This window comes from Roseibium aquae, assembly GCF_008711285.1.
Classification (GTDB): domain Bacteria; phylum Pseudomonadota; class Alphaproteobacteria; order Rhizobiales; family Stappiaceae; genus Roseibium; species Roseibium aquae.
Genome location: NZ_VXDC01000016.1, coordinates 1 through 52,347, shown reverse-complemented (window position 1 = coordinate 52,347; position 52,347 = coordinate 1). Strand labels below are relative to the sequence as shown.

Sequence of the window (52,347 nt, the reverse complement as noted above, 5' to 3'; positions counted from 1 at the left end):
CCGCCGCGCACCTTCAAGAGTTCCCCGGAGACATGCTCCATCGGTTCCGCCGCACTGTCCGGCCGGAAGCCGATCAGCCTGGCCCGGACGAACGCCTTGAGCGCCTCGATGTCGTCCGCCACTGTTCCGCCCCGCGGATCGCCGAGATTTTCCAGCACCAGCACCACGGCGATATCGGTCTCGAGCCGCTGCAGCACCGGGCCGGTCATGCGCTCGTTCGCCCCGCTCGCCTCCTCGGCCACCATCACAAAGGCGGCCGGGGTCCGGGTGCGGCGCTGTTCTAGGACCGCCAGCCCCGCCGCACCGCCCACCACCCGGAACGGCGTTCCGGCATCATCAAGGCGGCCGATGATCACCTCGACCAGGCTCATGCCCTGCCCTCCCCGGCCGCAGCCTCAAAATGCGCCTCTGCCAGCGCCAGGATCTCCGCCCGGTCCGCGTCCGAAAACCCGAGATAGGGCCGCGCGGGAATGACAATCGTGCGCGTGCCATAGGTCACCGGCTTTTCGAAGGCCCGCTTGTGCGCCTTGCGGGCAAAGCGCAGGCGCCCGCCCACCTTGCGGAACCGGACCTTCCGCGATTGCGGATATTGGGTGATGGTCCCGCCGGTCTGATGGATTGCCGCATAGACCACATTCGTGCCGACCGCGGCCGTTTCCGGTGTCGTCTCCGAGGTGATCGAGGAAAAGAGCCTTGCGCTGTCGCGCAGGAGTTTTGGCGTCAGCGGCGCGTTGCCGCGCGATCTGCGCCGCGCCCTTTGCCGGGCCGTGCGCGGCGCATGCCGCGGCCAGGGCGTTCCATCCGGCCCGGTCTCACGCTCGAACCGGCGCTGGACGGAATAGAGCATGGCCGCGCCGATCTCCGCCATCAGGGCGGAGGTGTCGCCGCCCGCCCGCGCGACCCGGTCCAGCGCGGCGTTCACCTCCGCGTCCTCGATGGTCAGGGCCTGGCGCACTCCGCTCATCACAGCTTCCTTAAAACCCCGTCAGACTGTCCTTGGAAAACACCCGGTCCGGCCCGCGCACCTGGACCGTTCCGCCAGAGGGCTGCTCCGGGGCGAGGCCTTCCGCCTCCAGCTGGACCAGCCCCTTGACGACATCCTTCAGCCAGGCCACCGCATCCTCTTTGGCCTTGGCCACCGGATCGTCCTTGTCCATGGTCCGGCCATGCAATGTGGCCCGGGCGATGTCGCACACGATCCGGGTGAGCACCTCCGGCACCGGATCGAGCGGCAGCCGGTACCGCTTGGCAAGATAAGAATCGGCAAGGTTCTCGGCGTCGGAAAGATGCGCGGCAACAATGCCCGTGTCGATCGTGCTCGCCGGCCTATTGGTCCGGTCCGTCAGCTGGAACAGCTCGTCTTCCCCGAACCGGTCGATCAGGTCTTCAAGGACTGCGTAAGGCACGGCGTACCTTTCAAGAATGGCGAGAGGCGACCTTAAGTCCTTATGGGCCGGAGTGCCGTCAATCGCCCGAAAGCCGGATTGCGCGGGCGATGCTGGGGGCCTTGCGAGCCGTACCAGACCTCTCTCTGGGTATCTTTAGGTGCGGGCTTCCCACCCGCCTGAACGCCGGAACCCGGGTACCCGGGTCAAGTTGCGGTCGGGGCTCGGCGCCTTCCCCTTTTATGCTTGTCAAAGATCCTCGACCACCAGGTTCGGCTCGGCCTTCAGCACCGCGATCTCGGCGTCCGAGAACCGGCCCGCCCCATGTTCGACCGGTTCGGCCGGATGATGCACGCCGCAGCGCCGGAAGCCGTCCCTGGGCTTGGCCGTAATCCGCAGCACCGGTTTCGCCGCATCGGGTTCTGTGTCCGCAGCTTTTGGCGGGGCCTGTTTCGCTTTGGCCTGTGTCATGGATTGGTCCTTTCAAGATCGGCGGCGTCAGGCCAGCCACGGCACCATCATCATCTCGGCGGTGCCCGCCCAGGGGTTGGTCTCCCCGCCATTGACCAGCTGGCTTTGCAGCAAGCGCCGTCCGGCTTCTTCCAGCGACGGCGGCACGACCAGAAGATTGGGAACGATGGCCAGCGGCTTGCCGAAATCGGCCTTGAACTCCGCCATCGCCGCCCGGGCGGCCGCATAATTGGCGGCATTGAGGGTTTGCCTCGAGCCCCAGGCCATCTGCCAGAAACCGAAGCCGACATTCGCCCGGCCATCGAGGCCATAAAGGAACTGCTTCTTCATGAAAACGTTCTGGTCGTCTTCCCGGTCCATGCGGACCAGATTGCCGAACGCCTTGCGCTCCTGGTAGATCAGCGGTTTGAGCGCCTGGCGCACATCCAGGAGAAACCAGGGTGTGCCGGAGCCGCCATCGGTGTTGGCAACCGAAACGGCTTCACCATTGGCGTCCAGCACCGGATGGTCGGTGTCGAAGAAATACTGGCCGTCGTAACAGGGGGTCGAGAACCCGGCCTTCAGAAGCGGCCAGATCAGCTCGTCCGGAAAGGTGCCCGCGGCCATGCCAAGCTGCGAAAACAGCGGGGTATAGATACCGAGATTGTCGTCGGAAAAATCGTCCCGGTCGACCTCGACAGTCAGTTCGAACGGCCGGTTGCGGATCGAATAGCCGTGTTTGGCGAGCGAGTTGATCACCCGGTCGCCGATCCATTCCCGGAAGCGCGGGAACTTGCCCAGCCAGCCATATTCGTTCTCGCGCGTGGTCGAGGGCACGGTCGTCGCGATCCGGCCATACATCGAGGTCGCTTCCCGCAAGCCCGACTGGAACGCGGCATTGAAGCCCACATAGGCGGAGCGGAGCGTTTGCGTGTTGATGTCCATCTCAAAGGGACTCCATTGTCAGTGCGGATTTCCCGCCACTCATTCGGTCGTCATCCCCGGCCGCTCGCTGGCACACAGGCAGCTCCGAGGCTCGTCGGGGACAAGGGTATGGACCCCGGATCTCCGCTTCGCGTCGTCCGGGGTGACGCGCCGGGGCTGATGGGACCCGCGTGCCTTGATCCTTGCTCCATCGTCATCCCCGACTTGATCGGGGATCCATTCCGTTCCCTCTCCGCGCCAAACAAGCGGGGAAAGACGAATAAACCTGCCTCACCGCAAATCGACCCAGACGCCCTGGGGATCGACGTCGAACACCGTGCCCGCGGGCGACCGCGTGCCGGTGCCATCCGTCAGCGCCACGGTCTGGTCGTCCACGCCATAACAGGCCTGGCCGATATGGGCCGTGGTGATCTCGTCGGCGCCGGCGGAATTGGACAACCGGTAGATCCCGGCGCCCACCGTCACCGCGATGTCGCCGTCCGCGCCGGCGCTGTTGTCCGCCCGGGTCTCGCAGCGGCCGAGCGCGATCAGCCCGGTCGCGGTGGTCATCGGCACGGCGAACCCGTCCGCGCCGAGCGCCACAAGCGCGCCCGCATAAAGCGTCGCCCCGGCCTTCACGGGATGCTGGCGGCGGTCGCCGGAGCGTTCCGGCGTGCGCCGGTCTGTTGTCAAAGCCGTCATGGCTGCACCTCCTGGTCAGACCCGGCCCGGGCCGCGACAAAGGCCTCTTTGGACAGCCCCATCTGGCGCATGACCTGCCGGTCGGCCTCGGAGAGATCCGGGTCCCCGGCGTCTCTCGGCTTGGACCCCAGCTGCGTGGCGGTCAGAACCGGTGCCGTTGCGGTGAAGGCGGTGAATTTTTGAGGATCGGCCGTAGCAAGCTGCAGGCCCCAGTCCTTCAGCGCGGGGGCGAGCTTGCCCCCGGAAATGGCGGCCGTCACCAGGGCCTCGGCCTTGTCCGCGGCCAGCGAGGCCTGCAGGGCGGCAAGGTCTTGTTGAAGCGCGGTCACCTGGTCGATGGGAACGAATTGGGTCGGATCCGGCGCGCCTCTGTCGAACGCTGCCTGAACGGCGGCGACCAGGGCTGTGCCATCACTGCCCTCGGGCAGACCGGCCGCCGCACGGATCGCGGTTTGTGTGTCCTGCAGGGCGCGGAGCGCCGCAACGGCCTCAGCCTTCCCCGTGCCCGCGGCAAGGCCGAGGGCTTCGAGCAGTTCATCCATGGAACTATCCTTTTGCGTGAGATGCGCCCGCGCCGCGATGGCGGCAAGATCGATGGCGGGCAGATTGACCAGCGCCACATTCACAAGCCGCACAACCAGGCCTGAGCGGTCGGTCAGAAACACCGGCGAGAGATACCGGTATTCCCGGGCTGCCAGCGCTGTCCGCGCCGCCTCGGTCCAGGCGACCTGGCCATAGATCCCGTCCGCCCGCGCCTCGAAGTCCGAAATCCAGCCCGCGGCCTTGGCTGTGCCGCCAACGCCTTCAACAGCCGAAAACACCGCCTGGTGGTCATAGTCGACCATCATCTGGGTTTGCCCGAGATGGGCCTTGGTGCGGGCAATGATTGCTTGAAGCTGATCTGCGTCCCCGGCCGTGAACGGGCCACGCCCGTCGCGGGTGGAAAACGTGCCCGAAGGCAGCAGCTTGATCCAGGGATCGGCGCCCGCGTCAGGCGCGGCAACTGGATCGGCGGCGGTGATCAGAAAGGGGTCGGTTCGCTTGGACATGAGCGAACCTTGGGGGATGAGCGGGGATCAGACCATCCGGGCGGAGGCGTGGGGGAGGACGTTCATTATTGCGGGTCGATCACAAATGAAATCATAGATTGACGCGCCGCTCGCCTATTATAGGGTATGGGAAAATTGGCTAGTGATTCTAGATGGCACCGTTCGTTAATGCACTTATATCTGAAAAAGATATCAATTGATGTTCAATTCCGAAAGGTCGGCTGTGATGGGCTTTGATCAAAAGAATTTAACTGAGGTGATTTAATCCATCAGATGGAAATGAGTCGGAGGCATTTCTTTAACTGTCACGAGAGAGCATATTGCAATTATGGATACAAAGTCTTCAAACTCCAAGCATTCTACTATTGGCAACGATCCAGCAACTGATACGCAGAAAAGTTATGATCGTTTTGCATATGTGTCGAAGGCTGGACACTTTGCGGGGTTAATGCATGGGGACTCCGCGACTATGCTCAAATCGCTACCCAATAACGTTTTCAATGTTGCCGTCACTTCACCGCCTTATTTTTGGGTGCGCGATTACGGATATGATGACCAACTCGGACACGAAGAAACAGTCGACGACTATGTTGATGCACTTATGGGTGTGTTTGATGAAGTCAAACGTACCCTCCATCCCGAAGGCGTATTCTTCCTGAATATTGGCGACACGTACTATTCTGGGAACGGGCAGCCCCACGGCAGCGATCCAAAATGCTCATCCCGCAACTTCTTTCGCAAGAAGGTCCGTCCCGTTGACGTGAGCGGATGGGATATCCCTAAGAAGAGTATGATCGGCATTCCCTGGAAAGTTGCTTTCGAAATGCAGCAACGTGGCTGGACGCTTCGCAGTTCGATCATTTGGAACCGCTGCAATGCATTTGTTGAGCCGACCGCGCGGGATAGGCCATATCGGCAATACGAATTCGTCTTCATGTTTTCCAAATCGCGCTTTTACAGCTTTGATCGCTCCAAGCTAGTTGAGGAGGATGTCTGGAATATCCCTATCGAACGTAATCGGCGCGCTAAGCACAATGCCGCTTTCCCTTCGGAGCTTGTACGGCGCTGCGTCGAGGTTGCAAGCCCCCCTAACGGCCATGTTCTCGATCCTTTTGTAGGTAGCGGCACGTCCGTACTGACTTCGATGGCCCATCACCGCAATGTTGTCGGGATCGATATGGGTGATGACTATATCGACTACGTTCAGGGTGCTATCGAGAGCGAAGGATACCATTCCTCGTCATGGGGTGACCTTGTCGAAAGCCTGCAAAAACCGTCACCGCTTTGGGACGAGTGGGCTGGCAACAGACAGAACTTCCGCAAACCAGGGACAGCAAAAAAAGTATAGATCGTGCAGTACTTTGATATTCCAACAATCAAAACGTCAATTGAGGCTCTTCAAGAGATCAGTGCGAATTGGCTGATACCCGCTTTTGTTTTTGCTGCCAACGATGTCGGCCCCGCCCACTTCGTCGATATGTCCAAAAATCTCGGCACCGATCACTTTCTCGACCGCTATTTTAACGCTAAACTTGTCGGAGTTGATGCTTACCCCTCGGGCCACAACCTTCTTCGCCCTCGCCTGAAGGGCATCAAGTGGAAGAGCGGAAACTTCGCTGGCGACTACATGATCCGCCAAGACACGAAGATGTGGGGCAACCTCTTCTCCAGTCGCGGCTACCGCGAGATGCGGCTGAAAGGATATATTGAAGGCGAGAAGACAACCGTGCGCCTCACGGCTGACTTCCAGCCCGCGCTCGAAAGTGAAATCCCCGAAACGTTTGATTTTGAAGACTTCATGGTCTGGCTCTTTGCCTTCAACGGCTTTCCAGACGAGATCGAGAACTGGCAAGCCCTGTACGATCATTTACTCCAGACCGAACTCAGACTTCAGGATTTTCAACCGCCCTACAAGGGCAGGTTCAAACTGAACCCGGAGCGCTCTTGGCCTAGCACACTGAATGCTCGGCCTACTGATGCTTCCTTCATCAAACAACTCGCGCCCAAACTTTCGGCCTATATCGCCGCACCGCCAGCCCCCACAGAGCCCGAGGACGATCCCGCAAAGAAGGGTATTATGAGCGGCGATGATGCGATCTTGTCCGTTATCCTCAACGCCATCAACAAAAATACGAGCCACTCCTTCCTTCTCGCAGGACCGCCAGGCACGGGTAAGACCAAATACGCGCATGATATCGCCGATTTCCTTACAGGCGGCGATGAAAACCGCGTGCTGTTCCTCCAGTTTCATCCTGCCTTCGGCTACGATGATTTCGTCGAAGGGTTCCGTCCCGTCGAGGCCCAGGACGAAGACGGCGAAGCCAAGAGTGTTACCTACAAGCTCGACCCGCGCCACTTCCTGAATTTTGCGGAGCGGGCAAAAACAGATGGCGACAACAAATACGTGCTAGTCATTGACGAGCTGAATCGTGGCGATGTCGCGCGCATCTTCGGCGAGCTTCTTACCTATCTTGAACTCGATTACCGCGAGAAGGAGTTCACGCTCGCAATCTCAGGCAAGAAGACAAAGCTGCCCCGCAACTTAATCGTTCTGGCCACGGCTAATCCGTTCGACCGCTCTGTCACCGATCTCGACGATGCGCTCTTGCGTCGCTTCATCGTGATCATGATGGAGCCCGACAAGCCGTTCCTTCAAAAGTACCTCAAAGACAAGGGTGTTGAGGAACGAGTGCTGTCACGGGTCTTGCGCCTGTTCGATATCCTGAATGAGTCCTTCCCCGCTGGCTTTGGCCATACAAATTTCCTTCATGTTCGCACCATTGAAGATTTGGCAGATGTATGGGAAGGGCGTGTCAAGCTCGGCTTGCAGCGGACCTTGTTCCATGATCGCCAGAGATTCAACGCCATCAAGGAAACCGTCGATGAGCTTTTCGAAATCGACGAAGCAGCCGAGGCGGCGGGTGATGATAATGACGGTGACGATGGGGCTGCCGAAGGCGAAGCAACCGCTGAAGGCTAGGGCAGGCAGGATTGATGCCACTTCCTGAGACACGCATCGTCGAAGTCGAAGAACGCGGCAGACGCTACTTCGCACGCAGTGAGCTTGTTGACCATCGCGGGCATTCGCTAATTCTGCCCGAAACCCGCGAGCTCAAGGCTCTCGAATTCAAGGACGTTGCCGATGGTGTGAACCTCATGGCACTCGGGCTCATAGGCTATTTGCCTCTGACCAGCTCGATCACACTCAACATCGTCCCCAAGTTTCCGATTGAGAACCTCTGGACGATGCTAGAAATAGGCGGGGAGACATACGATCGTATTCTCCCGACAATCAGGCGGTATCAGACCACAGACAAGCCTGCGCCGATCCAACTTCTTGCGCGAAGCTTCTGTCACTACCTGCGGGACGCACTCTCAGCAGGGCTCGAGCGAAGCTACTATCCGCGCACCGTCGACGGGTTCTACAAGCCGCGTGTCGAGTTCGGCCAAACGATTAGCCGTTATCTCTCAAGAGGTAATCCCATCGACACCGTTTCCAGCGTTTTTGAGTTCGGGCTCGACAGCCCCGTGAACCAGATTATCAAAGCCGCTTGTCTGCGCTTTGCGCGGATTATTCCACCGACCAAATCCTGGGATGAAGAACGCCGTCTCATTCAGATCGCTCTCGATACCCTGCGCCGCGTCAATGAGCGCGAACCGACTGGGCAGGACTTCTTCCTCGATGATACCGTCTCGCTCAGGCTACGGGGCAACTATGAAGGCTTGCTCCGTGTCTATCAGCTCTTGCTGACAGGCGGTGGCATCGCCTTCACCTTCGAACCAAGCGGGAAGGAGCTGCCATCCTTCCTCTTCGACCTTGAAGACATTTTCGAGCGATTCATTCGAAAGACCTTTATCGATGCGCTTCGCGAACAAAAGATCACAGTGCTCGATGGCAACAAACACCAAGGCAGGCTGTTCGAGGACAACAAGACGTATCCGACGAAGCCTGACCTGATATTTCGGCGCGGTAGGAAAAACGTGATCGGTCTCGGCGAAGTTAAGTACAAGCCCAAGATAAAGGAATCTGACCGATACCAAATCATTAGTCACGTTACTGCGGCCAATGCGCCATTCGGCATTCTTTTCTCGCCAACGAACGAGGGCGAAAGCCAGCGGATGGAGCGGATCGGACGTCTCGCGACTGGCGCACAGTTTTATCACTATCGAATTGATGTCAGAGGAGATCTGATATCCGCGCAGGCAAAAATGCTAGCAGATATCCGACCGTTATTGGAAAACTCTACACAAGGCTGATCGCGCTTTGGATTTCGCCGCTATGCGAATATCCCTCGTATTAGTTACTGCCCATTACTCACAATTCCCCCGTTAAACACCCCTTAAACACCCCCACAGCGCCGCGCGGTTCTTTTCCGCCCCATCCTGCGCTTTCGCACCCTACGCGCCCCAGCGGCGCTTTATGGCGCTTGTCCCAAATCCGGCCCGCCACGGCTTTCCAGCCGCCGCACCGTCTCGGTATGCCCGGCCTTCCCGGGATTGTAATCCCAGCCCGGATCGATCCCCTCCGGCACCAGCCGCACCTCTCCGGTCCGCTTGTTCGTCCAGGGAAGCAAGGAAACTGCGGGCGGCGCGAACCGCAGCGCCCCACCCTCGGCCTGAAGCCGTTCGATGTCGGCGTCTGACAGGCTCTGCAGTGTGCAGCGGCAGTTCCAGCCATTGGGCGGCGCGTGCGTGTCCCACAAGGCATGATCCACGGGCAGCACCAGATTGTGCAGCTTCAAGTGCTGCGGCCGGGTCAGCCCGTCCTGGACGGCGACATAGCGGAGATAAGGCCGCCGGGCCTTGGTGCGCTCGAACGCCGCCCAGTGCCCGGCCGCATAGGACACCCGCATGTTGACCTCGAAGATGGTCCGGAGCCGCCGCAAGGACCCCAGCCGGACCTTGACCGGCTCGCCGGTGAGCGGATCCACCTCGACCGCCTCCCCCCACCACCCTTTTTGAACGAGGACCGGTTTCAGGCGGCGGGAAAAGCTGTCCAGGGTTTCGCCGTTTTCGAGGGCGTTCAAGACGGCATTGAAAATGTCTTCCAGGATCGAATGCCCCGCGGATTTCGCCACCGTGAACATGGCCGCATGATCCTCGGCATACACATCTTGCCAGGCGAAGGACGGATGGAGCCGCCCGCCGCGGGCCTGAAGCGCCCGGATGGCATCGCGGGGCGGCAGCGGGGTCAGGTCCACGCTCACCTGAGATCCTCATCCGCTTCCCCGGAAATCCGCGCGGCAAACGCGGCTTGCGCCAGCGTGTCGGTAAAGGCCGCAAGTCCCATGAATTCGGCCCGGCGCCGGATGATCGCCCGCACCTCCTCCAGTGTCTCGGCCCCGCCGATCTCGGCGTCCAGCCCGTCAACCACCGGCCCCACCAGCCTTTCCCAGCCCTCGTCGAGCAGCCCATCCACTGCCCGCTCAACGGCGTCAGGAGGCGCGGCCACAGGCCCTGTCCGGAACGCTTGCGCCCGTAATGGCTCAGATTTGGCTGGAGGTGTTGGTTGGTCCGGCGTTTGCGGGTCTTGCTGGGCTGGCGCCCCCAAAACCTCCTCGTCCGGATCGGGATCGGGCAGGCCGAGATGATCGCGCAGGGTCGACATGCCGACCTTCAGCCCGAGCGGCACGAGCTTGGCGACATTCTCCACCAGCTCGGTCACATCCACCTCGTCCGGCCGGCCGATCCGGATCGCCGGATAGGCTTTCTGGGGTCCGAGGTTCAGATCGATCAGCGGGCGGACCAGATCGCGGTTGAGACTGGCGGCGAGCTGGCGGGCGTCCGCCTCCTCGATGTCGGCGCGCACCTCGTCATGCACCTTGCCGACCGCATGGCCACCGGCAATCGCATCCGTCGTTCCGGTCTGGCCGAGCACCAGCTTGGAGATCTGCCGGTCGAGCCAGTCGGCGCGCCGTTCATAGAGATCGAGCGAGCCGGTGAGTTTCGCCTCGATGAAGTCGATCGCCATGGTTTCCGGCACGATCGCGGCATAATCCGACGCGATCCCGGCGACCGCCTGCATCAGCTTCTGTTTGTCGTCTTCCGTCGCGCCCGGTCCGAACTTGCCGAGCCGCAAGGGCTGGCCATAGCTTTCACAAAAGATCGCCCAGTCCTTCAAGGTGAAGGCCTTGAACAGGAACGACCAGGCCGCGCCCCGCGCCAGCCCGCCGCGGATCGGCAGGCCGGACTTGGCCTTGGCGGTGTGCACGATCCAGCCGAAGGGTTTGAGCGGCTCGTCGGTCTGGACCCCGCGCAACAAGAGACGCTCCGGATCGTCCCGGTCAAAGCGGAACCAGCGCGGATCGCGCCACTTGAACGCCTTTGGCCGCCATTCGCCCTCGGACGTGTCCCAGAGGATTTCCGTGGCGGAAAACCCCTTGCCGACCGCGTCCAGAATATCGATCAGCTCATCGCGGAACCGGTCGCGTTCCGTGACCTCGCGGATCAGATCGGCCGCGGCCACATCCATTGCCGCATCGCTGGCCGCCTCGACCGTGATCTCCAGCCCCGCCACCTGGCGTTTGCGGGTGCCCAGCACCCCGGCATAATGTTCGTTGCGCTCTTCCATGTCCTCGGCGAGCGCCAGATAGGGCTCCGGATCGCCATCGATCGAATCCCGCAGGATCCGCGCCAGGCGCTGCGGCGTCAAACCGCTCGCCGGATGGAACGTATCGTTCCGGCGCACGGCCCTGAGCTCGGCCCCCGCCTGCTCGGTCTTGAGCGACCGTGCCGAGATGGACCGGCCATGCATGTCCACCAATCCGGTGTGTTTAGGTGCCATCACCACAGCCCTTTCCGCCGGGATCCGGCCAGTCTGAAGGCCCCGTCGAGGCTGTCCCGGTCCTCCGCCCCGCGCTCCTCGAACCGCGACGGGCTGTGCGGCACGGGCTCATAGCCGAATTCCCGCCATTGCATCCGGCTGGCAAAATGCGCCAGCGCCAGCGCGATGGCATAATCGCCGTGACGCTTCTTGCCCTTTTCGCCTTCACGGACGGGCGGCACGCGCGGAATGCCCCGGATCAGTTTGACGGCGCGCAGGTCGCTCAGGTGATCCGCGTCCCGGCCCAGAAACAGCGTTTCGTCCTCGAAGGCGGCTTTCAGCGGCGGCATTTCCAGCCGGTACCAGGTTTCGGAAAAATGGACGGCCATCACCAGCCCGGCGCCCTCCGGATCTTCGCGCAGGCCAAACCGCCGACCCATGTCCTCGGCGACCGTCCAGCCCATGCCGGTGGCGTCGAACGCCGCGCCGACAAGCCGGGTTTGAACGGCGGATAAAACGGCTTTGACAATGGCCTTTTGTTCCTCGCCCGGCACGCCCCTGAGTTCAAAGGAGAGCACCTCGCGGCGGGTAAGCCGCTTGTCGATCGAAAGCAGGCAGCCGACGGTCAGATCCGACACCCGCCCGAAATCGAAGCCGAAGGCATAAAGCGGGGATAGGTCGAGATCCTCCAGCACCGCCTCGAGCGCGTCGCGGAACGGCGCCACCAAAATCCTTTGGGCCAGCCGGTCAAGATGCAGAAAGTCCCGGGGCAGATCGAGCCGCAGCACCGGGGCATCGGCGGTCATCCGCGCTTCGATGAGGGGAGCTGCGAGCCAGGTGCCCGAGCCCATGGCCGGAATGCAGAACAGTTCCTCGTCCGCGCCCTCGCCGTAAAAATCGATGATGTCCTGCCGGAACGCGGCCTCGCCTTCCGGGCTCCACGCCCGGCCCTGCACCAGGCAGATCCGCTCATAAAGCCCGTCCTTGAGCGCATCGTCCAGATCCACGCGCAGATGGGCGTATTTCGAGCGGCCGGCCAGAATGTCCTGAACGGCGATGTTGAACGGATTGTCGCTGCCGTCATGGGTGGAACAGACCACCACCTGCCCGCCCCACATCAAAAAGGCGAGCGCGGCCTTCAATAGTTCGGCAAGTTGATCGACGAACGCCGCCTCGTCGATGATCACGACGCCCTGCTTGCCGCGGAGCGAACGGGGCGCCGACGACAGCGCCAGGATTTCAAAGCCGGAGGCAAACCGGATCCGGAAGGCCTGGATGTGCCTTGTCTCTGCCGGGTCGGCCGGGTCGGTGTCCTCGAACAGGAACTCGTCCTCGGAGAGTGCCGCCACCGCATAGGCCCTTGCCCACATGGCGCAGGCATCGATGAACTCGCGGGTCATTTCCTGGGAATAGGAGATATACATGGCGTCCATGCCGCCGGCGGATTTTTCCCGGGCCGCGCGCAGCACCGCGTAGGACGCCAGCCCCCAGGTCATGCCGATCCGCCGGGACTTTTCGATAAAGAGCACCCGGATGGCTGTCGATTCCAGCAGGCCGACGGCCCTCGACTGATAGCCAAGCAGCACATTCGGCAGGCCGACCTGGTCCGCGATCCGGTCGATGGCCGTCATCGACGCCCGGCGCAGCTCCGTCCAGTCGGCTTTTGTGAGCGGGGAACTCATGCCGCCCCCTCCCCCGGTTTGGCAACGCCCAGGATCTGCGCCTTGATCGCCTCGGCCGTGTCCGCGCTCAGGCCTTTCACCTTCGCCACCCGGTCGACGGCCTTTTCCGTCCGTCTGGCAAAATCGCTTTCCACCTTCTGGCGCCGCTGGGTCGAGACGCCTTGCGCCTGCGCCGCGGCCCGAAGCGCCCCGGCGAGATTGAGCGCGCCTTTCGGGTCGATCCCGCTTTCGCCCGCGTCCGTCAGCACCTCGAAGACCAGCGTCTTGATCGCCTCGGCCGCGATCAGCGTCAGATCGTCGGACGCCTGCGCATCGAATTTTTCCGCGATACTGGCGGCGATCGCCCGCGTGTCCTCCAGCCGCCGGGTCAAGGTCGCGAGCTTGATCGCATAGCGGTTGAAGGCGGAAAAGGAGGGAATGGCAAAGTCCAGTTCGCCGCGATGCTCGCGCTGAAGCACCTCCAGTTTCAGAAAGAACTCCTCATAGATCTCCTTCTGGGTCTGGTCGCGGGATCGCAACTCATTCGCGGCCCAGGCAATCACCGGATCGCAGGCCGGTGGCAGCTGCTCGATGGCGGACAGGCGCCCCCGCCCCTTCTTGACCCGTCCCATGGTCAGGTCCCGGGCGAGGGTTTGAGCACACCGTCCAGCAGCGCCCGGCGTTCCACATGATCAAGGCCGGGGCCAAGCAACTCGGCCACCAGGACCGACCCAGCGGCAGACAGGCGCACCGCGCCCAGGTTTTCCAGGCGGCTCAGCTGCGTGCGCACATAATCGCGGGGCTTCGTGTGCCCGAAGCTTTCCAGGATCTTCTGGATCAGGGTCTCGTTGAGCCGGTGGTCGGTCTCGCCCGCCAGAGCTTTCAGGATGATCAGGCGGCAATCGGCCGCCGCATGGTCGGCATAGCTCATCGGCTCGATTCCTTCATCAGATAGTCCTCCACCCGGTGCACGGTGCGCGAGACGCCCGACAGGCTTTCATCGAGCCGCCCGACCGTGCCGCGCAGTTCCGCCAGCGCCAGTTTCAGCTCCAGCACATCGTCCTTGGCGGGCAGATGGGACAGCTCGCTTTCGGCCGCCTGGATCCGCCGGTCCAGCTCGATCAGCTTCTGGTCGACCGCTTTCAGATGTTCCGAATTCACCTTCACCCGGGAGGTCAGCCAGGAATGCACGATGGCGCCGAGCGACAGGAGCACGGCGATCAGGCTCGCCCAGTCTTTCAAGGTCTCAGGGAGCATGGCCGGGATGTCCGGCAGGCGGGCCGCACAGCGCCCGCCATTTGGCGTTCAGCACCTTTACCTGTTCGATGGTGCCGTCCGTGTCCTTGAGCGACCAGCGGATCGGATCAACGGTCCCGCACAGGAGAACCGGCCGGAGACCGGATTTTTCAAGCACGGTCACCCCGCCCTGACGGTCCGCCGGTTTAATCCCTCCGGAACCCGTCATCGTCACGCAGCCGGTCAGGATGAGCGTCAAGCTCAGCGCGCACAGCCCCTTCCGCGGCCCTTGCCCGTTCAAGCGCATGGGCGGCCTCCGTCAGGCTTTGCGCCACCGCCTCCGCCCGGCCGGCCGCCAGCAGCCGCCGGGTCCGCACGGTCGCGGCGATTTCGGCAAGGAAGGCGCTGAGCGCCTTGAGAACGGCGAGCCATCCCATGCCTCACCGGATTTTTTGCCGGGCCGTCACCCGGCCATAGATGGCCAGCAGCGCGCCCGCGATCACCGCCAGGCTGTCCCAGGCGGCAAAGATCCGGTCCGTCAGGCCTGTCAGCTCCGCCTGGTCGGCCGCCGTGATCTCGATCCCGAACAGTCCGGCTAGCGCGCCAAGCACGGCCACAGCCGCGCCCCAGAAGGTCTTGGACCTGAACAGCGGTTTGGTGTCAGTCATTGAAAGCTCCTTTCAATCGGGCCTCACCCGGCGTTTGAGGGCAAGGCGCAGGGCGCGGGCACTGACCGGTCCGAAGATCCCGTCCACGGCAAGGCCCGCGAAGGCTTGGAACGCCTTGACGGCACGGCGCGTTTGCGGCCCGAAGACCCCGTCCTGGACGAGCGCGAAGCCGAGGCGCGAAAGACTGTCCTGCAGGGTGCGGACCGCCGCGCCCCGGTCCCCGATGGCCAGAACCCTGGAGGCCCGCGTCTCGGCCCGTTCGCTCACATCGGGCGGCGCGGCGGCCCGTGCCGGATTGGCGGATTTGGGATAGGTTGACCAGGGCAGCTGGAAATGCGGGCCGTCAAAGAAAGAGGCCCAGTCGCCTCCCCACTCCAGCGGCACGCCCAGATCGCGGGCCGCCTCCTTCATGGCATCGGCGATCCGGTAATAAAGCGGCACTTCCCAGGAGACCCGGGTGCCGATCATCGCCATCAGGTCGACCGCGTGGCCGGACAAATGCCTTGAGTTGAGGGTCTTGGACGCGCCCCGGTTCACAAGCTGGCGCTGGCGGGCAAGGCTGCGCACGCCCTCGATCACCTGGAACGGCTGGGAGGTGGTCGCGGCGGCCCGTTCCACCACCCGCACAAGATCGGGATGGACGCCGTCAAGGCGTTTGAGGCTGCGCGCGGTCAATGTCATGGCTCGGTCCCGGTTCGTCAAACTCATGGGAAAACCGTGCCGGAAGGACCGCGAAAACATCACCCACGCGGGAGCCCGGATGATCAGGGATCAGGTGTCGAACAGGGAGAGTTGAGTACGGTCGCGCGCCCGGGCCGCCCAGCGGCGGACCGTGGTCTGGTCCACATGGAGCAGCCGGGCGATCGCCGCCTTGGACTTGCCCTCCCGTTCCAGGACCGCGGCCAGCCAGGGCTTGGGGATCGGCACGCGCACGATGCCGGGGCCAAGGTGTTCGGCCAGCATGGCCGCTTTGTCCGGGCCGGTCAATTCCACCACCATGGAGCGATCCGGGCGCCGGGGCAGATAGAGTTCCGAGCCGCCAAAGGCCAGAAAGAACCGGATCGCCAGCGCCTCGCCAAGCACCTCCACATAAGGCGCGATATGGGCCGGGGGCGCGAAAGGAGCGGACGGCGGGCTCATGGGCGCCTGGTCCCCCGTGCGCCCCGGCGCACCAGCGTCGCCCGGTACAGCGTGCCAAGCTCCCGGTGTACCGCGATCCAGTCGGCGCCGTTCAAGCGCTCCGGATCGCCATGGCCGAACGTGTCGATCAGATAGCCGGTCAGCGTGCTGGAGGGCGCCGCCTGCACAGCGGCAAGCTTGGACCAGACATGCAGGACCACCTGGAACTGCGGATTGTTGTAGATCGCGGGCAGGCCCTTCTCGATCCGGAACAGGCCGGGATTGGCGGTCTTGCGGCGGATCCAGTCCTTCAGCGCCTCGATCGCCTTGTCCGCGTCCTTCGGGTCGCGCAGGAACCGGTCGCTGTCGAGCCCGGTCTGGCGTTTGAGAAAGGCCCGCATGGCCTCCGGCGCACGGGTGTCGATCACGCCCAGCCAGTAGCCGGTGCACCACAACGCCCGGAGTTTGCGCGCATAGGCGCTGCGGTCCGCCGCCAGCTCCAGAACCGGTCCTTGAAGACGCATCAAGGCCCGGATGACTGCCTGCCGCTCGCGGGGACTCAGCGCGCGGGCCGAGCGCTTGCCGGTCTCCCGTTCCAGAAGATCGCGATAGGCATCGTCATCGAGACCGGCCTGTTTCTTGAGAATGTGGATGCGTGCAAGGTCGCTCATGGGCGGTCCTCAATCGTCGCGGTAGGGCAGCCAGCGGCAGCGCACCGGGGGCTCAGGCATATCCGGCGGCACCGGGGATTCCGGTGCCGCCTGGCGCTGTTCATCGCCCTTTGGCGCGCGCGTGGCCGCCGCCAGTTCCCGGCGGAGCAGTTCGGTCGTGGCCGCTTTAAGGTCTCCTGTCAGCCCGGACAGGCGGTGGAGCCGGTAGCGCCGGCGCTCGGCTTCCCGCAGAAGCCGCGCCCGGGCCGAGCGCAGGGCCTCCGTCTCCGCGAAGTCGGGAGCGGGTGGGTGGGACGAGGGGGATCCGGGCCGGGTCATGGATCACCGCCTCGCCGCTTCCATCCGGTCGATCAGGGCGAACAGGTCCTCGTGGCGGCCCTCCGCGCTCAGCTCCATGGGCGTTCGCCCGCCAAGCTCCGGATGCGGGGTGATGTGCCAATAGATCTGCTCTTGTGCGGACATCAGCTTGTCGAGCCGCAGGGCGATCACCTGATCGTTATGCCGGTGATGGCGCGGATCCGGGTTGCCGTTTTCGTCCTTGCGGTAAACCATGCCTGCCTCCTGTGCGGGCGCTCTCCTTTGGTGCAATTCCTGTTTTACACCACTTTGGCGAGATCAATGGTGATCGGCTGCCAGGCCGCTTCCGGGGCAGCGCGGTGATAGAAGCGGACATAGGATTTCGAGCCGGTGATCCGCATGGCGTCACGCAGCGCGTCCATGGCCCGGCCCCACCTTGCATCGGCAATGTCGAGCCGCAGCAGCAGGAAGATGTCCGACTTGTTGATCTGGCCTTCCTTGTCGGTGTTGAAGGCCCGCGTCACGATCGCCTTGATTTCCGGGCGGCTGTCCGCCGACCATTCGGTCAGGCATGCGTCGATCAGCTGTTTGGCGGTCTGGAGCTCCGGCCCGAAATCCACGAAATCCGACACCTGCACCGTGACCTTCATCAGCCCGTCGAAGCTCTGATAGGTCCGGTTGCCCTTCTTGCCGCCCTTCACCGCCCCGTATTCCTGGGCAAGCAGCGCGTCGAGCTCCCCCAGATCCGTTGTGGTATGGCCCTTGAACCGGCCGATCTGTGCCGACAGGGCGTCCGCATGGGCGATGATCTTGCGCACCGTCTCGTCCTCCAGCTTGTGCTGCGGCTTGACATTGGCGAGCGGCACCAGGTTGCCCTTGGCATCGCGCATGTAGCGCTGTCCGCCCAGATCGAGAACCCCGTCCGCGGCCTGCCGCGGGTTGCCGTCCCCGGCCTGCGGGTCCTGACGGGTCTCGGGGCCGCCGGTCAATGTGTCCATGGTCAGTCTCCTTTGGCTGCTTGGATTTGGTCCAGGGCACTGCGCCCCGGAGCCGGGTCGCCCATCAGGGCGGCGGTGGCCTCCGGGGTCGTGCGGCCGGGGCATGGCCGCGCCGGGACGGGGTTGCGATTGCGCAGCACGCACATGCGCCGGCGCTTGCGGATCCTCGGCAGGTCCCCGGGCAGCGGCAGCATGGCCTTGGCGGTCTCAAGACCGGTGCGCACGTCGAGTTCGGTCCGCTCCAGCACCAGGGCAATGTCCTCGATGCTGTCGCCCATGCGGTCGAGGCCGACCAGCATGGCCAGTTCCCGCCGCGTCCAGTGGCCTGTCGAAATCATGACACCCCTCCATCCGGCCGGGGCAGCCGGGCCTTGGGAAAGGGGACCACCGTGTCGCCGCTGAGGTCGATCACGGTCATGCCCCTCGCGTGCCCGGGCACCACCGCCTGCTCCAGTTGCCGGATCTGGTCCCGGTACGTGGCCACCCGCCCGGCAATCCGCAGCAGATAGCCATGCATGGGATCGCTGGCCTCGAAGTCCTGGGCCTTGACGAACAGGGTCCGGCACAGATTGGTGATGTCGTCACTCAGCATGGCTCTCCTCCGGGGGCTCGTGGATCGGGGTGCGGGGTTTGAGGCGGGAATTCGGGCAGCCGGACCGGCAGGCCCGGAAAACGCGGGTGCGCACGGCGTTGGTGACGGCCCGCGGTTTTGCCTGCCAGGAAAGGCAGGCATCCCGGCCGATTTCTCCGAGCACCGGGCAGACAACCGTCTCGCCCAACAGCGCGCCGCGCACGGTCGCCGCGATCTTTTCCAGATCGCCGGGATACTTGTTGGCGAGCGTCTGGCTGAGGGTCGCAGGCGAATAGCCGAGGCGTTTGGCAGCCGCGTTCAGGCTGGTGCGGCTGGCCAGCGCGGCAAGTTCGCGGACCCAGTCCGGCATGTCCGGACCCCAGGCGGCTTGCGCCTTGTCAGTCATGGTGGGATCAAAAGTCATGCCGCTACCTCTTCGGCCACAACGGGTCCCATGACCTGTTTCAGGTTCGCGTCATAAACGAGTTTGGAGCGCAGGATTTTCGGTGGTTTTGGCCCGGTGTTCATGGCGGGGTTCAGACGCCAGATGCCTGGTGTTGCCGCTTTTCCCTTGCGCAGCACCTGCAGATACCCGGCAAGCTCCAGCCGGTAGATATAGGCTTGCGCCGACTTTGCCCGAACCGGCACATCCACCGTGCTGGCTGCGATCGCCAGCTCATTGACGTCGAAAGCGGACAGCGACCGGATTGCGGTCCACAGCTGGATCTGGCCCTGCCCCAGCTTGCCGGGCGAACCGTCCCGGTTGAGGATCGGTGTTGCGGAAGGGCGTTTTAGCAGCCGGTAGACATTTTCGGGTCGCGTGCTCTTGTTTGTGGAGGCATAACGGGTCACCAGATGGTCGCGGGTCTCGGCAATTTCGAGAAATCCGGCCCGCAGCAGACGGATGACATAATCGCTGATGCATTTGCCGTCCCGGTCGTTGCACCTCAGATCGATCTCTTCAAAGGTGAACAGGCGCCCGCCCTTGCCCAGATCCCGGATCACACTCCAATAGTGATCATGGCCCCGGTAGACGGGTTTGCCAGTGGTCACGCGCAATTCGAGCTGGATCGGCATCAAACGGCCCTCCGCTTTGCCCGGCCGCGCGGATCGCCGGTATAGAACCAGTCTTCCGGAAACCGGCCGGTGCTGACTGTGTCCGCCCGCTCGTTGCGCGCCGTCTCGCGGATCCGGTTGAGATTGACGACGATCCGCCGCGCCCGGCCGCCGGACTTCTCCAGCACCTGGGCGATCAGATCCTCGCAAAGAACAAGGCCGGGGCAAAACAGGTCCGCCAGCGCCCGCGTGTCGTCCAGGTCGCATTTTTCCGCCGGCACCCATTCCAGCACCCGGTTGTGCACCCGTTCGACCGCTTGAAGCTTTTGCGGCAGCAGCTCCTCGCCGATCAGCAGCATCGGCACCTGGGAATGCTCCTGGATCTCGCGGATCAGCTCGAGCATGTTCTTGTCCGCGAGCTTGTCGGCCTCGTCGATGATCAGCGGCCGGTCGAAATCATCGCCAAGCGCCAGGATCGCCTGCTCGGTGAGATCCGCGATCGAGCCGCGCCGGGGTTCGCGGCCCGCCTCCTTCAGGATGTTTTCCAGAAACTTCTTGCGGGTCCAGCTGTCGCCGACCTCGACCCGCAGCGCGCCCGTGACGTTCTGGGCGTAGATCGCCGAATAGGTCTTGCCATACCCGGAAAACCCGTGAAACACGCCGATGCCCGGCAGATGCGGCCCGCTGGCGCGCAAGAGTTCGACGAGGGTCAGGAACCTTGCGACATTCTTCAAGGCGGCGAGACCACCGGATCGGGTCTCGGAGGTGCGGTTGTGCGTCATCCAGGTCTCCTCGGTCCTCTGATGGAGTGGGCGGCGTGGTCGCTCAGGAGCTTGCGGGCGCGGTATTCGGGGCCTTCCCTGTAGCCGGTGAGCCAGAGCGCGTCCCGGTCACTGAGCGGTGTGCCCTCGGCCAGGCGCGCCTCCAGTTGCAAGGCCCGCTGGAACCGGCTCTCGGGTGTGTCGGCTGCGGCCAAAGCATGGACGGTGGCCGGGACAGTGGCCGGGACGGCGGGTTTGTCCGCCTGCGTCAGACGGTCGAACATGGCCGCTTCCCGGCCCGACAGCGGTTGTGGCTTGGGTTTTTGTTTCGCAGCCCTGGCCGCCAGCGATTGCGGCGTCTCATGAGGCCGGGCTGGCTTGGGAAAGGCCAGAATGTCGGCATTCATCTGGTAGGCCGCGCGCTGCGCCTCGGCGACCGTGCGCGGCGTGATCCGGCGCTTGGCTTTGCGGATATCGGCCAGCGCGTCCGTTTCCAGCGCCTTTTGCCGGGCGCGGACCTCGGCGATCGTCGCCGCCGGATCCAGCCCGGCGAGATCCGGACACAGCGCTTCGCCGAGATACGTCTCGCCATCCGGCTCGAACAGCCACAGGCGGCCGAGGTCGTCCGGATTGTGACGACACAGGATAGTCCGGCCCGGCATGACATCGCCGGTGAGATACTGGCTGCCATCGACCCGGATCCCGAGCTTGGTGACCCGCCGCAGGCCATCGGATCCCGGAACCGGCGCCAGCAGGACATCGAGCACAGCCGGGTCCTTGATCGCGCGAAGATCGCCGTTCCAGGCCTGCGCCGCCTGAAACGGCGTCTTGCCCTTGAGCCCGGCATGGGGCGTGTGGGCATATTGCTGGAGCGCCCAGCGGTCGGCTTCGGCTTGAAGCTCGGCCGCGCTCATTTCCACATGGAAGAGCTTCGCATCCTCCGTCCCCAGGCGGGCCGAAAAGGCTTTTCTGGCCTCGATCACCTTCCGGTCGGCGACATTATGGCCAATGAAGCCGGGAAGCGTTGCCGCGCAATCGCGCTGGAACGTGCCGATCAGCCGCTCCACCGTACCCTTTTGCTCCGGCGCATGCGGCTCGCAAGGGTCGTGCTCGATCCCCAGCGCGTCCAGCAGCCGCTTGGTTGCCCTGGCCACGAAATCGGAGCCGTTGTCGGTGACAATTTCCTCCGGCACGCCCCAGGCCATCAGGCATTTGCGCAGGAGAAGCCCGACCGCGGCCGCCCGCGGCGTGTCGCAAATCAGCAGCAGGCACCGGCGGGAATAGAGATCGATCGCCGCATAGATCGTCTTGCGCCCGTCCGTGGTCATCACATCCGAGGGCGAGGCGTCGATTTCCCAGACCTCGTTGAGCCGTTCCCTCCGGTTGGCGCCGGTGGCGGCAAAACGGATCGTGGACTTGTAGGCATCCGGATCGGTGATCTTCAGGAGTTCGTTCCGGTGCGTCTCTTTCCAGCGTTTGAGCGCATCCTGAAAGGTGCGGAGCGGCGGCATCGCCACCCGCCGCTGGCCTTGTTTGCCATCGATCAGCACGGACGGCCCGAATTCGGCGAGCGCGGCGGTGCGGATGTGTTTGGCGGCGAGAAACGGGTTGCTGGCATGAAGCGCCAGGCACCAGGCGCGCAAACGCCCCTGTTCGGCCCGGTCGAGGATCCCCTTGCCCTTGCGCGCAAAGGAGGGATCGGAGCCAAGCCGGTTGAGATCGCGTTTCATGTGCGCGCGCCAGCGGCTCAAGGTGCGCCGTGAAAGCGATGTGATTTCAGCGTGAACCCACTCGGGCACGGCCACCTGCCCGGCCCTATAGGCCTGTGAAAACAGGTGATCGCTCACCGCCTGGCCCATCCCGGACTGTTTGTGGAACCGCTCAGCCACTTTCAGGACGATCAGCCGGGCATCGCGCGTGGTCCGTTCCCGTGTGGTCAGGTCCTCGTGGGTCTCACAGGCAAAATCGTCCGGCTCGACGCAGATGAACCGGGCGGCATAGGCAAGTTTCTGGGGCAGCGGCAAAAGGTCGATGTGATATTCAAAGCCCCCGCCCCCGAGCGAGCCGGACCGGCGGCGGCAGAGCGGGGTATCCGCCCAGCCCTCCCGCTCGATCAGCTTGTGCACACCGCGTTTGGTTCCCGGAAAGCCGTCGAGCTTGAGGTCGGCGAGGTCCTGCGCGGTGTGCCAGAGCTTCATTGCGCGCTCCGGATCTTGGCTTGCAGATAGCGTGCCCGGCCCTCGATCTCCCGCTTGTGATCCTCGATCAGGGCGAGCTCGATGACGTTCTCATAGCGCTTGGGGATCACCGCCAGATCGAACTCGTCGGCCAGAAACCCGAGCAGCTCGGTCTTGCCCGTGGCGTGGATCAGCGCGATCAGCCGTTCCACGGAAATGTTATGGTCCGTCTTGCTTTCGGCAGCATAGCTGTCGAGCATGGCAACAGAGACCGGGGATCCGAGACGCTGCGACATCTGCCCTGCGATCGTCGCCCGGTCCTTGCCGGATTCCCGCAGCGCCTTGGCCACCGCCCGGCTGATGCGCGAGGACAGCCGCTTGCCCGGAATGGATCCGGGCTCGAAGCCGACCGAGACCCGGGGCGGCGTCCAGCCCTTGAACATGTCGATTGTGTAAGGATCGCGGGGCCTACGCATCGAACCATCCCTCCCGCTGCGCGAGATCGAGGATCTCGGTCTTGTGCTGCCGGAACACCGCGGCCCGGCCGCTTGAATTGAGTTTTGAAAGACTGTTTGAAACCGATTTGAAGAGCTTTTCCGCCTCGCTCAGCGGCGGGCGTCCGGCGAGCACCACCAGCGCGTCCGCAACGGACATCGCCTTGGGCACCGGGGCCAGGATCAGGTCCAGGACCCTGGATTGGGTCTCGGCGGCCAGTTCGCTGAGCGCTTTCAGGTCGCTCTGCTTGTTGGCGAGCGGCGTGCCCTTGAGACGCGCCCGGCTGTCCGGCGCAAGGCCCTGCCAGATGGTGATCGCCAGCCGCACCGCCCGGTCCGACAGGCCGGTGGTCTCCGCCGCATGGTGGCAAAAGGCAAAGATTGCCGTTTGATTTTTTTGCGCCTCTTGAAAGGCCCGGCTCTTGCGATCGCCGCCCTTCCGGGTTTCCGGATAAAGCAGCTCATGGACCGCCTTCAGTTCGGCCAGCCCTTCGCAGCGCTCAAGGGCATTCAGATCCTTGCGGGCGAGGTTTTCCAGAAGCTCCCGGCGGCGGAGGACATCGCTGGAAGGAAAAATGTCTTCCGGCACGATCTGCGCGGCGATCTCGGACCATCTCAATAGCTTTGCAGCTTCCAGCCTGTGCAGGCCGGAGATCAGGACAAACCCCTTCCCCTCAGCCAGGAGATCGATCGGCGTCTGCTGTCCGCTGTCGAGAAACATCTCCGCCAGCACCGCCGCCCAGTCGGGATCGAAGGACCGCAGCCGGTCGTCCGGGACCCGGATCGCGCGAACGGGGACGTCCGCGAAGGTCCGCAGTCCAGCCGTCCGGGCTTTGGCGGGGTGCGGACGGGGCGCGGCCATCACGCCGCCACCCGTGTCTGGCGGGAGGATTTGTTTTGTCTGGCCTTTTGGAAGGCGGACGGTGTAGCGTTCGGGCGGAGACTCGGGTGGTAGGTACGCAGCATGGAGCCCCACCGGTCGTCCGGCCACAGATCTTCAGGATCGGCCCCGAGAAAATGCGCGACAATGATCTTGCCGCGCCGGCTTTGGGGATCGGCCCGAAGGGCATCGGACACGGTGGAGAGCTGTTCGCCATAGGCCCAGGACAGGAACTGGAGCGTGAAGCCGGCGCCAAAGCGCTGCCGGCCCGAACGCATCACATCGGCCCGGATCGCATGCCGGTCCCGCTGTGACGGTCTTGTGTTCTGGTGTGTATCCCCTGCCATGCCAGCCTCCATCGCGGCCGCCCATCGGGAGTGCAGTCCTTGAGGCGGCCATCGGATCAGGAATGAATGCGCCGGTTTGACCGGCGTTTTCGAGTTCGGGAAACTCGCAACCAAGGGGAGTATACACACAATCGTGCGTATTTGAAGATTATTTATGCACTTTAGTGTGTTTTGTTATCAATGGCGAGGCCGTCAAAACCAAAAACAGAACTGGCTCAACGCCTTGTCACGATCCGCGGAGACCTCACACGGGCCGAATTCTGCGCCAGACTTGGCATTTCCGATTCAACCTATGCGACCTACGAAAGGGGTGACCGGACGCCGGACGCAATTCTCTTGGCGAGATTGACGGTCGATTGCGGGGTCGATCTGCACTGGCTCCTGACCGGCGAAGGCACACCGGCGCGCTCGCAAGGATCAGCCGAACCACGGCCCGGCGAGCGCACCGCGGTCCCGATAGACCCCGATCTCCTGAAAAAGGTCGCCCGGATCGTGGAGCGCACCCATGCGGCGGCAAACATTCGCCTGCCCCAGGACGCCCGCGCCGGAGAACTCGCCCGCGCCTACAACCTCGTGATGGCCAAGGCCGACGACCCGGCTGACCCGCTGGAACTCAACAGCCTGCTGCCCTGGCTGGAAACCCATCTCACTAAAACCTTGCGGGAAGCGCTGAACGACCCCGGCGCCGGGAAACGCGAGGCTTGAGCGTGGTCCGGATTGCGGAAAAGGGACCAGAAATTGCTGCGACAGCTTAAAAACGCAAAGGTTGTATTGTCAAGTTTTGCTACTTTTTCTTAGAGCAACCAAACGGAGCCAACTGGGAGCCGTACACAAAGGCCACATCCGGATGAGGCGATATGCTGTGTAAAGACGAGGCAAAAAGAACATAACAAGAACATTTTAATTGATAACCGGGAATCTTTGTGCCAACGTGGCACTCAACGACACAGTAAGGATTCGGGTTGATGGCAATTACAACCACGCCAAACGAGTTTTCCCGTCTCCGCGAAATGGCCGGACTCACCATTGAAGAGGCTGCAAGGATTACAAAAGTATCGGTCCGGTCAGCGTATCGCCATGAAAGCGGCGAAAGTACCCCCTCGCCCCTCGCTATGGACATACTCAGATTGATGGCTGACCAGAATAGTCCGCCGCAACAGGATGCCCGGTTCCGCTTTGTCGATCTTTTCGCTGGAATTGGCGGCCTTCGGGTCGGGTTTGAAAACATTGGAGGGAAGTGTGTTTTCACAAGCGAATGGGACAAATACGCAACCGAAACCTATCGCAAGAATTTCCGGAATGACCCTGAGCACGTATTTGCCGGAGATATAAGGGAATTCACGTCAGGTGACGAGGCTTTGGCCAGAATTCCGGCGCATGATGTTCTGCTTGCCGGTTTCCCGTGCCAGCCTTTTTCGATTGCCGGCGTATCAAAAAAGAATGCACTCGGTCGACCGCATGGTTTCCTTGATGACACTCAGGGCACGCTGTTTTTTGACGTCGCACAGATAATTCGCTTCCACCGTCCCAAGGCTTTTTTGCTCGAGAACGTGAAAAACCTGCAGCGGCATGACAAGGGCCGCACGTTTGCGACCATCATGAACGTGCTGGAGCAGGAACTCGGATACCGGGTTACAACAAAGGTTCTCAGCGCCCGTCCCTGGGTTCCACAAGGGCGTGACCGTATTTTTATCGTCGGCTTCCTCGACCATTCAAAAGACTTCTCGTTCGATGAAATCGTAGCCCCGATCGGACCTGAACCGACACTCGGGACCATTCTTGAAGATACCGTTCCGGAGAAATACACGCTGACGCCGAAACTCTGGGCGTACTTGCAGAACTACAAGAAAAAACACGAGGCAAAGGGCAACGGTTTCGGGTTTGGACTTTTCGGGCCTGACGATGTGGCAAGGACACTTTCCGCCCGGTACTACAAGGACGGGTCAGAGATCCTTATCGATCAGGGTAAGGGCAACCGGCCGAGACGGCTGACGCCAAAAGAGTGTGCACGTTTGATGGGGTTTGAACGGGGAAACCGGAAATGGGAAATCCCGGTTTCAGATACGCAGGCTTACAAGCAGTTCGGAAACGCAGTTGTTGTGCCTGTCGTAGAGGCCATTGCTGAGGCGATGAGCCCGTTACTTCCCAAATCGGTAACAGATGGGTTTGCCTCCCCCACCCCTGTCGTCAGCACAGTGACCGGTGACGAGGTCAAAGCAGCAGTAAATGGCTGATGTAGTCAGGCCGGAGGTCCGCAGCCGGATGATGTCCGGCATAAAGGGGAAAGATACAAAACCCGAAGTCTACGTTCGGAAAATGCTCCATGCGGCCGGTTTTGGCTATCGGCTGCACCACAGGAAACTTCCCGGCAAACCTGATATCGTTTTATCGAAATACAGGGCCGTGATTTTTGTACACGGATGTTTCTGGCATGGTCACCGGTGTCACCTGTTCAAGCTCCCTTCAACACGAACAGAATTCTGGCGTCAGAAGATATCGGCAAACGCCGACCGCGACGTTGTTGCGAACCAGAAGCTTCTGGATAGCCAGTGGCGCGTGGCAACGGTCTGGGAATGCGCGATAAAGGGCAAAAAAAGACTCCAACCTGCTGAAATCGAGAGTGTTCTGGTAAACTGGTTGCGCAGCGAATCAGGAAAACTGGAAGTTACAGGACGCCCCGGTGATTGAAACAATCGACGCCCTTGTGGGCCTCATGCGCCAGGACGGTGCAAAACGAATTTACGCCAAAAGACTTGCACCCAATGACAATTCAAAAAACCAAGTTTACCTCGGTGGAGACTTTACAGCTCTAAACATTATTCCTTATGGCGACATCCAGAACGACGATACCGAAATGGCCGGGAGTGTCAGGGACCGGGCCAAGGCTCCCGTCGACTTCTACTGGATTGACGACACTGGCCACCACCACGCGCCGAATACGCAGCTGATACTGTATCCGAAGTATCCGGAAGTCCGGATGTCCGGGTTTCTCAAGGGCTGCAGGCAAGCGCCGGCCGATATCATGCGTGTTCGGGATCCAGGGCGAGTTCTGTTTCTCGGGATCACGGAAGATGGCTCGGTACTTGGTCATGCTGCTGGTCCGGACAGCCCACTGGCACGCGAACTGGATCAAAGAGACGGTCTTGAGGAAGTCGGCGTCTTCCTCGAGATATCAGCGACAGAGGGACTCGGAAGCACAAAGGAGCGCCTTTTGGAAGCCCTTTCGGCAATCTACCAAAAACAGTGGATTGCGTCACAGAAGCTGGGTTCGGACGGCATAATCCGGCCATATACAGCCCGGAACGGCGGTGGATATACGCTCGAAGCCGAACTTGGCATTTCACCTAACGGATACGCCGAACCAGACTACCTCGGCTGGGAAATCAAGCAGTTTTCTGTTGCAGATTTCGACAGCTACCGTCCTAAAAGCCCGGTGACCCTTCTGACACCGGAGCCCACAGGGGGGTACTATCGAGACAAAGGCGTAGAAGCATTTATCCGGCGCTTTGGCTATGCGGATAAAGGCGGCAAGGACAACCGCCTGAATTTCGGAGGCATTTACTCCTCCGTACGTCCATACCATGCAGACACCGGATTGCAGTTGCGGCTCACCGGATACGACTTCGACAAGGGAAAGATAATCGATCTGGAAGGCGGTATCACGCTACAGGACCGGAACGGCGAGATTGCTGCGCTCTGGAAATACACCGGCATTCTTGAACACTGGAAACGAAAGCATGCCCAGGCCGCGTACATGCCATCCCTGTTTCGCACGCCGCCGCCTGAGTACAGGTTCGGGCCCAAGGTGTTGCTCTGCGAAGAGACAGATCTGACCCTGTTTCTCCGGGCAATAGCGAACGGTACCATCTATTATGATCCTGCCATAAAGCTTGAAAATGACGGCACATCGAAAATGAGCATCAAGCGGCGAAGCCAGTTCCGCATCCGCCATAACGATCTGGCCAGCATGTACCATAGGACAGAAGCGAAAGAGCTAGATCTCTAGCAGTAGTATTGCGGCTCAGAAAATAGGTGACCGCAACGGCTCTGTATCCGCAGCCTGCCTAACCTTTCGAGCTAAACATACTTGCGACGGCTGCAAAAACAAAACCCCATATTCTTCACAGGAAAATACCTTGATAATTGTATTGATAGTTTATCACCTGTCCAACACCTGATCGATAAAACCATTTGAGAGACGTTGGACATATAAGGAAGATATATTTACTTGTCGACTCAAGTCTTGACACCAAGAAAGAAGATATCCCCCACCAAAGGATGATGATTTGAAGGTACATAACTTTGCCTTGGTCAATTTCTTAAGTGTAAGATTACTATCTGATGATGAAACAGTAATGACAGAGTTTTCGGCCGGAGGAGCCTCTCTCCAAAATCGACTGGAATGTAAAAATGACATAGCAACGCCCATAAGTGGAGCCCCCTTTGACAAATAATTCTCGCGACCACCTTTTATTCTTTTAAAACCCTCCGGCAATGAACTCACTGCATCAGCTGAATAATATCTCAATGGTTGTAGTGTGTTAATTTGCGTAACGACTAAAACCCCTTTTGCGCTTCGAAAAGCAAGAGCAGGTAATTCCTGGATATGGAATACAGATCCTTGTGTCCTGAGACGTTCCGCATTTTCCTTTGCGCTCTCGAGCGTGGTGTGCATACAGCCCGACCAATACTGGGTTACCCAAGTTGAGTGCCACGCATTTCGTCCCTGGTAGATATAATATATTATACAAGACTCTAATTTTTTGATTTTTGACCTTCCCAACGGTTCGAGTTCATCGGATTTAAAAGTAAATAGACGTGTCATCACAAATTTCTTGTTAAGTCGATTCACCAACTGGTGTGCCGGATATGGATACTAAGCGATAGGTGTTTTCTGCAACTTTGAACCAGATTCAAAATTCAACGGCAAGAGCTCCTTACCTTCCGATAAAGCGGATTTTGCTTGGAACAGAACTAACGGGCCAATTCCTCGGATCAATTCGGGGCATCCTTCATTTTTTTGCCATTCGCCGCAAACTCCGCCGGAGCTACGAACGACCCGGCAAACACTTCATTCCGTTCAAATCTATGGCTTGCCGCGAAACCGCTCGTGATCAGCTGAGAAGCCGCTGTTCGCCGTCAAAATCCCATGCCCATGTTTTGACTACAAGGCGCACCGCGCGCCTAGAAAAACGCTCCAAAGCTGTTTGATTTTATATTTTTATATTTTTCTGGTTGACGAAGAATATAAAACTATATATCTATACACCCATCGAAAGGGGGCGGTTATGCTTTTGTCCAAACACGCAGAAATACGATGTGCCCAAAGGGGTTTTCCGATGGATGTGGTTGCCACAATCCTCGCCTTTGGATCCGAAAAGCCGGCAAAGGGCGCAGTAAGTCTCGTGCTGGACAAATCAGCTATCGAACTGGCTGTGGAGAATAACCGGCACCAAAGAGCTCGTCTTGAACGGTACCGCGGTGCCTACGCAATCACCTCAGGCAACAGGCTAATCACCGTTGCACATGGGACGCGCCGGTTTCGCGCCTGATTTTCGAAAAACGCTAGGAGAAAAACACCTTGGAAAATCATTCCATTTTTGCAGACAAATTCCTGCCAATCGCTCAGACCATCACCGCCGACCGGCTCGTGCAAAGCCCGGAGATGAGCATTGCAAGCGAAGGGGCAATCCGGGTCCAGTACGCACCGTTCGACTACATCGAAAAGGAAGCAAAGCTTGTTGTTGTCGGCATCACGCCGGGGGAAACGCAAGCAACAAATGCCTGGCAGGCAGTCCTGAAATCACTCAATAAGGGTTTGAAACAGGATCAAGCTTTGGCAGATGCCAAACTCATTGGCAGTTTCAGCGGTGCCATGCGGTCTAATCTCGTCGCGATGCTAGACGCGATCGGCGTTGGCGAACTACTTGGTTGCAACACAACAGCATCGCTATTCGAACCAGGCTCTCGTGAGGTCCATTTCACCTCCGCATTGCGGTACCCAGTATTCGTTAACCGAAAAAACTACAACGGCACCCCAGAAATGCTGAAGACACCTTTGCTGCGCCGATTTGTAGAAACCTGCTTGGCTGAAGAGGCTAGAACCCTGCCCTCTGCACTGTGGCTGCCCCTTGGGCCAAAGGCTAGTGCTGCCCTAGAACACCTATCTGTTGTGGGTTGCCTTGATCCTCGCCGTGTTCTGGTCGGCTTACCTCACCCCAGCGGAGCCAATGCAGAACGGGTCGCCGTGTTTCTGGGGCGCAAGTCTGCTGAAAAGGCATCCCGCAAAACAAATCCGGCGGCCTTGCAAGAATCATTTGCAAGACTTCGCAATCAGGTGACCAGCTTGAGCGAGGCACGTGCATGAGTAACGAAAAACCAATACCTTATACATGGGATGAAATTGAGGATCAGGTTCGCCGCCTAATCATCGCTCAGGCAGCCACACTCAATGAATTCGGTCCTGACGACAAAACAATCGTTTCTCGATTTCTCGGCTTTGAAACCGATGCGGTTTTGACCGAGTATCCAGAAGAAGTGAGGCTACGGCTCGAACCGACGCATCACTCGGTGTTCAACGATGCCTACGCCGCATATCAATACCTTTATCAGCTCGAGGATCGGCATATCGCCGACTTCTATCATTGGAATAGGATTGGTTCTGGTCTGCTGAGCGGATGTTACCCAACAACCGATCCTGAGGGTGAGCCCACACCACTTTGTCGTTTGAACAACCCCCCGCTTCGCCGGGTTTTTCAAGGCTTTTTCGCGCGGTTCGGGATGGAGGTGGATGGTAGTTATGATCCAAGTCTCGCAGATCTCAGCATCTTGTCGGGCCTTTCTGAAGCTTCCGTTAGGGCATCCCTCAGCAAAGAGGGTTTCACCATCGAACGGATCGGTGACAGCCAGACGTCAGTACTCGCCGGAAAGGATGCTATCGTTTGGCTTCAGAAACGGCGCGGTTTCATTCCAGATCAGGGGCCTATATCGCCTGAGGCGCTTCTGGCGCGGCAGTTGCGACTACTAAATGGCGATAGCCCATTTCCATTGGCTTTGAGGCGAATTATAGAAAACCAGGAGCTTTCTCAAGCCGAACTAGCATCCTGCACTGCAGTGGATGCGTCATGGCTCACTGATTTATTCGCAGGCCGTAAAGTCTCATTAGATATCGACGCGCTGACGCGCTTGGCCCATGAGTTTGGATTGCCACGCTCCAAGTTCGTCGCCCGCGCCATTGAGTACCTCCTCGAAGATTAAACGGAGCCCGGATCGTAATCAACGGGGGAGCGGCTCGGAAATCGAAAAGTCGGCTCCCCCTAAAGGTTGGTTTCCGGCTAACGAGAAGTTTTTGTTTTGGCTCGATTGCATGCCAGCCACAGAGTAACAGATATGACAAAACGATATGAACGACCACTTTCAATCGAGGAACTTGCAAGCCTCTCAGATGACGACATCGATTTCTCGGATATTCCCGAACTCGACGCGAGTTTTTTTGAAAATGCGTTGGTCGTCGATCCGACGAAACAAGAACGCGTGACATTGGCCCCGCGCAAGGAGGTGATCAAATTCTTCAAAGAACGCCACCCGCACGACTTCTTAGCGGCAATGTCCAGTATTCTGTGTCGGTATGTAGCCGATCGTTCGAAACGGCCCCTTTTAACGGATGAATGCGTACCGGCGGCAAAGGATCTCATTGCCGAGTATATCCAGCGCAGGAAATTGTATGGCGCAAAGCAACGGGACATTGCTGCCGAAGCCGGTTACGACAAGCCGAACAATATATCGATGCTGAAAACCGGAGCAACAAAGGTACCTCTGGACAAGATTCCCTCTATTTCGAGGGCGTTAGGCATTGATCCCATTCTTTTGTTACGATCTGTCATTTATGACTATCACCCAGAATGGAAATCCGTTCTGGAAGATATTGTCGGTGGCCTGACAACAAACGCTGAACGTGAAATCCTCGCCTATATCCGCGAGATTTCCGGAAAAGATGATCTGCACCTCACCGAAGATGTTAGAGAGCGTTTGCGGGCGGCATTTGAAACAACCGATACCCGCGCGGAAAAAGATGGACCCTGACAAAAGAAGCATGAGTCCGCCAACCGACACGGCCGGATTCGCATAATGTGTCATATGGAACACGGTCCCTCGGTTCCCACCACGGCATGGGTGCGCCACCAGTTTCCATTCAAGTGACCTTGAAAAGCCGCAGGAAACTGGCCCCAGGGAACAGGTCGCATCGCTCCCCTGCCCGGTACCCTGCTTGAAGCCGCATAAGGGCTGTCTTGACAGCGCTTTTTAATCTGGCCAGGCGGAAACCAGGCACGCCGCGCCAACCGAACCTGCGCCAGGAGTATATCAACGGCGCGTTAAACACCCCTCAAATCCGCACAAAACCGCGAAAAACCATCCATTCCCGGATAATCCCGCTTAAGCCCTTAAGGCCACTCGTTCCTGCGCGTTACAGGTTTTCCGACGCCACCCGCATCCGTGTGCGTTAACCGTTCAATTGCTGATCAAAAGCTCCGTCACCCGTTTTGACCGCGTCTTGCTGGCCGAATAGGTCACGTCGACCTCCTCGATATGGAATGCCCCGAATGCCTGCCGGATCTCCGGCGCATCGTTGATCGACAGCAGGAACCGGCCTTTGATCTCGATCAGCTGGTTTGCCAGGCGTTCGAAGTCCTGCGGTCCGAACACCCCGTCGCCATAGTAGGTCTCGCAGTCCCAATAGGGCGGATCGAGATAGAACAGCGTGCCGGGCCGGTCATAGCGGGCAATGCAGTCCCCATAGGCCAGTTGTTCGATGATGACGCCGGACAATCGCTCATGGACATCCTCCAGAAGGGGCACCACCCGGCTGAGATCGAACCGCGCGCCGCGGGTCAGCGACACGCCGAATGTCCGGCCCTTGACCTTGCCCGCGAAGGAGATGCGCTGGATGTAGAGGAAGCGCGCCGCCCGCTCCAGATCCGTCAAGGTGTTCGGGTCGGTCTTCAAAAGCCGTTCAAACTCGGATCTGCTGGTCAGCTGGAACCGCAAAACCTCCAGGAACTGCGGATAGTGCCGCTGGAGGATCCGGAACAATGTGACCACGTCGCCCGAGATGTCATTGACGATCTCGCAGGGCGCGCGGAACGGGCGGCGGAAGAACACCCCGCCCATCCCGACAAAGGGTTCGGCATAGACACTGTGCGGGAGGGCTTGCAGCTTGGCCGCAATGCGCTTCGCCAGCCGGTGTTTGCCGCCAATATAGGGTGCAACCGGCACCACAGGCCGGATCGTTTCTAGAGCCCGGGATTGATCAGGGGTCGGATCGCTCGGCATCGTCTTGCTCCTTGCCGTCGCGCTCTTCGGCGCGGATCAAGGGCTCCACCGGCCTCAACCAATTGAGTGTGCCGCATCTGCGGCACTTGATCTGGATAGCTCCCGCAATGGCGCCCTGTCCAGCCTTGAACAAAAGCGCATGACACCGGCCGCATCGGATTTCCTGCATATCAACCCAGACGAGAATCGCCGACACTTCTCCTGCCCGCGCGGGCAGCGGGTGCGGCGGTTGTTCTTCTTGGCTGCCGGGCGGGCACTTGGTTTGGCGATCGATGGCCCGCCGTCCGGATTTCTTTCAGGGTCCGGACCGCCCGTGTCCTCAGATACTCATGAGCCCGGCACCACGGGCAGGAAGTAATGCAGCACCACCTTCACGGCGCCGCCGGTAAAGGCCCCGCCATTGGCCGTCAGCTGGACAGGCGTGTCGGCATAAAAGGCCTGCGGGCCGATCACGCCGGCATTGGTCGCGCCCGCCGCGATGCCGAGCGAGCCGCCGAACTTCGAGACCTCCCCGGCGATCCCGCAGTCATAGGAAGCGGCCCCGGTGATCGCGGTGGTCGTGCGGGTGGAAACGCCGAAGACGATCGCCCGGTCGGGGATGACGATCGAGGTGAGCGCAGTTGCCCCCGACAGCGTCACCTCCTCTTCCACGGTACACATCCGGCTCTCAGCCCCCGACGGGCTTTGCGAGACGGTCGCGACCTGCGACAGCAGCGCGCCATAGTCGCGCCACCCCGCGGCCGTGAAGACCGCCAGCGTGCCCTCGTCGGCGATGAAGGCCAACAGGCCGGTGACCGGCGCATGGAAGGTCCAGAAGCCGTCGGCAAAGCTGGCGATCGCCCCGTCCTGCCCGGTCCAGTCGCCGGTCGCGCTTGGGGCGACCAGATAGGTGTCGCCATCGGTTGCCGCGGGCGGGGTGGTGAGATCCCGGTCGAGAAAGACCAGATGCGCCAGGGCGTCCAGCCGGGCGAGCGCCTCGTTGTGGGTGACCTCCTTCTGGGCCTGGCTGGCCGCGATCAGCGGCAGGTTTAGCCGCGGGGTTGTGCTCATAAGTTCGCCTCCGTTGGAACACCCCGGCCGACCAGGCCCGAGATCTGGACAACGCGCAGGGTGATGGCGGGTTGCGGGGCGCCGAAATCCGCCGTCTGGTCGGCCGCCGCATAGGTCCAGGCCGGGCTGGTCAGCCCCCGGACCGTGCGGATCACGCTGCCGCCATTCAGAACATCGATCTCGTAGAGCTCGCGCTCCTCGCCGAGCGGCACGTCCGTGCCGTCCGCCCAGGTGGCGTTCACCCGCCCCTGGCGGATCCACGAGACGGCAAGATCCCCTGCCGGAGTCCTTCGGCCCCGCACATGCACCGGCGCAAAGGGCTTCAGGGCCACCGCTTCAAGGCGCATTGAAAGCGTCTTGAAGGCCGGATCGCTCGAGGGCAGCGGCGCCGGGCCATAGGCCCAGGTCCTTGGGATTCCCCGGTCGGTGAGCGGCACATCCGCCTGGACCAGCGCCCCGTCCAGAAGCACCACCCGCGCGCCCGCCGCAACGGCACCCCGCATGGCATGGGCGGTCCCCCGCCGCCCGCGCAACAGGCCCGAGAGCTGCCATGTCATTTGGCCAACCAGCTCGGCGGTGGCAAACTGCAGGATCTCCCAGGCATTCTCCCCGTTCCAGACCGCCAGCACATTCACCGCCCGCTCGAGCAGCTCCTCTTCCGGCACCGAGGACAAGGTTCCGTAAGCCAGCCGGACCGTCAGCCGGTTCGCCCGGTCGAAGCGATAGGCGGTGCCCGCAAAAAGATCGGTTTGCGTCCGGCCCATCCTCGCCTGGCCCGGCACGCTGGCGATGATCCGCGATCCCTCCTGCACCCGCACCCCGCCCCAGGGCGCGGCAAAGGCCGCGCACCAGGGCTGGTGGTCCCCTTGCGTGTCCGAGATCACCGGAAGGTCCAGCACCTCCAGCACCGCCGCCCCGAAGCTTTGCACCGGCTGTGCGGGCGGCGGCGAGGCCTCTGCCCGGCGCAGGCTGTAGACCCCGGGCTCCACCGCCACCGCCTCGCACAGCCGGGCGCCCGCCTCCACGATCCTTGTCAGCCGGACCGCGCGCTGGCGCCCGCCCGCCTCCAGCACGATCCCGTCACCCGGATCGAAGGCAAGCTTCGAGGGCGGCAGGGCAAAGCTCGCCCGCTCGCGTTCGGCCCACCGCTCCATCAGCCAGGCCTCGATCCGCCCCTGCCCCTCGCCCGGATCCATCACCAGCGGCGCCGTCAGGCTTTCGGTGCGCGCGCTGGAGGTCACCAGCCGTCCGGCCGCAACGCTCGTCTGCCGGTAATCATGGCCCGCGTCCCAGAACCCCAGATGCGCCCGCACGGGCAAGTCCGTCTCCTGCGCCCGGGTCAGCGTCCAGTCCGGCTTCTGGCGGTCCGGGGCGGCCAGCTCCGCCTCGGCCAGGGTGCCAAGAGGCGGACGCCCGCGCGGGCGGCAGACGATCCGCTCCCCCGTCTCCACCATGTCGAAGCGGTAGACCTGCGCCAATTGTTCCAGCTGCTCGCGCGGGCTCACGATCCCCGCGCGCAGCCAGCCCGCCACCGGATCGGAAAGCGCCCCGGCCTCGATCGCGTCAAACCCCACCGACTTGCAGATATGGACAATCAGCGCGCCGAGGGTCACGGCGCCCAGCTTGCCCTGCACCCAGTGGCCATATTGCCAGTTCGCCGCATCGCCCCACACATCGGACCGGTTCGGAAAGGCCGGAAAGGGCCTTGCGTCCCAGGTCCAGAGAAACGAGCGGGAGAGGTCCAGCATCGGCCCGCCATAGACGGGGGACACCGGATTGCGGCCCTCGCCCGGATCCCAATAGGTCAAAAGCGCCTCGATGCCGCGCCGCTGGATCAGATCGTCCCGCCCGCCATTGGAAAAGTAAGGAAACGCGCTTTCCGAGGACTTCGGGTCGACAAAGACATTGGGCTGGTTGGTCGCCTTGTCCACGGAAGGAAAGCCGTATTCGGTGAACCAGATGGGCTTGGATTGCGGCACCCAGCCGGTCGGGGACCCGCTCTCCACCCCGCCCGGCCGGTCAAAATGGCTGTTCAGCCACCAATTGCGGATATCCTTGGCCCGGAACACCCAGGGCTTGCCATAGGCCCCGTCGGTGATCGGGGTTCTTGTCTGGTCCTCCCGGTCGGCCGCGCCTTGATACGACCAGTCGTAGTCCTCCCCGCCCTCCACATTGGCGTGGAGATAGGCAAGATCGGTGATCGCGCCGGCCCCCGCCAGCGCGTCCAGATGCCCGTCCCCGTCCCGCCAGTCGGACAGCGTCATGTAAGTGTCGATCCCCACCGCATCGATGGCGCTGGAACTCCACAAGGGATCGAGATGGAAGAAAAAATCCCCGGACCCGTCCGCCGGGTCATGGCCCCGGTATTCCGACCAGTCGGCGGCATAGGTGAGCTTGACGTCCGGCCCCAGGATCGCCCGGCAATCGGCGGCAAGCTGAACAAGCTGGCTCACGGCCGGATAGCTGCCTGGCCCATCGCGCACGAAGGTCAGCCCGCGCAGCTCCGAGCCGATCAGGAAGCCGGTGACCGCGCCCGGCTCGATCGCGTTCACCGCCGCGCAGAGCCTTGCATAGTGCAGCACCATGCGCCGCCAGCCCCAGTCCGCCGGGCCGGAATAGCTGGTGGTGACGGCATGCGAGGCCGGGTCGATCGTCACGGCGATGTCGGACAGACTTGCAGTCCCGAAGAAGCCCGCCACTTGTGCCGTGGCCGCAGCGGTTCTGTCCACGCTGCCCGGTTGTCCGGCCGCCGGGTGGCAGGTGATGCGCCCGCGCCAGGGAAAGGCGGGCTGCTCGGCCCGCCCGTAAGGATCGGAAAGCCCGTTGCCGGGCGCAATGTCCATCAACAAAAACGGGCAGAAGGTGGTGGCGATCCCGCGCCGCTTCAGGTCCCGGAGCGCGTCCACCACCGTGCTGTCGGCGGGTGTGCCGCCATAGGCCGGGCGCTGCGGATCTTCCGCCGAGCGCGCCAGCAGCCGGGCGCCGTCCCGGCCGAGCCCGTGCACCTGCCAGCTCCTCGGCGCCGTCGTCTTTTCCGGGCCGAACTCCACGCCGGGCCGCACCTCGCACGCCCCGCATCTGAGGTCGCTGCCGAACCAGGAGACCACCAGCAGCACCGAGGCGGCATTGGGAAAATCGCGCTGCAGGCCGTCCACCGCCACCGCCCAGTCCGGCCCGCCCACCTGGTTGTTGACGTTTTCCGCCGCGCTGGTCCCCTCGCTGTCCGGGTCGAGGCGGCGGATCTCCCCGCCCGCATAGACCCATTCCCCGGCGCCCGGGATCATCACCATGCCCTGAACCTGCTCCTCGATGCCCGGCAGCTTCCGGATCACCTCGAATTCCAGCTGCGGGATCCGGTTGCCGAAGCCGCCAAGCGCCAGGTCCTCGAACACCACAAGGGCCGTGCCGCGATAGGCGGGCGCTTCCCCTTCCCTGGCGCTGATCAGCGGATCGGGCAGCTGGTCCGCCGTGCCCGCATGCACCCGGTGGGTGATCCTGGAAAGATCCAGGATCCTGCCATCGGCCCAGACCCGGCCGATCCCGGCGATCGGCCCCTCGCACAGGCCGACCGCGAAATTGGCGAAGTAGCTATAGGTCGTGGTGGTCACTGTCTGGCGCCCGCCGCCGCCCTTGCCGCCCACCTTCTCGCTCGAGGTGTTCACCTCCATCCGCAGGCGCGTCGCCCAGATCACCTGGCCCGCCAGCCGCACCCGGCCCACCGCATCGGCGACCGGCGCCCCTTCCGTGGAGGTCTGCAGGCGCAAGTCGCCAATGCGCGGGCCTTCGGTGGACATCCGCCGGGCCGGGGTCAGGGCGCCCGCGATCAAGCCGTCCGCATACGCCCCCGCCACCCCGGCCGCACCGCTGATCAGGGCCGAGACCAGCGGGCTTGCCCCGATCGAGCCGGAGAGCGCTGTGGCAGCTGCGCCCAGAACCAGCGTTGCCATCTACAAAACCCCCGGGAAATGGAAAGCAAACCGGATCCGTTTCCGCCAGGCCGGGATCAGGGGCACCTCGCAGACGGGAAGATGCTCATGGGCATGGAGGATCCGGGGCGCCGGTGCATCGATGGCGGTGGTCAGCAGGGCGCAGTGCTTGGCCGGCAGCCGGTCGCGGAACGCAAACAGGAGCACGTCCCCGGCATCCGCGTCCCCGGGATCGATCCCGATCAGATGCCGGGCGGCGGCATCCCGCAAGGTCTCGGTCCGGCTGCGCTCCGCCCAGTCCGGCGTATAGGGCGGCGGGACTTCCGGTTCTGTGCCCATCACCTCGCGCCAGACCCCGCGGATAAGCCCCAGGCAATCGCAGCCCGCATGTTTGCGCGCGGCCTGGTGGACATAGGGCGTGCCGATCCAGCTCCGCGCGGCCGTCACGATGGCGGATCGGGTGAGCGGGGGCCGGGTCACAGACCCTGTGCCTTGGGCGCTCACCGGAACAGGCTCCCGCCATCGTTGAGGTCGTCCTTGTCCGCATAGGCGATGATCCGGTCATTGCCCGGCATGTGCGGAAAGCCGCCGAAGTTCGTGAGGTTCGCGAACCGGTCGCGGCAGGTGGCCACCGCCTTGTCGCAGCCCGCCCGCACCATAAACCCGTCCCCCGGCGCAATCGGGTCGGCCATGGGCAGCACCAGTTCCAGCGTGACCGTGCCGCCCGGGGCCGCGTGCCGCTTCACCTCGATCGCCTGGCCCGCATTCGCCCCGGACGTCCAGGTCAGGAGCCCGGCCGCAAGCAGGCCGGGCGCGGCCGCCTCCAGCCCGGTGGCCGTGAAGCTTCGCCGCTCCCCCGCTCCGGCCCCCGCTCCGGCCACCACCCCGGCCACTTCCCCGGCAAAGGTCCAGGGCGCCAGATCCACCCGGCAGCGCGCATCGCCCAGCTCCCAGGCGCAGGTCCGGCTGAACAGCCGCCCGGCCGGCTGGCCCAGCCGGTGCGACAGGCCGCGCAGTTCCGCGGTGAACGCCGTCCGCCCCCGCGCCACCTCGCCGATGTTCCCCGAGCGCAGAAGCACGCGCTTCGTGACGTCCTGCCAGTCGACCCGCCACAGCGCCACGGCCGCATCGTCCCAGAGCCCGCGCGCCAGGTCGTCTTCCGTGATCGCCGCCGAGGAGAGCGCCCCCTCCACATCCAGATTGTCGACGGCAAGACCCAGCGACGTCTCCAGCGCGCTTGCCGTAAAGCCAGAGGCCGCCTCGAAGGTCACCCCCCCAAAGGCAAGCGCCCGGTCGTGATCGGTGAAGCCGAACACCGCGCCATCCTTCCGGGTGACCTGCCAGCACCGGCAATGGGTCGTCGCCCGCCCGTCGAGATCGGCCTGCATGGCCGGTGGGACTGGTTTCATGACCCGATCCCCTTTTCCGCCCGCCGCATCCCGAGGAGCCGTACCGCTACTACCTCCCTCATCCTGAGGAGCCGCAACGCGGCGTCTCGAAGGATGGGCCGCCCCCCGTGAAGCCATCCGTCCATGCTTCGAGACAGCCCTGCGGGCTTCCTCAGCATGAGGGCGTGGAAAGAGCCGTGTGCAGGATGCCCGCTCATACCCGCACCTCCACGATCGGAATGGCCCGGATCTCGCCAAGCTTCAGCTCCCGCAAGGATGTCTGGATCAGGTCCGTGTCGAACCGGCACGGCACGTCGAAGGCGAACCCCGCCGTCACGGTGCCGCTGGCCGGGGCCGCATCGAAGGTCACGGTTCCGCTTGCCGGATCCACCGACCAGCCGGAGGCCTGGACCGCGCCGTCCACGGCGATCAGGACCGTGCCCGCCACCGGCTTGGCAATCCGCCGGATCCAGCTGCGGCTCCCGGAGGAATAGGCCTTGATGAGCTGGAAGGAGGTCCTCGCCCCGTCCGCCGCGCCCAGCACCTGATCGAACGGGGTGACCGGCGCCGACGGCCGGGACGATGTGAAGTCCGACCAGTCCTTGAACCGGAACCCCCGCAACCGGCCGGACCGGGCCTCGAAGAACGCGATCACCTCGGAAAGGTGATCGGGGTGCCGGATGCCCGAGCCCACATCGTATTTGCGCCGGCTGTCCGCCCAGGGCGTGTTGCGCTCCTCGAAACCGGACGTCAGCTCCACGATCTCCGTGCGCCGTTCCGGCCCGCCAAGCGCGCCGCGCGCCACCACATCGGGAAACCGCACCTCGTCGAAATCGCTCATCAAGCCGCCTTTCCGTCAAGATCCTCAGGCATTGCGGTTCCCCCGCACGGCCAGCCGGGCGAACTCCCCCGCGATCTGCGCGCGGGAAGCCCGGAAGCTCTGGATGTCCGGCGTCGTGATGTGGACATGAACATCACCACCCAATGCGCGATCCGCCGCATGATCAGCAAAGCGGTCTGATCCATGATCCAGGCCGCGGGGTCTTGACCGGTTTGACCGGGCCGCTACCGGCAGGGGCAAGGCCGAGGTGGTGACCAGGCCGCCGGTCTGGTACCCGCGCAAGGCGGAGTGCCCCAGGGCGGACTTTCGAAGCGCCTCCAGGGCGGGAACACCGATCCGCGCGGTCGACCGGGCGTCAAAAACATATTCGTTCCGGTGCACCAGCCCGGCGACCTCGCTGTCGGCCCCGGCCCCGGTCGGCCCGCCCCGGTCGAACGACCCAAGAAAGCCACCCAAAATCCCGCCCGCGGCACGAAGCGTCGGCCTGGCCGTTCCGAACAGCGCGTTGGTCAGCGGATTGATGGCCGCAAGCTGGAGCCCCAGTTGCGAGACCTCCTGGATCACCGACCGCAGCGCACCGGTCAGATCTCCGTCGGCCAGCTTTGTGGTCAGCGACCGGATCGCCGCCTCGCCTGATCGCTGCACGACGCCCCAGGCGGTTTCCAGTTCTTCCAGCGCCAGCGTCTCCTCGGCGATGGCCCTTGCATTGTCCCGTAGGCTTGCCGCGCCGGTCTCCGAGGCCTGCGCCCCAAGCCCCCGGATCGCGATCTCCGCCTCCAGGGCCGCCAAGGCCCGCCGCCGCGCCGCCTCGGACTGGCCGACCAGGGAAATCTCCAGCCGCAGCCGCTCCAAACTCTGGTCCTGGGTGGTGAGATAGTCCCCGATCCGGTCGGGCTCGGCCCGCCGGGCGGGTCCCCCGGTCCGGGATTTGGGCAATTGCGACCGCAGCCGGTCCCGCGCGGTTCTGTCCTCGAAAATCCCGAAGGTTTGACCGATCCGGGAATTGGCGGCTCCATCGATCCGGCCGAGACTGTCGGCGGCAGAGCCCACCCCCTGGAGCGCGGCCTCCACCTCGCCGAGCCGCTCGACCAGCGCCAGAAGCCCGGTGTCGGCCGTCCGGGCTTCCGTAATCAGGGCGCGGATCGCCCGCTCGGACGTCGTATCCGGCGCCGTCCGGGCGAGTTCCAGCAACCGGCCGATCAGCTGGTCCGCTTCCGCCTCCGCAAGCGCGAAGGTGTCGGCGGTCGCCCGGAGCTCGCCCTGGAATGCCCGGAACAGGGCCGCGTCTTCGGTCAAGGGCTCGGCCAGGGCGCTCAAGGCATTGGCCTCGATCCGCAGGCTGCGCTGCACGTCTTGTTCGATGTCCGCGATCAGCGACCGGAGGGTGTCCCGCTGGCTTTCCAGAGCGTCCGTGTCGAGCGCGAGGATAGCCGCGCTCGGGCGGCTTTGCAGCCGGTCCAGGGCCGCCTCGACTTCCCCGTAACGCTCGGCGAGCTGGCCGATCAGCTGGTCCTGGTGTTCCAGCGCCTGTGTCGCGCTGGTGTCGCTGGCAATGGCCCGGTAGAGCGCGGAGGCCGCTGCCGCCCCTCCGGCCAAGCCCACCAGCGCCAGATTGAGCGGGTTCAAAAAGCCGATCAAACCCTGTTTGAGAAGACCCAGCGACCCGCCGATCGTGTTGACACCCTTGGAGCCCAGCAGGAACTGCACCTGGCTGCCCTGTTGCAGGATTGCGGTGAACAGCGACTGACCGCCCGCCACCTGGATGGCGCCATCGGAAATCTGCTGGGCCAGCATGTTGACTTCCGTGGCCGCGAGCCGTGTGGCCCCGGCGGCCTGCTGTCCAGCGACCTGGAACGCCGTGCCCTGCCCCCGCGCCGCTTGGAGCGAGGCCTTGGCTGCGGCTGACAGATTGCTGATGTCGGTGGACGTGGCCTTGGCGCTCGTGCCGATCCCCGCAATGGCTTGCCGGGCCTCGCGGGCGCCGCTTTCCACGCCCGAGGCATCCAGCCGGGCCAGCATCTGCAGGTTCAAGGTCATGGCCCAAGCTTCGCGCGCGGGCGAGGGTCAACCCATCCGGGTGGCGGCGTGGGTTACATTGGAGACTGTCGGTTCAGGCGGGACTTGTGAATTCGCTGCGCTCAGGTCCAAGGTCGGCTACGCGGACGAAATGAGCTTTTGCTGCGCGAGCGCCAAGGTCTGCTTTCCTGAAAACATGCTGCCAAAAACGGTCGCTTTCGCCTGTGACCGAAACGGTTGAGTTTCGGCAAATCTGGCCTGCTACCTGCTCGGCACGTCCCAATCCGACGGAGGGAAGTCACCACGTTGCAAGCGCATTGCCAGACCGACTGCAACGCCTACGCCGATGGCAACCGTCAAATCAGCCACGACCGTCAGCACAAGCGTGAGGACGAGAAGAAACTGATCGGAGCGCCGCTCTTTCAGGTAGCCCGCCCACCTGTGCGGTTCGCTCATGTTCCAGGCCGTCAGGATGAGCAAGCCCGCCAGTGCCGGCATCGCCAGATACCCTGCGAGGGGGGCGGCGATCAGCATGACGATAAGGATCGTCAAGGCGTGAACGAGACCTGCAACAGGGGTCTTGCCGCCCGCGCGCACGTTCGTCGCCGTTCGGGCAATCGCGCCGGTCGCGGGCAGACCGCCAAAAAGGGATGACCCGATATTCGCGGCTCCTTGTGAGAGCAGCTCGGCGTTCGGCCTGTGGTGACCGCCTATCATCCTGTCCGCCACCATCGCCGACAAGAGCGACTCGATTCCGGCGAGGAAGGCAATGACGAAGGCGCTTGGCAACAGTTCGGACACCCGCGCCAGACTGACCTCTGGCAAGGTCGGGAGCGGAAGGCTGTTTGGCAGATCGCCGAACCTTGACTGAATTGTATCCACTGACAGCGCCATCACCGCGACAAGGGCAGACGTCACCGCGACAGCAACAATCAGGCCGGGTAGCTTGGGTGCCAGCCTGCGGAAGGTGACTATCAGGATCATCGTCGCGACCCCGATGCAAAGTGCGGCGATATTGGTGCTGTCCCGTACCCCCCAAAGGGCTTCCACCTTACCAAAAATCTCGGCGGGAACGGTCGCGATTGACAGGCCGAAAAGGTCCTTGAGCTGGCTGGTCGCGATGATGACGGCGATGCCGATGGTGAAGCCGTTGATGACGGGTTCCGGGACAAGGCGCATCAGCCGACCCGCCCGCATGAATGCGCCGATCAACAGGATCACACCCGCCATGAGCGTCGCCAACACCAGCCCATCATATCCGTAGTCGGCAATCACGCCGTAGACGACGACGATGAATGCACCGGTTGGCCCACCAATCTGGACCCTACTTCCTCCCAGAAGCGAGATCAAAAACCCCGCGACGATCGCCGTGACCAGACCTTGTGCAGGGGATGCTCCGGACGCGATGGCAATGGCCAGGCTGAGCGGAAGTGCGACCATGGCCACAGTAACCCCGGCCAAGACATCTGCCCGGAATGTTGGGCCGTCGTAGGTTTGAAGTGTTGTAAGGATTTTCGGCTTCATCTCAGAAGTTTAGCAAAGCCGCAGAACGCGATGTAGCGGTAGTTTCGTTGGATGCCAGAAAAGCCGACATTTGCCGCGCTTCGGAAAGCCGGTAGGTGTGGGCTCATTTGTGACCTTCGCTGCACCTTGAACGAATGACCGAGCTGGACCGATCTCCGCCGTCCGTCCTCACCCATTCAACACCTCCAGCGCCGCTACTTCCATCTCCTTCAGCTCTCCCAACAGCCGCTGCCAGGCCCGCCGGTTCCGTCCCCGGACCGCAACGGCCGCGGCCGCATAATCCAGCCCGCACCAGATCAACCCCGTTTGCCCCGCCACCACCCGCCACTGGGTTTCCAGCGCCAGGAACACCGTGACCGCGCGCCAGTTCTCGCGCGGGACGTCGAACGTGTCAGAATCCGGGATTTGAGCGTCCGGCACAGGAAGCCCAAGGGCGGCGAAGTCCGCAGCGGTGTCACGGTCCATTCGAACCGCTTTTTCCGGATCGGCCAGGCCGCACCGGGCGAAGGCCCAGGCCCGGGCGGCCTCTATCCGTTTTTTGCCGCCGCCTGGCCGTTGAGCGCGGTCAAGTAAGCCCGGTAGACACCGACGCGGAAATGGGCAAAGGGCAGGCATTGCTCCAGGGCCTCCGGGCCAAACGGGATCTCGGATCCCCCTGCCCCGCTCACGCCGCGCCAGTCGCGCAGGATTTCGGAAAGCAGCGCGGCTTCCCCGTGGGCTTCCAGCTCCGCCAGCCGGTCCTTGCCCACCATCAGGAACTTCGCCTCGAAGGTCTGGCTCAGCACCGCGCCCGGCCGGTCCGGATCGGGAAGGGTCACGCGGACCGGCCACCAGAATTCGAAGGGTTCGCACAGGCGGAACTGCATGGGGCTCTCCTTGATCTCAGCGGATGGTCAGCACGAGTTCGTCGTCGCCCGTGTCGGCAAGGAACATCAGCGGCACGGCATAGTTCACGATCCGGTCGGTTTCGCCCTGGGAGGGGCGGCCGATCTGCACTTTTGGCGCGGTCAGCTCCACCGTATGGCCCGCCGCCGTGCCATGAATGAGGCTCAAGGCCCCGGTGGTCTTGGCAAGCGCGGCGTCGAACCAGTCGGCCGCCGCCATGGCCTTGGCTTCGAGGACCGCAGTTCCGGTCACCTGCCGGCCGGTCAGCTGGATCCGTTCATCGCCGATCAGAAAGCGCGGCACGATCTCCACCCCGAGATCGACGGCAAGGCTCTCGGCGATCCGGCTGGCGCCGAACAGCGACAGGCTGGTCATCGCACTGGACACCGGCCGGGGGGCCTGAAACCCTGACAGGGTGGCGGCCGGCAAGGCTTCGTCGGTGACCGTGCCCAGAAGACCCCAGAACGAAAACCGGAAGCGCGGGATCTGTTTCGGTGCAAACTCCAGCTGGAAGGTGCCGCGGCAGCCAAGCGCCACATGGCGCACGCCGTCCTGGTTGAAATAGAGCGACAGGCTTTCCTCGCCTTCCGAGACCGGCTGATAGGCGGCCGACACGCCAGCGGTCACCGTTTCCGAGAGCCCGCAGGCCCGCAGCAAGGCGCCATAGGCGGGCACATCCCCGGCCGCGCCCGCCCCGGCGCATTCGACCGCGAAGTCCAGCCGCAGGTGATTGGCGGTCAGTTCAATGCCCTGATGGCCGAGCGTCGGCAGCAGCAGATCGCGGGAGACGTCTTCGCCTGCCAGCGGCGTCAGGGTGACATCGGTCGCCAGGATCGCGTCCGCCGTGCCGGTCGGGCCGCTGTCCGTGCCATAGCCGGTCTCGATCTTCGCCAGAATCGCCAGTTTCCGGGCCTTGCGCATCGGTCACTCCTTTGTCTTCACGGGCGTGCCGCCGCCCTTGGCCCGGGGACCGGCTTTGCCGCGTTGGCCCCCCTCATCCTGAGGAGGGCCAACGGCCCGTCTCGAAGGATCCTCGTCCCCCGTCTCCGGGTCGCGAATGTATCGCCCGCCCTGCCTTGGTGTGATCGCGTTCATGGCTGTTCCTCCAGAAAGCGGGCGCAGGAAAACCGTTCCTCGGCCCAGACCGCCCCGCCGCGCACCTTCAAGAGTTCCCCGGAGACATGCTCCATCGGTTCCGCCGCACTGTCCGGCCGGAAGCCGATCAGCCTGGCCCGGACGAACGCCTTGAGCGCCTCGATGTCGTCCGCCGCCGTCCCGCCCCGCGGATCGCCGAGATTTTCGAGAACCAGCACCACGGCAATGTCGGTCTCGAGCCGCTGCAGCACCGGGCCGGTCATGCGCTCGTTCGCCCCGCTCGCCTCCTCGGCCACCATGACAAAGGCGGCCGGGGTCCGGGTGCGGCGCTGTTCCAGGACCGCCAGCCCCGCCGCACCGCCCACCACCCGGAACGGCGTTCCGGCATCGTCCAGCCGGCCGATGATCACCTCGACCAGGCTCATGCCCTGCCCTCCCCGGCCGCGGCCTCGAAATGCGCCTCGGCCAGCGCCAGGATCTCCGCCCGGTCCGCATCTGAAAACCCGAGATAGGGCCGCGCCGGAATGACAATCGTGCGCGTGCCATAGGTCACCGGCTTTTCGACTATGGCCCTTGAACCGGCCGATCTGCGCCGACAGGGCCGCCGCATGGCCGGGGCCGCATCGAAGGTCACGATGCCGTTTGCCGGATCCACCGACCAGCCGGAGGCCTGGACCGCGCCGTCCACGGCGATCAGGACCGTGCCCGCCACCGGCTTGGCAATCCGCCGGATCCAGCTGCGGCTGCCGGAGGAATAGGCCTTGATGAGCTGGAAGGAGGTCTGGCTCCCGTCCGCCGCGCCCAGCACCTGATCGAACGGCGTGACCGGCGCCGACGGCCGGGACGATGTGAAGTCCGCCCAGTCCTTGAACCGGAACCCCCGCAACCGGCCGGACCGGGCCTCGAAGAACGCGATCACCTCGGAAAGGTGATCGGGATGGCGGATGCCCGAGCCCACATCGTATTTGCGCCGGCTGTCCGCCCAGGGCGTGTTGCGCTCCTCGAAACCGGACGTCAGCTCCACGATCTCTGTGCGCCGTTCCGGCCCGCCAAGCGCGCCGCGCGCCACCACATCGGGAAACCGCACCTCGTCGAAATCGGTCATTTAGGACCCTCATGCATTTCTTTGCCCCCTTACCGCCAGCCGGGCGAACTCCCCCGCGATCTGCGCACGGGACGCCCGGAAGCTCTGGATGTCCGGCGTGGTGATGTTCACGACCACCGTCTCCCGGCTCAGCTCGACCGGGTCCGGCGCGGGCGCAGCTGCACGCACAGGCATCGGTCTTGGAGCTGGAAAAGCCGAGGTGGTGACCAGGCCGCCGGTCTGGTACCCGCGCAGGGCGGAATGCCTCAAAGCCTCCAGGGCGGGAACACCGATCCGCGCGGTCGACCGGGCGTCGAAGACATATTCGTTCCGGTGCACCAGACCGGCGACCTCGCTATCGGCCCCGGCCCCGGTCGGCCCGCCGCGGTCGAACGACCCAAGAAAACCGCCCAAAATCCCGCCCGCGGCACGAAGCGTCGGCCTGGCCGTTCCGAACAGCGCATTGGTCAGCGGATTGATCGCGGCAAGCTGGAGCCCCAGTTGCGAGACCTCCTGGATCACCGACCGCAGCGCACCGGTCAGATCTCCGTCGGCCAGCTTTGTGGTCAGCGAGCGGATCGCCGCCTCCCCGGTCCGCTGCACCGCGCCCCAGGCGGTTTCCAGTTCTTCCAGCGCCAGCGTCTCTTCGGCGATGGCGCGGGCGTTGTCGCGCAAGGTAGCCGCGCCGGTCTCCGAGGCCTGCGCCCCAAGCTCCCTGATCGCGATCTCCGCTTCCAGGGCCCCCAAGGCCCGCCGCCGCGCCGCCTCGGACTGGCCGACCAGGGAAATCTCCAGCCGCAGCCGCTCCAAACTCTGGTCCTGGGTGGTGAGATAGTCCCCGATCCGGTCGGGCTCGGCCTGTCGCGCTGGTCCCCCGGTCCGGGATTTGGGAAATTGCGACCGCAGACGGTCCCGCGCGGTTCTCTCCTCGAAAATCCCGAAGGCTTGAGCGATCCGGGAATTGGCGGCTCCATCGATCCGGCCGAGACTGTCGGCGGCAGAGCCCACCCCATAAAGCGCCGCCTCGACCTCGCCCAACCGGCCGACCAGCGCCAGAAGCCCGGTGTCGGCCGCCCGGGCTTCCGTAATCAAGGCGCGGATCGCCCGCTCGGACGTCGTATCCGGTGCCGTCCGGGCGAGTTCCAGCAACCGGCCGATGAGCTGGTCGGCTTCCGCCTCCGCCAGCGAGAAGGTCTCGGCGGTCGCCCGCAGTTCGCCTTGAAACGCCCGGAACAGGGCCGCGTCCTCGGTCAAGGGCTCGGCCAGGGCGCTCAAGGCATTGGCCTCGATCCGCAGGCTGCGCTGCACATCTTGTTCGATGTCGGCGATCAGCGACCGGAGGGTCTCCCGCTGGCTTTCCAGCGCGTCCGTGTCGAGCGCCAGGATCGCCGCGCTTGGGCGGCTTTGCAGCCGGTCCAGCGCCGCCTCGACTTCCCCGTAACGCTCGGCGAGCTGGCCGATCAGTTGGTCCTGGTGTTCCAGCGCCTGTGTCGCGCTGGTGTCGCTGGCAATTGCCCGGTAAAGCGCGGAGGCCGCCGCCGCCCCTCCGGCCAAGCCCACCAGCGCCAGATTGAGCGGGTTTAAAAAGCCGATCAAACCCTGTTTGAGAAGCCCCAAGGACCCGCCGATCGTGTTGACACCCTTGGAGCCCAGCAGGAACTGCACCTGGCTGCCCTGCTGCCGGATTGCGGTGAACAGCGACTGACCGCCCGCCACCTGGATCGCGCCATCGGAAATCTGCTCGGCCAGCATGTTGACTTCCGTGGCCGCGAGCCGTGTGGCCCCGGCGGCCTGCTGTCCCGACGCCTGGAACGCCGTGCCCTGCCCCCGCGCCGCTTGGAGCGAGGCCTTGGCTGCGGCTGACAAGCCGGTCATCTCGGTGGAGGTGGCCCTGGCGCTCGTGCCGATCCCGGCAAGCGCCTGCTTTGCGTCGCGGGCGCCGCTTTCCACGCCCGAGGCGTCCAGCCGGGCCAGCATTTGCAGGTTCAAGGTCATGGCCCAAGCTTCGCGCGCGGGCGAGGGTCAGAACATCCGGGCGGGGGCGTGGGTTACAATGGCAAAACTGGATTGGGCGGGAAGTGTGAATATGCTGCACTCAATTATAAGGTCGGACGTATGGGCAATGCGGTCAGTCGCGCAAACGCCAGCATTAGAGGCAAGCGCGGGGCGCAAGAAGCAGAGAACCGAGACGAGACTGAGCGAATTTAGAGCATGCGCTCACTGGAAATTGGGTCTCACGTTACTGTAGCTAAGAGTTAATATTGCGCCTCTCCAAATACGTTCTTCTAATTCTACAACTTACAGAAACAGCATATTTGATTTCAGCTAATTACCACCAACTACGCAAAGATCCCGATCTGGACCAATCTGTTATCGGCAGAGAGTCACCCCTCCTAAATTGGAAACTCATCTCAAATTTATTTCGCAATCCAATACAATAACAAAAGCGCCATGGGCGGAACAAATATCGATATCAACATAATTGACCAACAATCAAACCAGTATTTCAACGGCTGATAAATTGAATAGAAAAATTCGCCCTGATGCTTTCCGATATTTATTCGGAACGTTCGGTAGTCAGTCTCTGAGTGATTATCTGAGAAATCATGAACCAAATCGTTATAACTTTTGACTGCGGCTGCGACATCGTCCTGAGAGAGGCCATTAATGCGCCTATCAAACTCTAATTCGTCTCGTAATCTTTGTATTCCCTGAGCGCATCGCAAAAACAGCTCCGCTTTGAGGTCATGCTTCTTACCCTGCTCAAGCACCGAAAATGCAATGATGAATGCAGACATTACCATGTTTGCAATTATGAGGTGTTGTTCGAGACTTCCAAAAGCGCTCAAGTCGTAAATCGCGAGCACTGTGCTTGCAGTGAAAACGTACATAGACAGGGCAATTATAGACCATATAGACGCGATTGCGCGCCTTTGGTGTCTTCTCGCGGCCTGATATCTAGCACCTTTTGTAAGATGCATCCGATAGAGTAGAGTGTCGACGTATCCATCAAGCATAGATATGCTTGTCTCCGGACCGCTTTTCACAACCTCAGCCACTACCATATTCGACCTCCCTGTGCGGCTGAATTGTTCCCACTACAGTATATTTACAAATGGTTGCATTTATCAAGTTATCTTCGCACGCTGGTCAGCTCCGCCTCCACCATCAACATCGGGACCAAACCGTTCAAGGTATTGAACGTATCGCGGCTTATAGAGGGAGAGCTGCTGTTCTGCTTTAAATGCAGCCGCACCAACCGGTTCACCGTCTTCCATGGGATCCTCAGCCGAGCAGAGCAATGAGCCATGCGGACGCTAATCGTCTACTCCGGCCACTGGGCACTTTGTCGGAGCAATAGTATTGGTTCGCTACCAACCCAGCATCGGCTGAATAAAGCCCCCTCACCCGTTCAACACCTCCAGCGCCGCGGCTTCCATCACCCTGAGGTCCGCCAACAGCCGCTGCCACGCCCGCAGGGTCCTGCCCCGGACCGCGGCGGCCGCCGCGGCATAATCCAGTCCGCACCAGATCAAGCCCGTTGGCCCTGTGGCCACCCGCCACTGGGTTTCCAGTGCCAGAAAGGCCGTCACCGCGCGCCAGTTGGCCTGCATCACGTCAAAGGGGTCGGGATCTGTCGGAAAACTGTCCGGGATAGGGAGCCCCAGCGCGGCGAAGTCGGCAGCGGTGTCCGCATCCATCCGGGCGCTTCGCGCAGGATCGGTCAGGCCGCGCCGGGCATAGGCCCAGGCCCGGGCGGCCTCTATCCGTTTTTTGCCGCGGCCTGGCCGTTGAGCGCGGTGAGGTAAGCCCGGTAGACGCCGACGCGGAAATGGGCAAAGGGCAGGCATTGCTCCAAGGCATCAGGCCCGAACGGGATCTCGGATCCCCCTGCCCCGGTCACCCCGCGCCAGTCGCGCAGGATTTCAGAGAGAAGCGCGGCTTCCCCGTGGGCTTCCAGCTCCGCCAGCCGGTCCTTGCCCACCATCAGGAACTTGGCCTCGAAGGTCTGGCTGAGGACGCTGCCCGGCCGGTCCGGATCGGGAAGGGTCACGCGCACCGGCCACCAGAATTCGAAGGGTTCGCACAGGCGGAACTGCATGAGGCTCTCCTTGATCTCAGCGGATGGTCAGCACGAGTTCGTCGTCGCCGGTGTCGGCGAGGAACATCAGCGGCACCGAGTAATTGACGATCCGGTCGGTTTCGCCCTGGGAGGGGCGGCCGATCTGCACTTTTGGCGCGGTCAGCTCCACCGTATGGCCCGCCGCCGTGCCATGAATGAGGCTCAAGGCCCCGGTGGTCTTGGCAAGCGCGGCGTCGAACCAGTCGGCCGCCGCCATGGCCTTGGCTTCGAGGACCGCAGTTCCGGTCACCTGCCGGCCGGTCAGCTGGATCCGTTCATCGCCGATCAGAAAGCGCGGCACGATCTCCACCCCGAGATCGACGGCAAGGCTCTCGGCGATCCGGCTGGCGCCGAACAGCGACAGGCTGGTCATCGCACTGGACACCGGCCGGGGGGCTTGGAACGCTGACAGGATGGCGGCCGGCAAGGCTTCGTCACTGACCGTGCCCAGAAGACCCCAAAAGGAAAACCGGAAGCGCGGGATCTGTTTGGGCGCGAATTCCAGCTGGAAGGTGCCCCGGCAGCCAAGCGCCACATGGCGCACGCCGTCCTGGTTGAAATAGAGCGACAGGCTTTCCTCGCCTTCCGAGACCGGCTGATAGGCGACCGACACGCCAGCGGTCACCGTTTCCGAGAGCCCGCAGGCCCGCAGCAAGGCGCCATAGGCGGGCACATCCCCGGCCGCGCCCGCCCCGGCGCATTCGACCGCAAACTCCAGCCGCAGGTGATTGGCGGTGAGCTCGATGCCCTGTCCTCAACCTGCTGCACCGGCTGACGGACGGAAAGCCGGTGACCCCTCCAGCCATTCGGGCGCCACAGGCCCTGTCTCTCAACCAGGAACCGAAGGCCAACGTCGAACGCTATGACGCCCTGCGC

Annotated in this window: 62 protein-coding genes; 10 read left to right on the top strand and 52 right to left on the bottom strand. The window is 62.8% G+C overall.

Annotated features, from left to right (window positions below; genetic code table 11):
* From F0184_RS18860 to F0184_RS18830, 7 genes are all read right to left on the bottom strand, one after another.
* The coding region (locus tag F0184_RS18860) for a phage tail terminator protein (protein ID WP_150497766.1) at positions 1–371 on the bottom strand (371 nt) is incomplete at its 3' end.
* Complete coding sequence (locus F0184_RS18855) at positions 368–964, bottom strand: phage virion morphogenesis protein (protein ID WP_150497765.1); 597 nt, start codon at positions 962–964, stop codon at positions 368–370. The genes F0184_RS18855 and F0184_RS18860, both read right to left, overlap by 4 nt.
* A 10-nt stretch (positions 965–974) precedes the next feature.
* Positions 975–1,406 (bottom strand): gp436 family protein, encoded by a 432-nt coding sequence (locus tag F0184_RS18850; RefSeq protein ID WP_172972166.1) that lies wholly within the window; start codon positions 1,404–1,406, stop codon positions 975–977.
* 228 nt (positions 1,407–1,634) lie between these two features.
* Positions 1,635–1,856 (bottom strand): HI1506-related protein, encoded by a 222-nt coding sequence (locus F0184_RS18845; protein ID WP_150497763.1) that lies wholly within the window; start codon positions 1,854–1,856, stop codon positions 1,635–1,637.
* A 27-nt stretch (positions 1,857–1,883) separates the two neighbouring features.
* On the bottom strand, positions 1,884–2,780 hold the full coding sequence (locus F0184_RS18840; RefSeq protein WP_150497762.1) for a Mu-like prophage major head subunit gpT family protein: 897 nt from the start codon (positions 2,778–2,780) through the stop codon (positions 1,884–1,886).
* A gap of 270 nt (positions 2,781–3,050) precedes the next feature.
* A complete protein-coding gene (locus F0184_RS18835) occupies positions 3,051–3,461 on the bottom strand; it encodes a hypothetical protein (RefSeq protein ID WP_150497761.1) in 411 nt (136 codons plus the stop codon).
* Positions 3,458–4,510 carry a phage protease gene (locus F0184_RS18830; protein ID WP_150497760.1) on the bottom strand — a complete coding sequence of 351 codons (1,053 nt, stop codon included), beginning with the start codon at positions 4,508–4,510 and terminating at the stop codon, positions 3,458–3,460. Before F0184_RS18830 ends, F0184_RS18835 begins: the two co-directional genes overlap by 4 nt.
* 328 nt (positions 4,511–4,838) lie before the next feature.
* On the opposite strand from F0184_RS18830, the gene F0184_RS18825 reads away from it, so the two are divergent.
* From F0184_RS18825 to F0184_RS18815, 3 genes are read left to right on the top strand one after another with little or no spacing between them, the layout of a single operon-like run.
* Positions 4,839–5,858, top strand: a complete 1,020-nt coding sequence (locus F0184_RS18825; RefSeq protein WP_150497759.1) for a DNA-methyltransferase — start codon at positions 4,839–4,841, stop codon at positions 5,856–5,858.
* A 3-nt stretch (positions 5,859–5,861) separates the two neighbouring features.
* The gene (locus tag F0184_RS18820) at positions 5,862–7,490 is read left to right on the top strand and encodes an McrB family protein (RefSeq protein WP_150497758.1); all 1,629 of its coding nucleotides are present in this window, start codon (positions 5,862–5,864) and stop codon (positions 7,488–7,490) included.
* Positions 7,491–7,504: 14 nt separating this feature from the next.
* On the top strand, positions 7,505–8,767 hold the full coding sequence (locus tag F0184_RS18815) for an McrC family protein (protein WP_150497757.1): 1,263 nt from the start codon (positions 7,505–7,507) through the stop codon (positions 8,765–8,767).
* Positions 8,768–8,928: 161 nt separating this feature from the next.
* Here the strand turns inward: F0184_RS18815 and F0184_RS18810 are convergent, their stop codons facing one another.
* The 24 genes from F0184_RS18810 to F0184_RS18700 form a co-directional block, all read right to left on the bottom strand.
* Positions 8,929–9,717 carry a phage head morphogenesis protein gene (locus tag F0184_RS18810; protein ID WP_150497756.1) on the bottom strand — a complete coding sequence of 263 codons (789 nt, stop codon included), beginning with the start codon at positions 9,715–9,717 and terminating at the stop codon, positions 8,929–8,931.
* A complete protein-coding gene (locus F0184_RS18805; protein ID WP_150497755.1) occupies positions 9,714–11,294 on the bottom strand; it encodes a DUF935 domain-containing protein in 1,581 nt (526 codons plus the stop codon). Before F0184_RS18805 ends, F0184_RS18810 begins: the two co-directional genes overlap by 4 nt.
* Positions 11,294–12,955: a terminase large subunit domain-containing protein gene (locus F0184_RS18800; RefSeq protein WP_150497754.1), complete on the bottom strand. Its 1,662-nt coding sequence runs from the start codon at positions 12,953–12,955 to the stop codon at positions 11,294–11,296. The genes F0184_RS18805 and F0184_RS18800 overlap by 1 nt, the downstream gene beginning before the upstream one ends.
* Complete coding sequence (locus tag F0184_RS18795; protein ID WP_150497753.1) at positions 12,952–13,566, bottom strand: DUF3486 family protein; 615 nt, start codon at positions 13,564–13,566, stop codon at positions 12,952–12,954. Before F0184_RS18795 ends, F0184_RS18800 begins: the two co-directional genes overlap by 4 nt.
* Positions 13,567–13,568: 2 nt before the next feature.
* Positions 13,569–13,865, bottom strand: a complete 297-nt coding sequence (locus tag F0184_RS18790; protein ID WP_150497752.1) for a VpaChn25_0724 family phage protein — start codon at positions 13,863–13,865, stop codon at positions 13,569–13,571.
* Positions 13,862–14,191, bottom strand: coding sequence for a DUF2730 family protein (locus F0184_RS18785; protein ID WP_150497751.1), 330 nt, complete (start codon positions 14,189–14,191; stop codon positions 13,862–13,864). The genes F0184_RS18790 and F0184_RS18785 overlap by 4 nt, the downstream gene beginning before the upstream one ends.
* Positions 14,181–14,348 (bottom strand): hypothetical protein, encoded by a 168-nt coding sequence (locus F0184_RS20635; RefSeq protein ID WP_172972165.1) that lies wholly within the window; start codon positions 14,346–14,348, stop codon positions 14,181–14,183. The genes F0184_RS18785 and F0184_RS20635 overlap by 11 nt, the downstream gene beginning before the upstream one ends.
* Before the next feature lie 28 nt (positions 14,349–14,376).
* Positions 14,377–14,607: a hypothetical protein gene (locus F0184_RS18780; RefSeq protein WP_150497750.1), complete on the bottom strand. Its 231-nt coding sequence runs from the start codon at positions 14,605–14,607 to the stop codon at positions 14,377–14,379.
* Between the two features lie 3 nt (positions 14,608–14,610).
* Positions 14,611–14,838 carry a hypothetical protein gene (locus F0184_RS18775; protein ID WP_150497749.1) on the bottom strand — a complete coding sequence of 76 codons (228 nt, stop codon included), beginning with the start codon at positions 14,836–14,838 and terminating at the stop codon, positions 14,611–14,613.
* Positions 14,839–14,850: 12 nt separating this feature from the next.
* Entirely contained in the window at positions 14,851–15,519 is a 669-nt protein-coding gene (locus F0184_RS20630; protein ID WP_172972164.1) for a peptidoglycan-binding protein, read from the bottom strand.
* Between the two features lie 90 nt (positions 15,520–15,609).
* Entirely contained in the window at positions 15,610–15,978 is a 369-nt protein-coding gene (locus F0184_RS18765) for a helix-turn-helix domain-containing protein (RefSeq protein ID WP_150497748.1), read from the bottom strand.
* Entirely contained in the window at positions 15,975–16,628 is a 654-nt protein-coding gene (locus F0184_RS18760) for a regulatory protein GemA (RefSeq protein ID WP_150497747.1), read from the bottom strand. Before F0184_RS18760 ends, F0184_RS18765 begins: the two co-directional genes overlap by 4 nt.
* Positions 16,629–16,637: 9 nt before the next feature.
* Positions 16,638–16,946: a hypothetical protein gene (locus F0184_RS18755; RefSeq protein WP_150497746.1), complete on the bottom strand. Its 309-nt coding sequence runs from the start codon at positions 16,944–16,946 to the stop codon at positions 16,638–16,640.
* A gap of 3 nt (positions 16,947–16,949) precedes the next feature.
* Positions 16,950–17,180, bottom strand: a complete 231-nt coding sequence (locus F0184_RS18750) for a hypothetical protein (protein ID WP_150497745.1) — start codon at positions 17,178–17,180, stop codon at positions 16,950–16,952.
* A 44-nt stretch (positions 17,181–17,224) separates the two neighbouring features.
* A complete protein-coding gene (locus tag F0184_RS18745) occupies positions 17,225–17,815 on the bottom strand; it encodes a DUF3164 family protein (RefSeq protein WP_244299354.1) in 591 nt (196 codons plus the stop codon).
* A 110-nt stretch (positions 17,816–17,925) separates the two neighbouring features.
* Entirely contained in the window at positions 17,926–18,261 is a 336-nt protein-coding gene (locus F0184_RS18740; protein ID WP_150497743.1) for a hypothetical protein, read from the bottom strand.
* A complete protein-coding gene (locus F0184_RS18735; protein WP_150497742.1) occupies positions 18,258–18,515 on the bottom strand; it encodes a hypothetical protein in 258 nt (85 codons plus the stop codon). The genes F0184_RS18740 and F0184_RS18735 overlap by 4 nt, the downstream gene beginning before the upstream one ends.
* A complete protein-coding gene (locus F0184_RS18730) occupies positions 18,505–18,918 on the bottom strand; it encodes a helix-turn-helix domain-containing protein (protein WP_150497741.1) in 414 nt (137 codons plus the stop codon). Before F0184_RS18730 ends, F0184_RS18735 begins: the two co-directional genes overlap by 11 nt.
* Positions 18,915–19,571: a hypothetical protein gene (locus tag F0184_RS18725; RefSeq protein ID WP_150497740.1), complete on the bottom strand. Its 657-nt coding sequence runs from the start codon at positions 19,569–19,571 to the stop codon at positions 18,915–18,917. The genes F0184_RS18730 and F0184_RS18725 overlap by 4 nt, the downstream gene beginning before the upstream one ends.
* Positions 19,571–20,332: an AAA family ATPase gene (locus tag F0184_RS18720; RefSeq protein ID WP_150497739.1), complete on the bottom strand. Its 762-nt coding sequence runs from the start codon at positions 20,330–20,332 to the stop codon at positions 19,571–19,573. The genes F0184_RS18725 and F0184_RS18720 overlap by 1 nt, the downstream gene beginning before the upstream one ends.
* Positions 20,329–22,509, bottom strand: coding sequence for a DDE-type integrase/transposase/recombinase (locus F0184_RS18715; RefSeq protein WP_150497738.1), 2,181 nt, complete (start codon positions 22,507–22,509; stop codon positions 20,329–20,331). Before F0184_RS18715 ends, F0184_RS18720 begins: the two co-directional genes overlap by 4 nt.
* A complete protein-coding gene (locus F0184_RS18710) occupies positions 22,506–22,964 on the bottom strand; it encodes a hypothetical protein (RefSeq protein ID WP_150497737.1) in 459 nt (152 codons plus the stop codon). The genes F0184_RS18715 and F0184_RS18710 overlap by 4 nt, the downstream gene beginning before the upstream one ends.
* The gene (locus F0184_RS18705; RefSeq protein ID WP_150497736.1) at positions 22,957–23,844 is read right to left on the bottom strand and encodes a ParB N-terminal domain-containing protein; all 888 of its coding nucleotides are present in this window, start codon (positions 23,842–23,844) and stop codon (positions 22,957–22,959) included. The genes F0184_RS18710 and F0184_RS18705 overlap by 8 nt, the downstream gene beginning before the upstream one ends.
* Entirely contained in the window at positions 23,844–24,209 is a 366-nt protein-coding gene (locus F0184_RS18700) for a helix-turn-helix domain-containing protein (RefSeq protein WP_150497735.1), read from the bottom strand. Before F0184_RS18700 ends, F0184_RS18705 begins: the two co-directional genes overlap by 1 nt.
* A 180-nt stretch (positions 24,210–24,389) precedes the next feature.
* Here F0184_RS18700 and F0184_RS18695 point away from each other — a divergent pair, with 180 nt between their 5' ends.
* The 4 genes from F0184_RS18695 (at position 24,390) to F0184_RS18680 (ending at position 28,215) form a co-directional block, all read left to right on the top strand.
* Positions 24,390–24,914: a helix-turn-helix domain-containing protein gene (locus tag F0184_RS18695; protein ID WP_150497734.1), complete on the top strand. Its 525-nt coding sequence runs from the start codon at positions 24,390–24,392 to the stop codon at positions 24,912–24,914.
* A gap of 260 nt (positions 24,915–25,174) precedes the next feature.
* Positions 25,175–26,443, top strand: coding sequence for a DNA (cytosine-5-)-methyltransferase (dcm, locus tag F0184_RS18690; RefSeq protein WP_150497733.1), 1,269 nt, complete (start codon positions 25,175–25,177; stop codon positions 26,441–26,443).
* Positions 26,436–26,897 (top strand): very short patch repair endonuclease, encoded by a 462-nt coding sequence (locus tag F0184_RS18685; RefSeq protein ID WP_150497732.1) that lies wholly within the window; start codon positions 26,436–26,438, stop codon positions 26,895–26,897. Before dcm ends, F0184_RS18685 begins: the two co-directional genes overlap by 8 nt.
* Positions 26,890–28,215 carry an MvaI/BcnI family restriction endonuclease gene (locus tag F0184_RS18680; RefSeq protein WP_150497731.1) on the top strand — a complete coding sequence of 442 codons (1,326 nt, stop codon included), beginning with the start codon at positions 26,890–26,892 and terminating at the stop codon, positions 28,213–28,215. The genes F0184_RS18685 and F0184_RS18680 overlap by 8 nt, the downstream gene beginning before the upstream one ends.
* A gap of 153 nt (positions 28,216–28,368) precedes the next feature.
* Here the strand turns inward: F0184_RS18680 and F0184_RS18675 are convergent, their stop codons facing one another.
* A complete protein-coding gene (locus F0184_RS18675) occupies positions 28,369–29,034 on the bottom strand; it encodes a hypothetical protein (RefSeq protein WP_150497730.1) in 666 nt (221 codons plus the stop codon).
* A 756-nt stretch (positions 29,035–29,790) separates the two neighbouring features.
* Between F0184_RS18675 and F0184_RS18670 the strand changes: the two genes are divergently transcribed.
* From F0184_RS18670 to F0184_RS18660, 3 genes are all read left to right on the top strand, one after another.
* Positions 29,791–30,576: a hypothetical protein gene (locus F0184_RS18670; protein ID WP_150497729.1), complete on the top strand. Its 786-nt coding sequence runs from the start codon at positions 29,791–29,793 to the stop codon at positions 30,574–30,576.
* Positions 30,573–31,466 carry a helix-turn-helix domain-containing protein gene (locus F0184_RS18665; RefSeq protein ID WP_150497728.1) on the top strand — a complete coding sequence of 298 codons (894 nt, stop codon included), beginning with the start codon at positions 30,573–30,575 and terminating at the stop codon, positions 31,464–31,466. The genes F0184_RS18670 and F0184_RS18665 overlap by 4 nt, the downstream gene beginning before the upstream one ends.
* 132 nt (positions 31,467–31,598) lie before the next feature.
* Complete coding sequence (locus tag F0184_RS18660; protein WP_150497727.1) at positions 31,599–32,291, top strand: helix-turn-helix domain-containing protein; 693 nt, start codon at positions 31,599–31,601, stop codon at positions 32,289–32,291.
* A gap of 426 nt (positions 32,292–32,717) precedes the next feature.
* Here F0184_RS18660 and F0184_RS18655 read toward each other — a convergent pair whose 3' ends face one another.
* The 20 genes from F0184_RS18655 to F0184_RS18565 all read right to left on the bottom strand — a co-directional run bounded on the left by F0184_RS18655 (position 32,718) and on the right by F0184_RS18565 (position 52,144).
* A complete protein-coding gene (locus F0184_RS18655) occupies positions 32,718–33,539 on the bottom strand; it encodes a DNA adenine methylase (protein WP_150497726.1) in 822 nt (273 codons plus the stop codon).
* Entirely contained in the window at positions 33,517–33,708 is a 192-nt protein-coding gene (locus F0184_RS21135; RefSeq protein ID WP_150497768.1) for a Com family DNA-binding transcriptional regulator, read from the bottom strand. The genes F0184_RS18655 and F0184_RS21135 overlap by 23 nt, the downstream gene beginning before the upstream one ends.
* Before the next feature lie 158 nt (positions 33,709–33,866).
* A complete protein-coding gene (locus F0184_RS18645; RefSeq protein WP_150497725.1) occupies positions 33,867–34,589 on the bottom strand; it encodes a DUF2793 domain-containing protein in 723 nt (240 codons plus the stop codon).
* Positions 34,586–38,536 (bottom strand): baseplate multidomain protein megatron, encoded by a 3,951-nt coding sequence (locus F0184_RS18640; RefSeq protein WP_150497724.1) that lies wholly within the window; start codon positions 38,534–38,536, stop codon positions 34,586–34,588. The genes F0184_RS18645 and F0184_RS18640 overlap by 4 nt, the downstream gene beginning before the upstream one ends.
* Positions 38,537–39,019, bottom strand: coding sequence for a C40 family peptidase (locus tag F0184_RS18635; protein ID WP_244299349.1), 483 nt, complete (start codon positions 39,017–39,019; stop codon positions 38,537–38,539).
* On the bottom strand, positions 39,016–39,924 hold the full coding sequence (locus tag F0184_RS18630; protein ID WP_150497723.1) for a DUF2163 domain-containing protein: 909 nt from the start codon (positions 39,922–39,924) through the stop codon (positions 39,016–39,018). Before F0184_RS18630 ends, F0184_RS18635 begins: the two co-directional genes overlap by 4 nt.
* Before the next feature lie 193 nt (positions 39,925–40,117).
* Positions 40,118–40,747, bottom strand: a complete 630-nt coding sequence (locus F0184_RS18625) for a DUF2460 domain-containing protein (RefSeq protein WP_208998562.1) — start codon at positions 40,745–40,747, stop codon at positions 40,118–40,120.
* Positions 40,748–40,768: 21 nt separating this feature from the next.
* Positions 40,769–42,781: a phage tail length tape measure family protein gene (locus tag F0184_RS18620; protein WP_150497721.1), complete on the bottom strand. Its 2,013-nt coding sequence runs from the start codon at positions 42,779–42,781 to the stop codon at positions 40,769–40,771.
* Positions 42,782–43,021: 240 nt separating this feature from the next.
* Entirely contained in the window at positions 43,022–44,284 is a 1,263-nt protein-coding gene (locus F0184_RS18615) for a SulP family inorganic anion transporter (RefSeq protein ID WP_150497720.1), read from the bottom strand.
* Between the two features lie 168 nt (positions 44,285–44,452).
* On the bottom strand, positions 44,453–44,749 hold the full coding sequence (locus tag F0184_RS18610; protein WP_150497719.1) for a DUF1799 domain-containing protein: 297 nt from the start codon (positions 44,747–44,749) through the stop codon (positions 44,453–44,455).
* A 62-nt stretch (positions 44,750–44,811) separates the two neighbouring features.
* Positions 44,812–45,150, bottom strand: a complete 339-nt coding sequence (locus F0184_RS18605) for a hypothetical protein (protein WP_150497718.1) — start codon at positions 45,148–45,150, stop codon at positions 44,812–44,814.
* A 16-nt stretch (positions 45,151–45,166) separates the two neighbouring features.
* Positions 45,167–46,090, bottom strand: a complete 924-nt coding sequence (locus F0184_RS18600; protein WP_150497717.1) for a phage tail tube protein — start codon at positions 46,088–46,090, stop codon at positions 45,167–45,169.
* Positions 46,091–46,093: 3 nt separating this feature from the next.
* Positions 46,094–46,264: a hypothetical protein gene (locus F0184_RS20625; RefSeq protein ID WP_172972163.1), complete on the bottom strand. Its 171-nt coding sequence runs from the start codon at positions 46,262–46,264 to the stop codon at positions 46,094–46,096.
* Positions 46,261–46,689 (bottom strand): phage tail terminator protein, encoded by a 429-nt coding sequence (locus tag F0184_RS18595; protein ID WP_150497716.1) that lies wholly within the window; start codon positions 46,687–46,689, stop codon positions 46,261–46,263. The genes F0184_RS20625 and F0184_RS18595 overlap by 4 nt, the downstream gene beginning before the upstream one ends.
* Positions 46,686–47,369: a phage distal tail protein, Rcc01695 family gene (locus F0184_RS18590; protein WP_150497715.1), complete on the bottom strand. Its 684-nt coding sequence runs from the start codon at positions 47,367–47,369 to the stop codon at positions 46,686–46,688. The genes F0184_RS18595 and F0184_RS18590 overlap by 4 nt, the downstream gene beginning before the upstream one ends.
* A gap of 9 nt (positions 47,370–47,378) precedes the next feature.
* Positions 47,379–49,343: a phage tail length tape measure family protein gene (locus tag F0184_RS18585; RefSeq protein ID WP_150497714.1), complete on the bottom strand. Its 1,965-nt coding sequence runs from the start codon at positions 49,341–49,343 to the stop codon at positions 47,379–47,381.
* A gap of 422 nt (positions 49,344–49,765) precedes the next feature.
* Positions 49,766–50,365, bottom strand: a complete 600-nt coding sequence (locus F0184_RS18580; protein ID WP_280176958.1) for an SLATT domain-containing protein — start codon at positions 50,363–50,365, stop codon at positions 49,766–49,768.
* A 387-nt stretch (positions 50,366–50,752) separates the two neighbouring features.
* Positions 50,753–51,049 carry a DUF1799 domain-containing protein gene (locus F0184_RS18575; RefSeq protein ID WP_150497712.1) on the bottom strand — a complete coding sequence of 99 codons (297 nt, stop codon included), beginning with the start codon at positions 51,047–51,049 and terminating at the stop codon, positions 50,753–50,755.
* Positions 51,050–51,111: 62 nt separating this feature from the next.
* On the bottom strand, positions 51,112–51,450 hold the full coding sequence (locus tag F0184_RS18570) for a hypothetical protein (RefSeq protein WP_150497711.1): 339 nt from the start codon (positions 51,448–51,450) through the stop codon (positions 51,112–51,114).
* Between the two features lie 16 nt (positions 51,451–51,466).
* Positions 51,467–52,144 carry a phage tail tube protein gene (locus F0184_RS18565; RefSeq protein ID WP_150497710.1) on the bottom strand — a complete coding sequence of 226 codons (678 nt, stop codon included), beginning with the start codon at positions 52,142–52,144 and terminating at the stop codon, positions 51,467–51,469.
* Between the last annotated feature and the right edge of the window lie 203 nt (positions 52,145–52,347).

Excerpts from the sequence above, each read along its gene's own strand:
- F0184_RS18855 (WP_150497765.1), bottom strand. The coding sequence starts at position 964 with ATGAGCGGAGTGCGCCAGGCCCTGACCATCGAGGACGCGGAGGTGAAC.
- F0184_RS18845 (WP_150497763.1), bottom strand. The coding sequence starts at position 1,856 with ATGACACAGGCCAAAGCGAAACAGGCCCCGCCAAAAGCTGCGGACACA.
- F0184_RS18840 (WP_150497762.1), bottom strand. The coding sequence starts at position 2,780 with ATGGACATCAACACGCAAACGCTCCGCTCCGCCTATGTGGGCTTCAAT.
- F0184_RS18835 (WP_150497761.1), bottom strand. The coding sequence starts at position 3,461 with ATGACGGCTTTGACAACAGACCGGCGCACGCCGGAACGCTCCGGCGAC.
- F0184_RS18830 (WP_150497760.1), bottom strand. The coding sequence starts at position 4,510 with ATGTCCAAGCGAACCGACCCCTTTCTGATCACCGCCGCCGATCCAGTT.
- F0184_RS18825 (WP_150497759.1), top strand. The coding sequence starts at position 4,839 with ATGGATACAAAGTCTTCAAACTCCAAGCATTCTACTATTGGCAACGAT.
- F0184_RS18815 (WP_150497757.1), top strand. The coding sequence starts at position 7,505 with ATGCCACTTCCTGAGACACGCATCGTCGAAGTCGAAGAACGCGGCAGA.
- F0184_RS18805 (WP_150497755.1), bottom strand. The coding sequence starts at position 11,294 with ATGGCACCTAAACACACCGGATTGGTGGACATGCATGGCCGGTCCATC.
- F0184_RS18800 (WP_150497754.1), bottom strand. The coding sequence starts at position 12,955 with ATGAGTTCCCCGCTCACAAAAGCCGACTGGACGGAGCTGCGCCGGGCG.
- F0184_RS18795 (WP_150497753.1), bottom strand. The coding sequence starts at position 13,566 with ATGGGACGGGTCAAGAAGGGGCGGGGGCGCCTGTCCGCCATCGAGCAG.
- F0184_RS18790 (WP_150497752.1), bottom strand. The coding sequence starts at position 13,865 with ATGAGCTATGCCGACCATGCGGCGGCCGATTGCCGCCTGATCATCCTG.
- F0184_RS18785 (WP_150497751.1), bottom strand. The coding sequence starts at position 14,191 with ATGCTCCCTGAGACCTTGAAAGACTGGGCGAGCCTGATCGCCGTGCTC.
- F0184_RS18780 (WP_150497750.1), bottom strand. The coding sequence starts at position 14,607 with ATGGGATGGCTCGCCGTTCTCAAGGCGCTCAGCGCCTTCCTTGCCGAA.
- F0184_RS18775 (WP_150497749.1), bottom strand. The coding sequence starts at position 14,838 with ATGACTGACACCAAACCGCTGTTCAGGTCCAAGACCTTCTGGGGCGCG.
- F0184_RS20630 (WP_172972164.1), bottom strand. The coding sequence starts at position 15,519 with ATGACATTGACCGCGCGCAGCCTCAAACGCCTTGACGGCGTCCATCCC.
- F0184_RS18765 (WP_150497748.1), bottom strand. The coding sequence starts at position 15,978 with ATGAGCCCGCCGTCCGCTCCTTTCGCGCCCCCGGCCCATATCGCGCCT.
- F0184_RS18760 (WP_150497747.1), bottom strand. The coding sequence starts at position 16,628 with ATGAGCGACCTTGCACGCATCCACATTCTCAAGAAACAGGCCGGTCTC.
- F0184_RS18755 (WP_150497746.1), bottom strand. The coding sequence starts at position 16,946 with ATGACCCGGCCCGGATCCCCCTCGTCCCACCCACCCGCTCCCGACTTC.
- F0184_RS18750 (WP_150497745.1), bottom strand. The coding sequence starts at position 17,180 with ATGGTTTACCGCAAGGACGAAAACGGCAACCCGGATCCGCGCCATCAC.
- F0184_RS18745 (WP_244299354.1), bottom strand. The coding sequence starts at position 17,815 with ATGCGCGATGCCAAGGGCAACCTGGTGCCGCTCGCCAATGTCAAGCCG.
- F0184_RS18740 (WP_150497743.1), bottom strand. The coding sequence starts at position 18,261 with ATGATTTCGACAGGCCACTGGACGCGGCGGGAACTGGCCATGCTGGTC.
- F0184_RS18735 (WP_150497742.1), bottom strand. The coding sequence starts at position 18,515 with ATGCTGAGTGACGACATCACCAATCTGTGCCGGACCCTGTTCGTCAAG.
- F0184_RS18730 (WP_150497741.1), bottom strand. The coding sequence starts at position 18,918 with ATGACTTTTGATCCCACCATGACTGACAAGGCGCAAGCCGCCTGGGGT.
- F0184_RS18725 (WP_150497740.1), bottom strand. The coding sequence starts at position 19,571 with ATGCCGATCCAGCTCGAATTGCGCGTGACCACTGGCAAACCCGTCTAC.
- F0184_RS18720 (WP_150497739.1), bottom strand. The coding sequence starts at position 20,332 with ATGACGCACAACCGCACCTCCGAGACCCGATCCGGTGGTCTCGCCGCC.
- F0184_RS18715 (WP_150497738.1), bottom strand. The coding sequence starts at position 22,509 with ATGAAGCTCTGGCACACCGCGCAGGACCTCGCCGACCTCAAGCTCGAC.
- F0184_RS18710 (WP_150497737.1), bottom strand. The coding sequence starts at position 22,964 with ATGCGTAGGCCCCGCGATCCTTACACAATCGACATGTTCAAGGGCTGG.
- F0184_RS18705 (WP_150497736.1), bottom strand. The coding sequence starts at position 23,844 with ATGGCCGCGCCCCGTCCGCACCCCGCCAAAGCCCGGACGGCTGGACTG.
- F0184_RS18700 (WP_150497735.1), bottom strand. The coding sequence starts at position 24,209 with ATGGCAGGGGATACACACCAGAACACAAGACCGTCACAGCGGGACCGG.
- F0184_RS18695 (WP_150497734.1), top strand. The coding sequence starts at position 24,390 with ATGGCGAGGCCGTCAAAACCAAAAACAGAACTGGCTCAACGCCTTGTC.
- dcm (WP_150497733.1), top strand. The coding sequence starts at position 25,175 with ATGGCAATTACAACCACGCCAAACGAGTTTTCCCGTCTCCGCGAAATG.
- F0184_RS18685 (WP_150497732.1), top strand. The coding sequence starts at position 26,436 with ATGGCTGATGTAGTCAGGCCGGAGGTCCGCAGCCGGATGATGTCCGGC.
- F0184_RS18675 (WP_150497730.1), bottom strand. The coding sequence starts at position 29,034 with ATGACACGTCTATTTACTTTTAAATCCGATGAACTCGAACCGTTGGGA.
- F0184_RS18665 (WP_150497728.1), top strand. The coding sequence starts at position 30,573 with ATGAGTAACGAAAAACCAATACCTTATACATGGGATGAAATTGAGGAT.
- F0184_RS18660 (WP_150497727.1), top strand. The coding sequence starts at position 31,599 with ATGACAAAACGATATGAACGACCACTTTCAATCGAGGAACTTGCAAGC.
- F0184_RS18655 (WP_150497726.1), bottom strand. The coding sequence starts at position 33,539 with ATGCCGAGCGATCCGACCCCTGATCAATCCCGGGCTCTAGAAACGATC.
- F0184_RS21135 (WP_150497768.1), bottom strand. The coding sequence starts at position 33,708 with ATGCAGGAAATCCGATGCGGCCGGTGTCATGCGCTTTTGTTCAAGGCT.
- F0184_RS18645 (WP_150497725.1), bottom strand. The coding sequence starts at position 34,589 with ATGAGCACAACCCCGCGGCTAAACCTGCCGCTGATCGCGGCCAGCCAG.
- F0184_RS18640 (WP_150497724.1), bottom strand. The coding sequence starts at position 38,536 with ATGGCAACGCTGGTTCTGGGCGCAGCTGCCACAGCGCTCTCCGGCTCG.
- F0184_RS18630 (WP_150497723.1), bottom strand. The coding sequence starts at position 39,924 with ATGAAACCAGTCCCACCGGCCATGCAGGCCGATCTCGACGGGCGGGCG.
- F0184_RS18620 (WP_150497721.1), bottom strand. The coding sequence starts at position 42,781 with ATGACCTTGAACCTGCAGATGCTGGCCCGGCTGGATGCCTCGGGCGTG.
- F0184_RS18615 (WP_150497720.1), bottom strand. The coding sequence starts at position 44,284 with ATGAAGCCGAAAATCCTTACAACACTTCAAACCTACGACGGCCCAACA.
- F0184_RS18610 (WP_150497719.1), bottom strand. The coding sequence starts at position 44,749 with ATGGACCGTGACACCGCTGCGGACTTCGCCGCCCTTGGGCTTCCTGTG.
- F0184_RS18605 (WP_150497718.1), bottom strand. The coding sequence starts at position 45,150 with ATGCAGTTCCGCCTGTGCGAACCCTTCGAATTCTGGTGGCCGGTCCGC.
- F0184_RS18600 (WP_150497717.1), bottom strand. The coding sequence starts at position 46,090 with ATGCGCAAGGCCCGGAAACTGGCGATTCTGGCGAAGATCGAGACCGGC.
- F0184_RS20625 (WP_172972163.1), bottom strand. The coding sequence starts at position 46,264 with ATGAACGCGATCACACCAAGGCAGGGCGGGCGATACATTCGCGACCCG.
- F0184_RS18595 (WP_150497716.1), bottom strand. The coding sequence starts at position 46,689 with ATGAGCCTGGTCGAGGTGATCATCGGCCGGCTGGACGATGCCGGAACG.
- F0184_RS18590 (WP_150497715.1), bottom strand. The coding sequence starts at position 47,369 with ATGACCGATTTCGACGAGGTGCGGTTTCCCGATGTGGTGGCGCGCGGC.
- F0184_RS18585 (WP_150497714.1), bottom strand. The coding sequence starts at position 49,343 with ATGACCTTGAACCTGCAAATGCTGGCCCGGCTGGACGCCTCGGGCGTG.
- F0184_RS18580 (WP_280176958.1), bottom strand. The coding sequence starts at position 50,365 with ATGCTTGATGGATACGTCGACACTCTACTCTATCGGATGCATCTTACA.
- F0184_RS18575 (WP_150497712.1), bottom strand. The coding sequence starts at position 51,049 with ATGGATGCGGACACCGCTGCCGACTTCGCCGCGCTGGGGCTCCCTATC.
- F0184_RS18570 (WP_150497711.1), bottom strand. The coding sequence starts at position 51,450 with ATGCAGTTCCGCCTGTGCGAACCCTTCGAATTCTGGTGGCCGGTGCGC.